A 57,671-nucleotide genomic window follows, 5' to 3' on the forward strand; every position below is an offset into this window, starting at 1 on the left:
TCCGCCTCGGCCCAGGCCCGGGCGCCGTCCGCGCCGGTCAGCTCCACCCCGGCGCTGCGGGCGGGCCCGAGCGCACCGGCCGCCGGATCCCCGGGGACGGCGTGCTGGAAGGCCGTGCACGCGGTGGCGAGGAGGTGGTCCAGCAGCCGGTCGCGGGCCTCGACGGCCGCGCCGGGGCCGTCGGGCCGTCGCCGGGCGAAGGCGCGCAGCAGGTCGTGGTAGCGGTAGCGGCCGGGGAAGGGCGACTCCATCATCGCCACGTCCACCAGGGCCTCCAGCAGGTCCTCGGCGTCGTACTCGTCCAGGTCCAGCAGGGCGGCCGCGGCGGCCAGGCCGATGTCCGGGCCGTCCACCGAGGCGGCCAGCCGGAAGGCCCGGGCCTGGGCGGGCGTCAGCTGGCGGTAGCTGAGTTCGAAGGCCGCCTCCACCGCCAGGTCGCCGATCCGCAGCTCGTCGATCCGCCGCCGTTCGACCGCGAGCCGGCGGCCCAGCGTCTGCACCGTCCAGCTGGGCCGGGCGGCCAGCCGGGCGGCCACGATCCGCACCGCGAGCGGCAGGTGGCCGCAGACCTGCAGCAGGTCCCGGGCGGCCTCGGCCTCGGCGGCCAGCCGTTCGGCGCCGATGGTGCGGCCGAGGAGTTCGAGCGCCTCCCCGGGTTCGAAGACGTCCAGGTCGGTGTGGACGGTCGCGGGCAGGCCGGACAGCCGGGTACGGCTGGTGGTGAGCACGGCGCAGCCGGTCGCGCCCGGCAGCAGGGGCCGGATCTGTGCGGTGTCGTGCACGTTGTCGAGGAGCAGCAGCAGCCGCCGGCCGTCCACCACCGAGCGGAACAGCGCCGAGCGGGCGTCCAGTCCGTCGGGCACAGCGTCGGCCGGCACCCCGAGCGCCAGCAGGAAGCCGCTGAGCACGGCCTCCGGGTCGGCCGGGGTGGGGTCGGCGCCCCGCAGGTCGACGTAGAGCTGCCCGTCGGGGTAGGTCTCGCGGACGCGGTGGGCGACGTGCAGGGCCAGCGCGGTCTTGCCGACCCCGCCCATCCCGACCACGGTGGCGATCACCAGCGCCTGCTGCCCCGAGCTGCCCAGGGCCTCGCCGAGCCGTTCGACCAGGACCGTACGGCCGGTGAAGTCGGCTGCGTCCGGCGGGAGTTGGGCCGGTCTCGGGGCCAGCGCGACCGCGGGCTCGACCGGCGGCTCCGGCAGCGCGGGCACGGCCGCGGCCGGCTCCGCCGGGCCGGCCGGGGCGGCGGCGGGCGCCGCGACCACCGCCGGGGCGGCGGGCACCGGGGCGGCCAGCGCCGGGTCGCCCTCCAGGATCCGCCGGTGCAGCTGGTCCAGCTCGGCGCCGGGCTCCACCCCCAGCTCGGCCAGGAACAGCTGACGCACGCTCCGGTAGACCGCCAGCGCGTCCGCCTGCCGGCCGGCCTGGTACAGCGCGCGCATCAGCAGCCCGTACGCCCGCTCGTGCAGCGGGTGCTCGGTGGTCAGCGAGGTCAGCTCCGGGATGCACCGGGAGAACCGGCCCAACGCCAGGTCCAGGGCGATCCGCTCCTCCAGCAGGGTCAGCCGCAGCTCCTCCAGCCGCTGCCGCTGACGCTGCGCGAACGGCCCCGGGATGCCGGCCAGCGGCTCGCCCTGCCACAGGTCCAGCGCCTGGTTCAGCAGGTCCCGCGCCTGCTGGGGCTGCCCGGCGGCCGCCGTGCGCTCGGCCTGGGCCGCCAGCTCCTCGGCCTGCGCCGCGTCCACGGCGTGCTTGGGCAGCACCAGCCGGTAGCCGTCCCCGACGGAGGTCAGCACGGTCGGCGCGTCCGGCTCCTCCCCGTGCAGGATCTTGCGCCACCGCCAGGCGTACGTCCGCACCGTCGTCATCGCGGTGCCCGGCGGCTCCTCGCCCCACAGGGCGTCGATCAGGTCCGTGGCACTCGCACCGTGCCCCGGACGTAGCAGCAGCACCGCCAGCATGGCCTGCTGCTGCGGACTTCCGACCTTCAGTACGGCGGTGCCGCGTTGTGCCCGCATCAGTCCCAGCACCGAGAACCGGAAATCACCCATTAGTACCGCACCTGCCCGCATTCGTGTGCTCGCCCCCGCCCGCGCACGTGCTTCCCCCCGATTGATGAGCCCCTATCAACCCACGCCACCCCTCCGGCTGTCGAGAGATCGTCGAGCCGGTGGTGATCGGGTGTTGATCGGCCGTCACCACAATCATGGGTGTGGCTCCCCTGCCGTCGGCCCGGCACCAACCGCCGGGCCCGCCACACCCTCGGTCGCCGGACCGCACCCCGGCGGCCACCACAGCTCTCGGAGGCGGACGCCCGTGAACACCGACCTGCTCCACCGGTTGCTCGACCTCGGCCCGGACGCCGGACCGGTCGAACTGCTCCAACGCGCCCGCGGCCTCCGCGACCTGCCCTACCTGGTGCTCGCCGCGCTCGCCCGGGAGGACGTCCGGATGGGCGAGCACGCCCGGGCCGAACTGCGGCGCGCCCGGGACCGCTCCGACTGCTACGCCCGCCTCGCCGGCGAGCTCGCCGACGCCACCGGCGTCCGCCCGATCCGCGACCTCCCGCTGGCCGGCTACTACCCGGCCGACCTGCCCCGGCCGCTGGGCGAACTCACCCTCGTCAGCCCCACCGAGGCCGCGCTCTGGCAGGCCGTCAACCGGCTGGTCACCGACCACCCGGTGGAGTCCGTCGAGGTCGCCCTGCTCGGCGACCGCCCCCGGCACACCACCGTCACCCTGCGCTGGCCGGCCGAGGACCCGCTGCTCGACCCCTGGTACCAGGTGCGGCTCGGCACCGCCGCGCTCACCGGCGATCCGGAGACCGTCCCGGTCCGCCCCTACCTGGCCGCCGACGACCACGTCGAGTGCCTGATCGCCCTCGCCGAGGAGGGCCTCGGCCGCCCCTTCCACCCCGGCGACGTGCTCGACGTGTCCCAACTGGCCGGGCAGCCCTTCGAACCCGTCGAGACCGCCGCCGTGGTCGCCGCCTACCGGCTCGCCCCGGAGACCGTCGCCCTGCTCGACCTCGCCGCCGCGCACGTGCCGCTCGGCCCGCTGGCGGGCGTGCGCACCGTACTGGAGGCCGAGGTCGGCCCCGAGCTGCGGCGCCGCACCACCACCCGCCCGCTCCGGCCGCGCCACGGCACCCTGCTGCGCCGCACCGTCACCCGGCACGAGTGGGACGAGGCCGTCCTGCTCCCGTCCGGCGCCGCCACCCTGCTGCTCACCCCGGTGGCCGACTACCTGCTCGGCCCGGCGGGCGCCCGGCCCACCGTCTCCGAGCGGGCCGCCGCCCACGCCGCCCTGCGGGCCTGGGACGCGCTGGCGCCCGGCGTCGCGGCCCCGGCCTCCTGCACCGGCCTGTCGGAGCCGCGCCACCGGTGACCGCCGCCGCCGGTGAACCGTCGGAACCCGGTGAGGGGGGCCGCGCTGAACGGATGCCGTGCGCCCCGGGGTTCAGTTCCGGACCGGGGCGGGTCGAACCCCGGTGGGCGCGCCGTCCGTGCTACCGACTGAGGCCGGCGGCAGCCGGCACGAGGACGGACGCGGGAGGACGACGATGGCCTGGTACCAGGGGCGGAGCCGGATCACGGTGACGGCGGTCGAGGGGCAGTGGCCGCAGCGGGCGGTGGTCACGGTCCGGGGCGGCGCGCGGATGGAGCTGCCGGGGGAGGTCGGCGCGGTGCGGGTCGTCGAGGGGGAGAGCTGGCAGCTCGACCTGGAGCACCGCCACCAGGGCGAGTGGTGCCCGAACATCCGTGCGGTGCAGGGGCGTTGGCAGGAGATCGGGGGCGTCTCCACCCAGGTCGTGCACAGCCGCAACCGCGACCAGGCCGGTGACCGGCAGGACCGCAACCTGGTGCTGCGGATCGAGCGGCTCGCGCCGGCCGGTACGGACGTCCCGGCGGTGACCGCCGCCGCCCGCCGGACCACCGTCGCGCGGCACTCGCCGGGGGCCCCGGCCGGGCAGGCCGCGCCGCGCACCTCGGCCGGACCGGCGAACGGCCCGGCGAACGGCCCGGCCGTCCCGGGCGTACGGACCTCCGGCTCGGGCGGTGCGGAGCAGTACGGGGCCCGGCCGACCACCTCGACCGGCAGCTCCTGGAACGGCTGACCGGGCCCGGGCCCGGTGCGGGATGGCACCGTTGGGAAACTTTCCTAACCAAAGTCATTGACCCCCGGGCCCCGGTGCCCCGATTCTGTGAGACACCTCCCTGACCTGCCGTCACCGCTCCACTGGATCGACGAAAGTGAGTTGGCATGCGCAAGACCATCGGAGTCCGTCTCACCGCCCCGCTGCTCGCCGCCGCCCTCGGGCCGGCCGCCCTCCTGCTGGCCCCCGTGACCTCCGCGGCCGCCACCCCCGCCGCCGTCGCGGCCGTGCCCGGCATGGCCGCCGCGCCGTACGAGTACCTCGGCTGGGGCAGCCCGCAGAAGCCGACCGATGTGATGAAGGCAACCGGGGTCAAGTGGTTCACCCTGGCCTTCGTGCTCTCCGACGGCGGGTGCACCCCGAAGTGGGACGGCACCCGGGCGCTCACCGGGGGCTCCGACCAGGCCGCCGTCGACTCGATCCGGGCGGCCGGCGGTGACGTGGTGATCTCGGTCGGCGGCTGGAGCGGCAACAAGCTCGGCGAGAAGTGCTCCAGTGCGAGCGCCCTGGCCGGCGCCTACCAGAAGGTGATCGACGCCTACCGGCTGAAGGCGCTCGACATCGACATCGAGGACACCGAGTTCGGCAACGCGACGGTCCGTCAGCGGGTGGTCGACGCGCTGAAGATCGTCAAGACCAAGAACCCCGGCATCGTCACCTACGTCACCCTGGGCACCACGCCCAGCGGCCCGGACGCCAACGGCAAGGACCTGATCAAGCGGGGCGCGGCCGCCGGCCTGGCCAACGACGGCTGGGTGATCATGCCCTTCGACTTCGGCGGCCACAGCGGCAGCATGGGCCAGGCGACGGTCAGCGCGCTGGAGGGGCTGAAGGCCGCGGTCAAGAGCGCGTACGGCTACGGCGACGACGCGGCGTACCGGCACATCGGCGTCTCCTCGATGAACGGGAAGACCGACGAGGCGGGGGAGACCGTCAGCACCGGCGACTTCCGCACCATCCTCGGGTACGCCCAGCAGCACCACCTCGCCCGCTTCGCCTTCTGGGCCGTCAACCGGGACCGCGCCTGCGGCTCCGGCACGGACGCCGACGCCTGCAGCGGCGTCGCGCAGTCCCCGTACGAGTTCACCAAGATCGTGGCCCAGTACCGGGGCTGAGCCCGCCGGGACGGGCTTCCCCGGCCCGAACGCCGAGGCCCCGCACAACGGGTGTGCGGGGCCTCGGCGTTCAGTCGACGGCGTCCGGACGACCGGCGGGGATCACCGCTCGTGGAGCGCCCGCGGGTCGCCGTCGACCGGGGTGGTCCCGGGCAGGGCGATGAGTTCGGGCTTGAACAGCGGCGGTGCGCTCATCGACGGCTCCCAGGTCGCCAGCCGCTCGTCCTGGGGTACCTCGATCCGGCGGTCCGCGGCGAGGTCGGTGACCACCTTCAGCAGCAGCCGCACGCCGAGCGGCGCCAGGTGGTCCCGCCACAGGCTCTGCGCGGTCGAGCCCGGGGGCACGATCAGGTGCTCCTGGGCGGCGAGCGGGCCGGCGTCGGTGCGCTCGGTGAGGTGGTAGACGCTTCCGCCGGTCACCTTGTCGCCGTCGCGGACGGTCCACCGGATCGCGTCCCGGCCGCGGTGCAGGGGCAGCAGGCTGGGGTGGTAGCCGATGGTGGCGACGGCGGCCCGGGCGCGGGTCTGGCGGCCCAGGAAGGCGTGGGAGTGCGCGGCGACGATGACGTCCACCCCGTCGGGGACGTGCCGCGCGCGCAGTTCGGCCGAGTCCGTCCACGGGATGTCCCGGGGGTACGCCCAGGCGCGCAGGCGGTCCCAGGACATCGCGTCGCCCTCGTCGGTGCGCCCCTTGCGCAGCCGGGGAGCGGCCGCGCCGACGATCTTGTGACCTTCGTCCAGCAGGGCTTCGGCGACCTGCACCGCGAACGCCCCCTGTCCCGACAGGTAGATGTTCATCCGCGATCGGCCTCCTTCGGACCGCAGGGGTCGGGTTCGAACCGCAGCGGCATGGTGGCGAACCCGGTCAGGAAGTTGGACCGGATCCGTCGTGCCGGGCCGGTCCGCTCGAAGCCGGTGGTGAAGTCCCGCAGGGCCTTGAGCAGTTCGGCGATCTCCACCTTGGCCAGGTACGAGCCGACGCAGAAGTGCGGGCCGTAGCCGAAGGCCAGGTGCTTGTTGGGGGTGCGGCCGAGGTCGAACTCCCCGGGCCGGGCGAAGACCCGCTCGTCCCGGTTGCCGGAGGCGTGCCACAGGGTGACGACCTCGCCCGGCCGCAGCCGTACGCCGTGCAGTTCGGTCTCCCGGACGACGCTGCGCCCGAAGTGCATCGTGGGCGAGGCCCAGCGCAGGACCTCGTCGACGGCGGTGTCGACCGCGACCTCGCCGTGCTTGAGCCGCCGCCACTGCTCGGGCCGGTCGGCGAGGGTGCGGACGCAGTCGATCATCGTCAGCCGGCTGGTCTCGTCGCCGCCGATGATCAGGCTGTAGCAGTTGAGCACGATGTCCTCGTCGGACAGCGGCACGCCGTCGACGGAACTGTCGATCAGCAGGCTGATCACATCCTCGCCGGGGGACTCGCGCCGCTCCTCGACGACGTCCATGAAGTACATCAGGATCTCGTTGCGGGCCATCTCGGAGTCGAGCTCGGAGTCGACGTCGGAGCCGGCCCCGTCGACCCCGTCGCCGTCCTCGTGGTCGGCCGACAGCGCCGCCTTGGTCAGCCCGAGCAGGAGGTCCCGGTCCCGCTCGGGCAGTCCGAGCAGCTTGGAGATGGTGGTCATCGGGATCCGGCCGGCGATCCGGTCCGCGAAGTCGCAGCCGCCGGACTCGACGGCCTCGCGGATCCACTGCCGGGTGTTGGCCCGCACCGCCCGCGCGGTCTCGTCGAGCACGCGCGGGGAGAGCACCCGCTGGAGGATCTTGCGCAGCTCGTGGTGGCGGGGCCCGTCGGTGACGGCCAGCATCCGGCCGGCCCCGGCGTCGCCACCGCCGAGCAGCGTGACGAGCACATTGCCGCGCTCGGAGGTGAAGTGGGTGTCGTCGCGGTAGGTGGTCATGATGTCCTCGTGGCGGGAGACCACCCAGAACCCCCGGCGGCCGCCCGCCGGAGGGTTCCAGTGCAGCGGGGCGGTGTCCCGCAGGGTGCGCCAGTAGCCGTCGAGGTCGAGGCCCTGGTCGGCGAAGGTGGCCTGGTCGCCCAGGTCCACGGCGCCCGGGTCCACGGTGTCCGCGTCCGCAGTACTTGCGGTCGGCCTGTGCACGGTCACCAGTCCGTGCGCCAGAACCGGCGCGGCCGGAACGGGTAGGTGGGCAGCGGCACGCGGTGGCTGGCCTCCCCCCGGTGCAGGGCGTCGAAGTCCACCTGCCCGCCGGTCACCCAGGCGGCGGCCAGGTCGGACAGCGCCCGGGCGTCCGTGCCGTCCGGCACGATCCCGCGCTCACCGCGCGAGAAGGCGCCGGGGTCCGTGTGCGGGGCGGCGGCGGTCGAGGTGGCGGCCGGCGCGCCCGGGCCGCCGGCGAGGTCCTCGGACAGCGCCGCGATCAGCTCGGCGCGGCTGCGGACCACGGCCGCCCACCGGCGCGGCAGCACCTTGCGGCCGAGGTTGAGGCTGTAGCAGACGTCGTCCAGCCGGAGCTCCGGGTCGGCCTCCAGCCGCTCCTTGAGCCGGGCGCGCTGACGGGCCAACGCCTCGTCGTCCAGGGCGGAGAGGGTGGCCAGGCGCGGCCTGCCCGTCTCCTCGGGGGCGCGCCGGGCGGGCGTCGGCGGCTCCTCCAGCACCAGGTGGGCGTTGTAGCCGCCGCCGCCGATCGAGGTGATGCCCGCGCGGCGGACGCCGGCCTCCGGCTCCCAGTCCGCCCCTTCGAGCTGCGGCACGAAGGGGGTGGCGGGGAAGTCGAGGTCCGGGTTGACCTCGGTCAGGTTGATCGTCGCCGGGAGCTTCCGGTGGTACAGGGCCAGCGCGGCCTTGATCGCGCCGAAGCCGCCGGACACCACCCCGCCGTGGCCCACGTTGCCCTTGACCCCGCCGATCGAGGTGGTCGCGGTCTGCTTGCCGAAGGCCATGCTGGCCGCGTGCACCTCCAGTTCGTCGGTCATCGGCAGGCCGAGGCCGTTGGCCTCGTACATGGACACGGTGTCGGGTGCGACGCCGCCCACCTCCATGGCGGCGGCGATGCACGCGCTCAGCCGCTCGGGCTGGGCCAGGCCGTACGCCACCGCGCTGACCCCGTTGTTGTTGACGGCCGAGCCCTTGACCACGGCGTAGACGTGGTCGCGGTCGGCGACGGCCCGGTCGAGCGGCTTCAGCAGCACGGTGACGACGCCGCTGGACAGCGCGGTGCCGGTGCCGTTGGCGTCGAACGGGCGGCAGTGGCCGTCCTTCGACAGGACGCGGTTCTCCTCCCACAGGTGGCCGCGGGGGTGCGGCAGGCGGACCATCGCGCCGCCGGCGACCGCCAGGTCGGTCTGGCCGAGCAGGAGCGACTGGCAGGCCAGGTGCACCGCGTAGTGGAAGCCCGCGCAGACGGCGGCGACGGTGACGGCCTCGCCGGTCAGCCCCAGGTAGTACAGGGCGTTGGAGGTCATGGTGTCCGGCGACCACGCCAGACTGGCCTCGATCGCCTCGGGGCCGACCGACACCCGGTCCGGCGGGGAGCTGTAGAGCGCGGCGGTCTGCGGGTTGTTGGCGCCGTACATCCCGACCTCGGCCTTCAGCCGGTCCGGGTCGTAGCCGCCGTCCTCCATGGCCTCCCAGGCGCTCTCCAGGAACAGCCGGTTCTCCGGGGTCATCGCGGCGGCCATCCGGTCGCTGATGCCGAACACCGCCGGGTCGAACCTGTCGTAGGTGTCGAGCAGGCCGCAGGCCCGGACGTAGAACGGGCTGTGGATCAGGGTCTCGTCGACGTGGATGTCGTCCTTGGCCAGGAACGACACGGACTCCCTGCCGTGGACGAGGTTGTCCCAGAACTCCTCCTTGGTACGGGCCCCGGGTGCCCGCAGGGACATGCCGATGACGGCCACGTCGCCCGGGTCGTAGTCCTGCGGGGCGTGGTCCTGTGCTGGTCGGTCGGTCATGGGGAGGCTCCTGTTCGGTGATCGGGTGGGGTGACGGGGACGAGTGCCGAGGGCTCAGCGGCCGGTGCCGGTACCGGTGGTGCCGCGGCCGCGCAGCGCGGCCCGACGGGCCCCGGCCCGCTCGCGGGCCGACCGGACCACCTCGGGGGCGGCGCCGCTCTCGTCGTCGAGCCAGCCGGCGAGGGAGGAGATGTCGCGGAAGCTGAACAGGTCGGGCACCCGGACGCGCCGGTCGAAGCGCCGGGTCATCAGCCGGGCCAGGCGGACGAGCAGCAGCGAGTCGCCGCCGAGGTCGTAGAAGGCGGACCGCACGTCGATGCCCGACGGTTCGAGGTCGAGCAGCTGGCCCCAGATCTCCGCCAGGGCCACCTCGGTCGGCGTGCCGGCGGCCGTCCGGGGCCCGCCGGCGTCGGCGGCCGGCGGCTCGGGCAGCGCGGCGCGGTCGAGCTTCCCGCCCGGCCCCAGCGGGAGGGCGGGCAGCAGGACGAGCGTCGCGGGCACCATGTACTCGGGCAGTTCGGCGGCGAGCCGGCCGGTGACGGCGCTGCGCAGCGCAGCCTCCGCCCGGGAGCCGTCCGGCGTCGTGCCGTCCGGTGCCGGGCCGTCCGGCGAGGCGGCGTCGGCCGTCGGCACCACGTACCCGACGAGCCGGTTGCCGCGCACGGCGGCGGCGGCCTCCCGGACCCCGGGGCAGCCGGTCAGCCGGGCCTCGACCTCCTCCAGCTCGATCCGGTAGCCGCGCAGCTTGACCTGGTGGTCGGTGCGGCCGAGGAACCGGAGTTCGCCGTCCTCGGTGAACCGGACGAGGTCCCCGGTGCGGTACATCCGCTCGCCGGCGCGGAACGGGTCAGGCACGAACCGTTCCGCCGTGGTGGCCGGCCGGTTGACGTAGCCGTGGGCGAGGCCGGCGCCGCCGAGGTAGAGCTCACCGGGCTCACCGGCCGGGAGCGGGCGCAGCTCCCCGTCCAGCACGTAGACCCGGTCTCCGGCCGTCGGCGGGCCGATCGTCGGCTCGTCCGTGCCGCCCTCGGGCACCAGCCCGAAGGAGCAGAACACCGTCCCCTCGGTGGGGCCGTAGGCGTTGAACACCCGTTCCGCGCCGGTTTCCCGGTAGACCCGGTCCGCCAGCTTGCGGTGCAGGGCCTCGCCGCCGAACACGACGCTGCGCACGTTCGGGGGCAGGGCCCCGGCGTCCAGCAGGCTGTTCATGACCGACGGGACGACGTTCAGGTGGGTGATCCGGTCGGCGTGGCGGCTCTCCGCCAGGTGCAGGGCGCTCTCGACGAGCACGACGGCGCCGCCGCGGCACAGCGCGTTGAAGAGCTCCATCACCGACATGTCGAAGCAGATCGAGCTGGCCGCCGAGACCCCGCTCAGGTCGCAGCCCGCGAGGGCCCGGTCCAGGTCGGCGAGCATCGCCACGCAGGCGCCGTGCCGGACGGCGACGCCCTTGGGACGCCCGGTGGAGCCCGAGGTGTAGATGACGTACGCGGTGTCCTCGGGCACGACCGCCACCGGCTTCGCGCCGGGCTCGGTGGTCACGGCCTCGCCGAGCACGACGACGGTCGGCCCGGGCGGGCAGGCGGCCCGGGACGCGGGCGTGGTGAGCAGCAGCCAGGTGCCGCTGTCCCGGACCATGAAGGCCAGCCGGTCGGCGGGGTAGTCCGGGTCCAGCGGCAGGTAGCAGGACCCGGCGCGCAGGGCCGCCAGGACGGCGACCAGCAGGTCGGGGGTGCGCTCGACGCAGATGCCGACCGGGACGCCCGGTCCCGCGCCGTCGGCGACCAGCCGCTCGGCCAGCACCCGGGACCGCTCGTCCAGTTCGCCGTAGGTCAGGACGCCGGCCTCGGAGTGCACGGCGGTCGCGTCGGGGTTCTTGGCCGCGTGCTCGACGAACGCGGAGTGCAGGGTTTCGGTCACGGTCACTGGTCCGTCTCCTGGGGGAGGCCGGACGGCGCGATGGCGCCGAGGGCCAGGTCGGGTCGGGCGATCGAGTCGAAGAGGACGGTGCGGAACAGCGCGAGCAGCGCCGTCACGGTCCGCCGCTCCAGGTAGCTCGGCTTGAACTGGACGTGGCCGGCCACCCGGCCGTCGATGTCGGCCATCGAGATCTCCAGGTCGAACTTGGCGAGGTGCCTGCGGACCTGGAGCGGTTCGAGCGGCAGCGCGCCGTCCGGCGCGATCGTGTCGCCGACGCCGTGGAAGAGCTTGACGGAGCGGGGGAAGGCGTCCGAGGACAGCCAGTTCACCACCACGTCGAACCACGGGGAGCGGCCCTCGGCCCTCGGCGGCTTCAGCTGCGAGGCCAGCAGGTCGAGCGGGTAGTTCATGTGCTCCAGGAGGCCGAGCGAGAAGGCGTGGACCTCGCGCAGCAGCTCGCGGAAGCCGCGGTCACCGGTGGGGTTCGCCCGCACCAGCACCGTGTTGAGGTAGTAGCCGACGGCGGACTCCCAACCGGGTTCGGCCCGTTGGGCGATGGCGGTGGCCAGGACCGAATCCTCGGTCCCGGCCGCGCGGTTGAGCGTGGCGAAGAACCCGGCCAGGACGACGGTGCTGGTCGACACGCCCTCGCGGACCGCGAACTCCCGCAGCAGGCGCGTCTCTTCGGCGCTCCAGCGGAACGCCAGGTCGCGGCCCTCGTAGGTGACGCCCGGCGGCCGCTCCTTGGCGGACAGGTCCAGGTGGGCGGGCGGGTCGGCCAGCTTCCGCGACCACCAGTCCAGCGCCGCCTCGGCCGCCGGCCCCGCGAGCCACTGCCGCTCCCAGGCGACGAACTCCGTGTACGGGGCGGCCGGCCCGCGGCCGGCGGGGACGGACCCCTCGTAGTGCTCCTGGAGTTCGCGGATCATGACGTCCGCCGAGGCGGCGTCCGAGGCGATGTGGTGGACCAGCACCAGCAGGTAGTGGTCGGCCGGACCGCGGGTCAGCAGGACGATCCGCACCAGCGGCCCGTCGTCCAGGTCGAGCGGACGGTGCCCGTGCCGGGCCAGTTCCTCGCGGGCCTGCTCCTCGTCCAGTCCGGCGCCGTCCACCACGAGGAACTCGTACACCGGCTCGTCCAGGACGACCTGGTACGGCCGCCCGCCCGCCTCCACGAAGAGGGTGCGCAGCGCGGGGTGCCGGGCCAGCACGGCCCGGACGGCGCGCTCCAGCGCCTGCTCGTCGACGGCCTTCCGGATCCGGGCGGCCACCATGAAGTTGTACGGGACGGCGTCCGGCGCGACCATCTGCATGAACCAGAGCGAGGCCTGGCCGTGCGAGGCCGGCGCGAGGGTGAGGCCGAGGTCGTCGGCGCGCAGCCGCTCCGGGGCCGGGGCGTCGGAGGGCTCCAGGAGTCCGCGGGCTTCCAGCTCCTCCACGAGCTCCTCGGCGTCGAGTTCGGAGAGTTCGGCGAGGCTGTCGAGGCCGTCGAGGAGGGGCCGGTCCGGCTCGGGCATCGGGGCGGGGGCCGGAGTCGGCGCCTGTGGGGCCGGTGCCGGTGCTTGAGCGGCCGGTGCCGGTCCGCCGGTGAGCCCGACGACGTGGCCGACGACCTCGGAGATGGACCGGCCGTCCAGGAACACCACCGGCGACACCCGGTGCCCGAACAGCGCCTGCAGGCGGTTGACGAGGCGGATCGCCAGCATCGAGTCCAGGCCGAAGTCGAGCAGGCTGGCGTTCGGGTCGAACCTGCTCACCGGTACGCCCAGCGCGTCGGCGAGTTCGGCGAGGACGACGTCCGCCACCGGCCGGTCCTCGACCGGCTGTGCCACGGTCTGTGCCACGGCCCGTGCCACGGGCGCGGCGTCGACCGTCGGAGCCGCGGTCGGCGCGGGTGCCCGGCCGGGTTCGGTGTCGATCCAGTAGCGGTCCTTCTGCCACTGGACGAGCGGTGTCTCCACGACCTCGGCGTCGTCGGTGAACAGCGGGTCGAAGGTCAGCGGGACGCCCCTGACGTACAGCGAGGCGGCGGCCCTCAGCAGGCAGCGGAGGTCGCTCTCCGAGCGCCGCAGGGAGTTGACCGCGTGCACCTCGGTGCCGCGGCTCAGGGCGATCTCCTCGACCGCGCCGCGCAGGGTCTCGTGCGGGCCGATCTCGATGAAGGTGTCGACGCCGCGGTCGACCAGCGCGCCGATCGTCTCCGCGAACCGGACCTGGTTGCGCAGGTTGTGCACCCAGTACTCGACGTCGGTGACCGGGTTCACCGTGTCGGCCAGGGCGGTGGAGTGGAAGTCGAGGCCGGGCGCCAGCGGGGTGATGCCGTCGACGCGCTCGCGCAGCGGCTGGAGCAGCGGGTCCATGCCGGGGCTGTGCACCGGCCGTTCGACCCGGATCCGCCGGGTCGGGACGCCGTCCCGCCGGAGGTCGGCCTCCAGGGCGTCGACGGCTTCGGGCGAGCCGGAGACCGCCGCGCTGGTGGGGCTGTTGACCACGGCGACGGCCGCGTGCGCGGCGTACGGGGCGAGCCGCGGCAGCAGCTCCGCCTCCGGCAGGTCCACCGAGATCATGGCGCCCGCGGCGGCCTCGCGTTCCAGCAGGTGCGAGCGGGCGACCACGACCCGGGCTGCGTCCTCCAGCGACAGCGTGCCGGCGACGCAGGCGGCGGCGACCTCGCCCAGGCTGTGCCCGACGACGGCGGCCGGCCGGATGCCGAGCTCCAGCCAGACCTTGGCCAGCGAGACCTGGAGGGCGAACAGCACCGGCTGCTGGACGTCCATCTCCTCGTACCGGGCCTCCTCGGTCGGCGCGGCGAGCTGGTCGAGCACCGAGCAGCCGCCGGCCGCGCGCACGGCCTCGTCGCAGGCGGTCATCCAGGTGCGGAAGCCGGCGTGCGAGCTCAGCAGTTCGCGGCCCATGCCGACCCACTGGGTGCCGCCGCCGGAGAACACCAGGGCCACCCGGCGGTCGGTGCTGCCGGAGAGCGTGCCGGTGACCACGTCGGGGTGCGGCTGCCCGGCGGCGACCCGGGCGAGTCCGTCCAGCACGTCCTGGCGGTTGCGGGCGAGCAGCGCGATCCGGTGGTGGTGGTGGGTGCGACGGGTGGCGAGGGTGTAGGCGAGGTCGGAGACCCGCAGGCCCGGGTCGCGTTCGAGGTGGTTGGAGAGTTCGCGGCAGGTGTCGGTGAGCGCGTCCGCGGTGCGGGCCGTGACGGGGACGAGCTGGACCGGCTCGTCGGCCGCCACCTCGCCGCGGCTCGGGGCGACGTGCCGGCCGCGGTCGCCGGCCAGGAACGGGTGGGCCGCGACGGGGTGCCCGGCGGCGTACAGGGCGCCGAGCGAGCCGAGCAGGGTCGCGGCCTCGTCGGCGCCGCGGCGCAGCGAGGGCAGGGTGGCGGCGGTGAGGATCTCGGACGCCGACTTGAGCAGCAGGGGGTGCGGGCTGAGCTCGATCACCGCGTCGACGTCGTGGTCGCGCAGGGTGGTGAGCGCGTCGACCACCCGGATCTCCCGGCGCAGGTTGTCCGCCCAGTAGTCCGGTCCGAGTTCGGCGCCGTCGACGAGCGCGCCGGTGACCGTCGAGATCATCGGGACGCGGGTGGTCCGGGGTGCGATGCCGTCGAGTTCGAGCTTCAGCGGGGCGAGGACGTGGTCGACCAGCGGGGAGTGCGGGGCGTGGCCCATCCGCACCCGGTGGCTGGTGACGCCCGCCTCGGTGAGCCGGTGGACGAGGTCGTCGATCTCCTGCGGAGTGCCGGTGACCAGGGTGGAGTTCAGGCCGTTGTGGCCGGAGACGGTGAGCCCGCCGGTCAGGTGCGGCTCGACCCCGGCCGCGGGGGTCATCACCACGATGCCCTCGCCGCGCCCCACGGCGAGTTGCTGGAGCAGCCTCCCGTGGTGGGCGGCCAGCCGGGAGGCGTCGGCGAAGTCGAGCGCGCCCGCGATGTGGGCGGCGGCGAACTCGCCCACGCTCTGCCCGACGACGACGTCCGGCTCCACCCCCAGTGAGCGCCAGGCGTCGGCCAGCGCGACCTGGAGGGAGAACAGCAGCGGCTGGAAGACGTCCATGTCGTCGAGGCGGCCGTCGGGGGAGAGCAGCTGGTCGACCGGGGAGAAGCCGAGCAGTTCGCGCATCCGCCGGTCGGAGCGCAGCAGGGACCGGCGGAACACCGGCAGGCCGGCGAGCAGCTGCCGCCCCATGCCCGCCCACTGCGAGCCGTTGCCCGAGAACAGGAACGCCACCCGCGGCCGGCGGCCGGTCTTCTCCCCGACGCTCAGCCCGGCGGCCGCCGTACCGCTGCCGAAGGCGTCGAGCTGGGCCCTGAGTTCGGCCATGTCGCGGGCGGTGGCCGCGAGGCGGAACGTTTCATCGCCGGGGCTACGGCCGCAGAGCGCGCGCAGGTCGGTCTCGTTCCGCAGCGCCAGCGCCCGCTCCGCCAGCTCCTCCCGGGAGTCCGCGGCCAGCAGCAGGAGCGAACTCTCCGGGCGCGGCAGTTCCTCGACCGCGACGTGGCAGATCGCGCCGCCGAACCCGAAGGAGCTCACCCCGCCCCGGCGGGCGTCCGAGTGCCGCGGCCACGGCGTCAGCCGGTCCTGGACGGTGAGGCCGTACTCGTCGAACAGGATCTGCGGGTTCGGCGCGCTGTAGTGCAGGCTCGGCGGCAGCACGCCGTTGCGCACCGACATCGCCAGCTTGACCAGGCCGACGATGCCGGCCGCCGCCTCCAGGTGCCCGACGTTGGACTTCACCGAGCCGAGCCGCAGCGGCTCCGCCCGGTCGCCGCCCAGCACCGCGCCGATCGCGTTGGCCTCGATCGGGTCGCCGAGCGGCGTCGCGGACCCGTGGCACTCGACGTAGTCCACCAGGTGCGGGGCGATGCCCGCCCGCCGGTACGCGGTGCGGAGCATCTTCTCCTGCGCCTGCGGGTTCGGCGCCGTCATCCCGTTGCTCAAACCGTCGTTGTTGGAGGAACTGCCCTTGATCAGGCAGTACACCGGCAGATCGCGCTCCAGCGCCACGCTCAGCGGCGCGAGCACCACCACGCCGGCGCCCTCGCCGCGGACGTAGCCGTTCGCCCGGGCGTCGAAGGACTTGCAGCGGCCGTCCGGGGCGAGCGCGCCCATCTGCTCCATGGCGGTGTAGTAGTCGGAGACGAAGCTCAGGTTCACGCCACCGGCCAGCACCAACTCGCTCTCGCCCAGCCAGATCGACTGGCACCCCACGTGCACCGAGACCAGCGAACCTGCACACGCCGCGTCGATGGCCATGCTCGGGCCCTGCAGACCCAGGACGTAGGAGACCCGGTTGGCGATGATGCCGTCGTGCATGCCGGTGGCGGTGTGCGGGGTGATCCCGCTGTCCGGCCCGCGGTAGTGCGCCAGCGCGGCGTAGTCACCCCAACAGGAGGCCATGAACACGCCGGTGTCGCTGCCGACCAGACTGTGCGGCGCGACCCCCGCGTCCTCCAGCGCCTCCCAGGCCAGCTCCAGGATCAGCCGCTGCTGCGGATCCATCTGGACGGCCTCCCGGGGCGAGATGCCGAAGAACAGCGGATCGAACCGGTCGATGCCGTCGATGAACCCGCCCCAGCGCACCCGGTCGTTCAGCAGCGCTCTTCGCCCGGCCGGCACCGGCCCGACGGCGTCGCCGCCCTCGACCAGCAGCCGCCAGAACGAGGACGGGTCCGGCCCGCCGGGGAAGCGGCAGCCGATGCCCACGATCGCGACGGGCTCGCGCGCGGACGCCCGGCGCTCCAGGCCCGGATCGGGCTCCTCGGCCCCCGGGCCGTCGACCAGCGCACGGGCCAGCCCGTCGACGGTCGGGTACTGCCACATCCAGGTGGCCGGGACCTGCCGCCCGAGTAACTCGGACAGCGAGGCCGCGAGGGCCACCGCCTTCGCCGAGTCCAGCCCGTACCGGTGCATCGGGGCCCAGCGGTCCAGGGTGTTCGCGGGAATGCCCAACAGTTCGGTGGCGCGCGAAAGCAGGAAATCCGTGACGGTGGGCAGGTCTCGCGCTGCGCGTTCTCGAGGCATGGCGACTCCCTCAGCGGGGCGGATGGAATGGAGGGTGAAAGGAATGGAGGGCGACGGGAACGACGGGGCGTTCGAGGGCCCGAGGCGGCAGCCGCACGGTTCAGCGCCGTTCCGCGGTGCCCGGGTGGCGTCCGGAGGGTGCCCGGCGTGAATCGGGCCTCCGGTGACGCGCACGGTCGTCGGGAATCGGACCGTCGTCGTGAATCGGACGGTCGGACTCGGGTCGGGGAATTCCGTCGGGGGGCGAGCCGCCGTCAAGTCGTCCTGACTCAGGGGAAAATCTCCCCGTGCGTGCGTCGATCACGGGATCACGCGTCGCGTGGAATCCTCACCTGCGCGGCCACTGCCGGCGAAAGCCGAGGTCCATGGGGTCAAGAGTGACGATGATGTGGATTGGTGGGGGACCGGATCGCGTACTGACCCGACCGGCGGGCATCAGCGTGCCACCGGGGGAATGGCGAAACAAGGGTAATTCGAGCAGTGGTCCGGGCAGTGGCGGAATCCGATCTCCCCGGTGTCCGATTCGATCTCCTCAGGAGCGGTAAACGCGCAGTAATTTGGATGTCCTGGCCGAAATCAGGCACCCGGCCCCACGGCCGTCCCCGCAATCCGTCCACGAGATGAACTCCGTTTCCACCGGCCCCCCCTTGTGCCGCTCACTGCGACGAGCCGGAGGAATCGACCGGAGCCGAACCACCCGGCGCCATATCCGGAACGGCGGGGTAGACAGCGGATGAGTGATCAATGCAAGCTGACCGCATGGCAGTTGAGACTCTTGACGCGTCGTCGGCAGGCACCGACGGCCCCTTAGCCGGATGTGACCTCGCCGTACGTGACCTCGCCGGCAGGCCCGCATGACCGACACCACGGGCACCACGGGCACCGCAGGTGGTGCCGACAGCAACGACACCGCGGACAGCAACGACAGGGCCGGTGGGCCGGTGCGCCGGCCGGGACTGGCCCTCGGCGTGCTCGCCGGGGCGCTCGCGCTGGACGTCAGCGGCCTCGGCGTGCTCAACGCCGCCCTGCCGTCGATCGGCACCCGCTTCGACCTCGGCGACACCACCCTCCAGTGGGTCATGACCGCCTACGCCGTCACCTTCGCCGGCTTCCTGCTGGTGGGCGGCCGGCTGGCCGACGTGCTCGGCCGGCGGCGGGTGTTCGAGGTCGGCGTCGCGCTGTTCACCGCCTCCGCGCTGGTCGGAGCGGCCGCCCCGGACACCGCGGTGCTGCTGGGCGCCCGCGCCGTCCAGGGCATCGGCGCCGCCCTGTCCGGCCCGGCCGCGCTGGCCCTGCTCACCGAGACCTTTCCGGCGGGCCCGGCGCGCAACCGGGCGTTCGGCGTGTACGCGGCCGTCGGCGCGGCGAGCTTCAGCGGCGGGGTGATGCTCGGCGGCGTCCTCACCCAGTTCCTCGGCTGGCGCTCGGTGCTCTGGTTCTCGGTGCTGCTCGGACTCGCCGTCCTGGCCGCGACCCGCGCCGGACTGCCCGGCGGCACCGGCCACAGCGGCCGGCTGGACCTGCCCGGCGCGATCACCGGCACCCTCGGCCTCACCCTGCTCGTCGTCGGCGTCAGCACCGACGGCGCCTCCGCCTGGGCCGTCCTCGCCGCCGCGGCCGTCCTGCTGGTGCTGTTCGTCGTACGGGAGCACCGCACCGCCGACCCGGTGCTCCCGCTCGGCCTGTTCCGGATCGCCTCGGTGCGGGCGGCGAGCCTGGCGGCCTTCCTCCAGTACACGGCGTCGGTCGGGATGCTGTTCTTCGCGCCGCTCTACCTGCAGGGGATGCTGGACTACTCGCCCTTCGCGTCCGGCCTCGCCCTGGTGCCGATGTCCCTGGCGGTGTTCCTCACCGCCAACTTCGCCACCGGTCGGCTCCTCGCCAAACACGCCCCGCGCACCCTGATGGCCGTCGGCCTCGTCCTGATCGGCGTCGGCACCGCCCTGTGGGTCGGCACCCCGAACGACGGCGGCTACGTGCAGCACGTCCTGCCCGGCCTGGTGCTCAGCGGCATCGGCCAGGGGCTCAACTTCCCCTCCATGACCTCGGCCGGCCTCACCGGCGTCCCGGAGCGACAGCACGCCGTGGCGGGCGCGGTCAACGTGGTCACCCAGCAGATCGGCGCCAGCGCGGGAGTGGCGGTGATGGTCCTCGTCGCCGAGACCGACGACGACCACCTCAGCGGCTACCACCTCGCCTACCTCACCGCCGCCGTCGCCTGCGTCCTCGGCGCCGCCCTCATCGCCCTGCGCCGCGAGCCCCGGCCGGTCCCCGCCGCGGACTGACCGGTCCAGCGGTCCAGCGGTCCAGCGGTCCACCGGTCCACCGGTCCACCGGCTCACCGTCGACGGCGACCCGGAACAGGACGGCGAAAGCGGACCGCCCGGTGGCCGGCTCGGCTGAGCGGGCGACCGGGCGGTCCGGGGTGGCGGGGGCGGTCAGACGGTGACCCGTTCGGCGCGCTCCGCCGGCTGCTCGGCGGTGGCGGAAGCGGCGGCGGGGGTGTTCTCCTGCGGCGCGGGGAGCACGGCCATGATCACGCCGGAGATCACGATGGTCGCCGCCCAGGCGAGCCCGTACCGGCCGACGGGGGTGTCGGAGAGCGGGCCGGCGAACCAGTCGCACGTGGTGAAGGCGAGCCCCATCACCAGGGCCAGCACCCAGGACACCATCGCCTGCCAGCAGAAGCCGCCCACGTACCAGTACCGGCTGTTCCTGGTGGTGTCCATCAGCGCGTCGGCGTCGTAGCGCACCGCACGCGACCGGCGGCGGAACATGTCGACCGCGTAGACGCCGATCCAGGCCGAGAAGGAGACCGCGAGCAGGATCAGGAAGGTGATGAAGGAGCCCAGGAAGCTCTTGGCGACCAGCATCAGCAGCAGGCCGCCGACCAGCGAGATCACGGCGTTGATGCTGACGGCCATGGCGCGCGGCAGCCGGACGCCCATGGTCTGCGCGGTGAAGCCGGCCGAGTACATCGAGAGGCTGTTGATCAGCAGCATGCCCACGATCGCGGTCAGCAGGTAGGGCACGGCCAGCCAGGTCGGCAGCAGGTCGCCGAGGAAGGAGACCGGGTCGGCGGCCTCCGCCAGCCCGGGCGAGGCCACCGCCATCACGGCGCCCATCAGCACCATCGGCACCATCACCAGGCCGGCCCCGGAGACCGTCACGCCGACGATCTTCCGGCCGGAGGCGGCGTGCGGCAGGTAGCGGGCGAAGTCCGGGCCGGTGGGGACCCAGCTGATGCCGCCGGCGGCGATGGTCCCGACCCCGGCGACCATCATCGCCGTGGTGCCCGCGGGCTTGGAGAAGACCTCGTTCCAGTGGATGGTCGCGATCAGGTAGCCCAGCACCAGGACGCTGAAGACGCCGAAGAGGTACGTCGACCAGGTGTTGCAGACGTTCAGCGCCTTCCGGCCCATCCCGGAGACCAGGAAGGTGCAGGCGACGAAGGCGAAGAGCGTGATCACGATCAGGACGGTGTTGCTCTTGACGCCGAACATCAGGTCGAGGACGGTCAGCACGGCGTAGGCGCCGGTGACGGCGTTGATCGTCTCCCAGCCGAACCGGGCGATCCAGAGGATCGCGCCGGGGAAGAGGTTCCCGCGCACCCCGAAGGTGGCCCGGGACAGGGTCGCGCCCGGCGCCCCGCCCCACTTCCCGGAGACCGACAGCACGCCGACCATGCCGAACGACACGAGCGCGGCGCAGGCGGCGACGACCAGGACCTGCCAGAAGTTCAGCCGGTTGAACACCACCAGGGCGGCACCCATGGTGAGCAGCAGCACGCTGATGTTCGCCGCGACCCAGGTCGGGAAGAGCTCGCGGACTCTGCCCCGGCGCTCGTGGTCGGGGACGGGTTCGATACCGCGGGTCTCTATCGCGCTGCCGGTGTCGACGGCGGACGGGTTGTCCATGAGGGTGGCTCCGGGCGTGTGAAGCGGGAGATAAATCGGGCAAATGGAACATCTATGGAACTCTTCGCGCGTAGCGCGGAAGTTGAGTCATCCTACTTGTTCCTGATGTGCCCGATTGATGCGCCCGCTCGCCCGCCCCGTGATCCGGCACCGCTCGCCCGTACCGCCGTCCGGCCCCGCCGTGCCGGGTCAGGCCGCCGCCCCTCCGGCGGTGTGCCACGGCACGAAGGCGTTCGTCAGGCCCGCGAGCGCCGTCCGCAGCTCCGGGTGGTGGCGCAGCAGCACCGTGACCATGGTGTTGTCGTCGATCCAGGCCAGACCGGCCTTCGAGTAGACCTCGGGGGTGTAGTACTCGGTGAAGAACCGGTCGCTGTTCAGCCGCCGTGAGGCCATCAGGACGAAGATCCGGAAGGCCGTGTCGCTGAAGGCGAATCCGGTGGGCAGCTTCTCCGCGTACATCCCGACCGTCACGTCGACCTTCTCGATGTCGCCCTCGTAGACCCGCTCGATCTCCTCGGCCCACTCCGCGTTGTCCGTCAGCTCCCGGAAGCTCCGCGCGGGCTCCAGCCGCAGCAGGCGGCGGAACTCGTTGTAGCGGGGGATCCCGAGTTCCCTGCTGCGCAGGATGTCGGTGGCGGCGAGGTCCTGCAGGTTCCCGTCCGGGCGCCGGTACTCCTGCAGGAACCTCGGGAAGTTGTGCAGGGTGACCAGGCCCGGCGGGAGCGTGCCGAAGCTGTACAGCAGGTCGGCGGTCCGCAGCGTCCCGAGGACCTTCAGCGCGTCGGGCCCCGAGATGTCACGGAAGGTGCACTGCCGCAGGCCGGCGTCGTCGTCGGCGGAGCGCAGGTCCCAGTCGTCGCGGACGAGGGGGTGCATCCGGTAGACGGCCACGAACTCCTCGGTGAGCGAGTACGGGACGCCGTAGTGGTCGGTGTCGCCGCCGGGGATGCCGCTGACGACCTCGCTGTCGCTGATCCGGCCGAACAGCCCGTGCACCCGTTCGCCCGCGACGCCCCACCAGTTGGCCCGGAGCGCGGCGACGGTGGTGGGGTGGCTGATCACGGCCGGCGTCCACTCCACGGTGTGGATCTTGGCGAGGAGCGCGGCGTTCACGAGCCTGGCCCGCTGGAACAGCTCCTCGTCGTCCCAGGACGGGTAGGCGCCGTGCAGGTGGTCGCAGATCGCGTTGTGCTCCCGGACGAACAGGGCGTGCATCATCGCCAGGCCCAGCCAGAAACCGGGAAGCCGGGCGGGGTCGCGGGAGGGGTCCGAGGCGAACGGGCTCTGCCCGTTGTCCCAGGTGTGGAGCCGGCCCAGCTCCCCGGTGCGCAGCAGGCGCTGCTCGGCCTCGTCGGTCCCGTAGATCTGGGAGGCGTCCCACCAGTGGGAGGAGACGTTGACGCGGGTGTCGGGGGTCCCGGCGGGCGCCTGTGGGTCCCGGGTCGGGTCGTCCGGGGTCCGCATGATCCGCATCGGCCGCTCGGGCCACGGGTCGTCGTCCAGGAGCTGCACCTCCCAGGGGCGGTCGGTGGGGCTCGTGCCGTGGCTGAACCAGTCGCGGATCATGAACTGGAGCCAGGCGGCGACCAGGGAGTTGACCGACCCGGCCGGGATCAGCTCGTGCCGGGTCAGCAGGACGCGGCTGACCTCGCGCGGGCTGGGCCCGGTCAGGACCGACTCGGCGGTGGCGGGGGCGATCCGGTCCAATGGGATGTTGCGGCCGAAGCGCATGCCCGCCATGCCCATGCGCGGCTCGCCGAGGTCGTTGTGGCTGCCGTCGGCGGTCCGGTTGACCTTGTGCTTCGCGGACGGGGGCGCGGGGTCGGGCAGGTCGACGGAGGGCAGCCCGCCGGTGTCGTACAGGTTCTGCTGCCGCAGCCGGACCCGCAGCCCGAGGAGGGTCAGCAGACCGGGGACGACCGGCAGCCGGTCCCAGCCGAGGTGCCGGTCGACGTACTCGGAGGCGCTGGTCACGATCCGCCAGGGGAGCGAGGTGCGGTATCCGCCGCCGGTCCGGCCCGGGGCGGGGTGGTGCGGGTCGCCGGGCGTCGTCATGATGACTCCCCGTGATTGCGGTGACGGGCCGTAAGTGCGGTGACGGGCTGTGATGCTGCGCACGGGGCACCGGGAATCAGCGCGGACCCCTCGGCAGGTGCGCTTCCTCTGTGGACGTCTGATTTCCACGATAGGAGCGTCTCCCCCCGCCCGCGCGCCGGGAACGAGGCCGTCGGCGGCCAACCGCGGCCCGGAGTGACGGCCCGCGCCGCGGTGCGGTGCGCGGCGAGCCGAGGACGGGTCCCCGATCGGGTCCCCGATCGGGCGGGGGATACGAGGTGATCCCCAGTCAACACCGTTCCACGGTCCTATAGTTCTCTCGTCGGACCGGCGCTCGCGCCGGGTTCCGGCCATGCACAGGACTGAGGGGAGTCGGCTCGTGGGGGACGTCATCACGGTGGATCTCGGCGAGGGCGCGTTCGTCCACGCCGAGGTGACGGTGCTGGACCGGGCGGAGACCGGGTTCACGCCGGCGGCCGGTGAGCCGGGCGGGGACGCCGGGGTCCGGGACACGGCCGCGCGGGCGTTCGCGGAGCTGCCGCAGCGGCTGGACGCGGTGCGCGAGGTGGTGCGCAACGTCGGGCGCTGGGCCGCCGACAGCGTCTCGGGCACCGGGCCCGCCGTGCCGGACACGCTGGAGATCGAGTTCGGGCTCAAGCTGGCCGTCAAGTCGGGTGCGCTGGTGGGCGTGCTGGCCGAGGCGGGCGGCGAGGCGTCGTTCACGGTGCGGATGAGCTGGGACACCGCCCGGGTGGCGGCGGCCAGGGCCGCGCGGGCCGCGACCCCCGACGGCGACCGTTGACCGGCCCGGCCGCCCGGGCCGCCGCGGTCGAGGTGCGGGACGGTCACTCCTTCCTGGGCAGCGGCTTCCTGGTGGCGCCCGGCACCGTGCTGACCGTCGCCCACGTGGCGCGCCGGGCCCTGAACGGCCCTTCGGTGTCCGGAAGCTGGGGGAGCGCGAAGACGGCGGGACCGGCCCGGCTGTTCCCGGCCGACCCGGGGACGGGCCGCTTCCACGCCTTCCCGGACCTCGCCGTGCTCACCCTCGAAGTCCCGGTCGCGCCACCGGAGCTCGTCCTGGACCCCGAGGTGCCGCCCGCCGGAACGCCGGTGCTGGTGGCCGGATTCTCGCCCCACACGCCGACGAACGGCGTCCACGACGACTCCCTGCTGCTCACCGTGGCGGGACCGGCCGCCGACTACGTCCGGGTGACCGGCGACGAGGTGCGGGACGGCTTCAGCGGCGGCATGGTGATCCGGCTGGACACCGGGGCCGTCTGCGGGGTGCTCAAGGGCAGCCGGGACTTCGAGGGCGTGCGCGGCGGCTGGTTCACGCCGCTGTCGGCGCTGGCCGCCGTGCTGCCCGCCGACGACCCGCTGCGCGCACGCCTCGCGGCACCGCCGGTCGCCCTGCCTGCCGCTCTGTCCACCGCCCCATCCACCGCCCCGCCCGTCGCTCCGCCGGTCGCCCCGCCCACCGCGCGTCGGCTGCTGCCCGTCCTGCTCCGGGTGCCCGGCATGGACGACCCGGACTTCCGCCGCGGGGTCGTCCGGACGGCGAACGAGACCCTGGCCGACCCGCTGAACGTCGCCTACCGGGCCCACGACACCGACCATCTGCTGGAGTTGGCGCAGGCCTGCCTCTCCCACCGGGACCCGTGGGCCGCCCTGGCCGCAGTGGTCGAGGCGCTGGACCTGCTGCGCCCCGGCACGGCCGCCGTCGACGACCTCCACGCGCTCACCGGCCTCCCGGAGGGCGGTTCGTGAAGGACGTCCGCATCCTGCTCGCCAAACTGAGACTCAAGGCCGACGCCGAACCGCCCCCCGGCGAGCCGGCCGGCCGGGAGCCGTGGTCGGCCGGCGCGGACGCGGTGCTGCACGACTTCCTCTGCCAGGTCCCCGACCTCCACCAGCCGGACTTCCGCCACCTCGTGCTGGCGGACCTGGGCCGCCGGCTCGGGCTCGCCACCCCGTTCGCCGTCGCGGACAGCGCCCAGGCGGTGGACCACCTCATGGACCTGGTCCACGCCTGCCGCCGCTGGCAGGACCCGCTCCGCGCGCTCGCCCGGCTCGCCGACAGCATCCGCACCCTGCGACCCGGCACCGCCGCCGTCGGCTGGCTGGACGCCGCCGTCGACGCCGTCACGGAGAAGGGCCTGCTCACCCCGGACGCGCAGCACGCCCTGCTCCGGACGCTGCGCTCGCTGAGCCCCCAGCCCCGGCCGGCCGAGGTGCTGCGCCTGGTGGAGGCCGCCTGCGCCGGACGGACCCACCCGGTCCGCGCGCGGGACGGTCTGGCCGAGGCGGCGAGCCGGCTCAACCAGGCCCGGCTGGACGACGCGCCCCCGCTGCTGCTGGGCTTCCTGGCCCGGCTCGCCGCGACGCGCCCCGGGCCCGAGGGCGCCCAGCTGAAGGAGCTGGTCAAGCGCCACGCCCATGAACTGGGGCTGACGGAGGGCGACCTGGCCGAGCCCGTGACGTCGTGCGGGGGCGCCTTCAGCGCCCGCACCGGCCCCGCGCAGCGCCACCCGCTGGTCCTGCAGATCGCCCTGGACGACGTCTCGCCGGTCGGCTCGGAGGCCGAACCCGTCTACGCCTTCGAGGCCGCCCTCTACGACACCACCGAACAGCCCTGGCGGCTGATCTCCAAGCGCGCGGGCGACGAACCCGTACCGCAGTCCGCCCTGCGCGCCCGCGGCAGCCGCCACCTGACCACGTGGGGCGAACTCGCCGCCGCCGCGGCCGACGCCGAGGGCCTGCGGGTGGAGTTCCTGCTGCCCTGGTCCCTGCTCGGCCACCCCGCCGAACTCTGGCCGATGGACGAGGACGACTACCCCGTCGGCATGCACTTCCCCGTGATCGTGCGCTCGCTGGACCGGATCAGGGCCGCGTTCTGGCACACCGCGTGGAAGAACAAGTGGCGGGCGCTGGAGGCCACCCTGGAGAACTGCGGCCAGGACACCGTCGCCGACCTGCCCGGCTGGTTCGTCCACACCGAGGGCGCGGCCCCGCTCGACGCCGAGGTGACCGGACGCACCCTGCACATCGGCGGCACCAAGGGCGACGTCCGGCGCTGGCTGGACAGCCGGCCGCTGACCGCCGTCCTGGCGCTGTCCTTCCCGTACGCCTACCACCCGAAGCGCCGGGCCGTCCCGTACCAGGCCGTCAAGGACGCCGTCCGCGAGGGCATCCCGGTGATGATCTGGCGGCGCGACACCGACGGAAGCCCCACAGAACTCCACGTACTGCTGGGAGAGTTGGCCGCCGGCCAGCTGGCCGGGCTGGCCGCCCACGTGCAGCGCCGGCGCCGGGCCGCCAGCGAGGACGACCGGACGGACCTCGGCCACCACATCACGCTGCTCTGGGACGAGCCCGGACACGCGGCCTGGCTCACCCCGGCCCCGTTCCGCGCCCCCGTCCCCGCCTCGGCCGCCCCCACCGCCGTCGCCGCGCCGCCCGGCGCCGGCGCACCGGCCCCGCCCGCCCCCGCCCCGCTCGTTCCCGCGACACCCGCCCCCGCCCCGCCCGTCTCCCCGACACCGGAAGGACCCCACGCATGACCACCGCCCAGGACGACGCGGCGATCCCGGACTGGTGGATCTACCGCTCCACCGGCGCCCCGCACGACGGCATCCGCGACCTGCCCGACGCCCCGCCCTGGCGCTCCTTCCGCCGCGAGGACGAGGAGCGCGCCGACCTGCCCGTGCCCCCGGAGATGGACACCACGACGGCCGCCCGCAAACTCGGCCGGGCCCACCAGGCCGCCGCCTACCAGGCCGACGAGAAGGAGATCCACCTCGTCAACATGGCCCTCCACCTGCGCCGCCCGCTGCTGGTCACCGGCCCGCCGGGGGTCGGCAAGTCCACGCTCGCCTACAGCGTCGCGCACGAGCTGAAGCTCGGCCCGGTGCTGCACTGGCCGATCACCAGCCGCTCCACCCTCCGCGAGGGCCAGTACCACTACGACGCGATCGGCCGCCTCCAGGACACCGGGCTGCGCCCCGCCGACGCCGACGGCCGGCCCGGGCCGGCCCCCGGCATCGGCCCCTACCTGCGGCTCGGCCCGCTCGGCACCGCGCTGGTGCCCTGGGACCGGCCCCGGGTGCTGCTCGTCGACGAGATCGACAAGGCCGACCTCGACCTGCCGAACGACCTGCTCACCGTCTTCGAGGAGGGCGAGTTCGTCATCCCCGAACTCAGCCGCCTGGACGAGGAGCACGCCCGGGTGACGACCGCCGACGACGAGGGCTGGGCCGCCCTGCACCGGGGCCGGGTCCGCTGCAGCGAGTTCCCGCTGGTCGTCCTGACCAGCAACGAGGAGCGCGAGTTCCCGCCCGCGTTCCTCCGCCGCTGCCTTCGCCTGGAGATCCCCCGCCCCGGCCCCGACAAGCTGGCCCGGATGGTCGCCGCCCATCTGAGCGGTCCGGCGGCCGTCCCCGCCGAGGTCCGCGAGCGGCTGATCGCCCGCTTCCTCGCCAAGCAGCACGAGGAGGGCGCCGACCTCGCCAACGACCAGCTGCTCAACGCCCTGCTGATGGCCACCCGCGGACTGTGGGACGACGACGCCGGACGGCGGCTGGTCGACCGTCACCTGCTGCGTTCCCTGGAAGAGCGCTGACCTCGATGCCCGCCGCCCGCCCCGTGCCCGCCGAGCTGCTGCGCCAGCTCGGCCGCCTGCTGACGGCCGACGGCGCCGAGCCGGGCGGCAGCACCGACCCGCGCGACCTGGCCGACGTGCTGTGGCTCGCGCGGGTCTGCGGGATGCGGCCGGACGAGTCGCCCGGCACGACGGGTGATCCGTCGGTGCCGCCCGCCGAGCTGCCGCCGCTGCCCGCGATCGACGCGGAGGCGGACGAGCGGGCGACGGCGGCCTGGAGCGCCGCGCTGCGGGCGGCGGTCGACCGGGTCGTGGAGGAGCAGGCGGGGGAGGGCGCTCCGGTGCCGGCCCGGACGCCGCGGCAGGGCCTGCCCGAGGGGGCGGCCGGGGCGGTGCCCGCCGCGGCGGGGGCGCCGGTGCCGGAGCCCGTCGTCCCGTTCTTCCTGCCGTCCGTCCCGGGCCCGTCGGAGCCGGCCGACGCACCCGCGGCCACCGTCCGCACCCCCGCCCGGCCCGCGCTGACCGGCACCCTCGCCCTCTCCCGCGCCCTGCGCCCGCTGCGCCGCACCGTCCGGTCGGCCCACGAGTTCGTGCTGGACGAGGAGGCCACCGTCTCCGTCTCCGGCCGGGCCGGACTGCTGCTCCCGGTCTGGCGGGGCGCCCCCGAACGCTGGCTCGACGTGGACGTGGTGGTCGACGGCGGACCGACCATGGCGGTCTGGTCCACCCTGGGCGACGAGCTGGTCGGGCTGCTCCGCCGCCATGGCGCGTTCCACCGGGTGCGCGTCTGGTCGGTGCACGACCGCGCCGGGGCACCCGTCCTGACCCCGCGCGGGGTGGGGGCGGCGCAGGGCGGCGGCATCGGGCCGGCCGCGGATCCGCGCGGCCGTCGGATCGTGCTGCTGCTCACGGACGGCGTCGGCCCGCTCTGGCACAGCGGCGCCCTCGCGGCGGCGATGCGCGAGTGGAGCCGGCAGGCGCCGGTCACCGTCCTCCAGGTGCTGCCGCGGCGGCACTGGCACCGTACGGCCCTGCGGCCGGTTCCGGCGCGGGCCCGGGTACGGCCGGGGGTTCGGCCGACGGTCCACTACGCCCCGGACGACGAGGGCTGGGCCGACCCCGGGACGGCCTGGGCCGGGGTCCTGGAGCTGCGGGCGGACTGGCTGGCGCCGTGGGCCCGGATGCTGTCGGGGCGGGCCTCGGACTGGACGCCGGTGCTGGCGGTGCCGTTGGACGGCCCGGCGCGTTCCGGCGAGCCGGTCCCGGCCGGAGCGCCGGCCCCGGTGGCCGAGGAGAAGCCCGCCGACCTGCTGGCCCGGTTCCGCCGGGAGGCCTCGCCGACCGCGTACGAGCTCGCCGGGTTCCTCGCCGCCGCGCCGCTGAGCCTGCCGGTGATGCGGCACGTCCAGGCGGCCATGCTCGGCGACTCGTCGGCGACGCACCTCGCCGAGATCTACCTGTCCGGGCTGCTGGAGCGCCGCTGCCCGGAACGGCCCGGGGAGGACCCGGAGGCGGTGCTGTACGACTTCCGCCCCGGTGTCCGGGACCGGCTGCTCGGCACGCTGACGAGGCGCGAGTCGGCGACGGTGCTGCGCGTGCTGGCGGGGGTGTCGCAGTCCGTGGCGGGCGCGTTCGGCGGGACGCTGGACTTCCGCGCGCTGGCGGCGCTCGCGGACGCGGGCACCGGCGGTGGGCCCGGACTGCCGTCGGAGAGCGTGCCGTTCGCCGAGGTGGCGGTCGAGGTCCTGCGGGGCCTCGGCGGCGCGGACCGCGCGCTGGCGGAGCGGCTGGCGGTCAGCCTGCCGGCGGGGTCGCGGGTGCGGGAGGCGGTCGCGGCGGCCCGGAAGGGGGAGCGGCGGCCACCGGAGGCGGCGCCGGGGGAGGGGAGGACGGAGCGGGCGGGAGCGCCCGTGCCGCCGCCCCCGGCCGGCACCGACCGAGCGGGGTGGCTGCCCCCGTCGGACGAGGCGGACGCCGCCCGCCCGGAGCGGCGCTGGTGGCAGCGGCGCAGGACCACGACCACCGGGGCGACCGCCGGACCGCCGCCGGCGTCCGCGCCCGAGCCCGCCCCTCCGACCTGGAACAACCTGCCGCCGGGCCTGCCCGACATGACGGGCTGGGAGAGCCGACTCGTCCAGGTCGAGCGCATCCTGCACCCCGGCCGCTCCGCCGCGGACGTCCGGCGGGCGGCCCACCCGTCCGACGGGCGTTCGCTCTGCCTCGTCCAGGGCCAGGAGAACACCGGCAAGACCACCGTCGCCCTCGCCTACGCGCACCTGCACCTGACCGACTACTCCCTGGTCTGGTGGGTGGACGGCCGCAGCCACGAGACCATCGCGCAGTCCCTCGACCACCTGGCCACCCTCCAGGGCCTGCCGCTCGACGGCGACGTCGCGGGCGCGCTGAACCAGTGGCTCGCCGAGCACCCCGGCTGGCTGATCGTCATCGACGACCTCGCCCGGGAACTCCCCGAGGACGAACGCTGGATGGCCGGCTACTCGCCGCGCGCACTGGTGGGCGACCGCTGGCCGCCCGACGGCTTCGGCAGCGTCCTGATCACCTCACGGGTGGCGACCAACACCGGTGCCGTCCTCCAGGACCACACCCTCCACCTCCTCGCCGACCAGTGGCGCGCCGAGCCGCTCGCCACCGCGGACACGCCGGACGACGACCTGGCGGCCCTGCCCGGCCTGCTCGCCCGGGCCACCGACACCGCCGCGCCGCCCAGCGCCGGGTCCCGTCCCGCGCCTCCGCCACCCGAGCCCGAAGAGCGGGTCGCCTACGGTCCGTTGCTCGTCCACCTGGCCGGAGAGGACGGGGAGGCCCTGGACGTCCTCAAGGCCTGCACCTTCCTCGCCGCCACCGGCCTGTCGATCGAGCTGATCAACCAGGGCCTGCTGGCCGCCGGCGGTGAGCCCGGCACCGGCGTCGAACGGGAGGTGCCCCGGCTCTCGGCCGCGGTGATCAGCAAGCTGTCCGCCCGGCGACTGCTCCGGGTCGCCCCGAACCACCGCGGTTCGGCCGCCCTCAGCGTGCCCGTCCCGCTGCAGCAGTCCGTCCGGGCCCGGCTGACGGCCGGTGAGCGGAAGGCCTGGGCGATGGCCGCCGTACGAGCCGTGGTGGCGAGCTTCCCGTCGGACCCGACACCCACGGAACGATGGCCCGCCTGCACGGCCCTCCTGCCGCACGCCCACACCGTGCTCCAGCAGCCCGGCCTCGACGACCGCTCGCTGCGCCTGCGCGCCGAACTCCTGCACCAGCTGGCCAGGTTCCGGGCCGCCCAGGGCGAGTTCGACTCGGCCGAGGCGTACCTGCGCCAGCGCCGCTTCCTGGTCCGTGAACTGCCGGCCGGGTCGGCGGACGTGGACGCCGCCCTGCTGATGGCCAGGGTCCTGCACGGAGCCGGTCGCTACGCACACGTCCTCGAGTACGTCGAGGAGGTCCTGGGCGGCGACGGCGAGCGCGACCTCAGGACCGTGCAGGCCCACCGGCTGGCCGCCGCGGTCCTCCGGGAGTCGTACCTGCTGGAGGAGTCCAGGACGCAACTGCGGGCCGCCCGGGCGACCCTGACCCCGACCTCACCCGCTGGCCTCCTCACCCGCCTGGAGATCCAGCGCGAAACGGCCCTGACCGAACTGGAGGCCGGCCGGCTGGCCGAGGCCGAGGAGCAGCTGGAACTGGCGTGGACCGGGCTGCTCCGCCTCGGATCGGACCGGCCGCGCAACGCGGACCTGCTGGAGGTGACGATCCGTCAGGACCGCGCACGGATCTCCCTCCTCCAGGGCCGCCCCAGCCTCTCGGTCTGCGAAGTCCTCGCGGCGAGCATCCGCAAGGCCGGGAAGCGGCACGACACCGAGGGCCTCGACGTGATCATGAGCGCCAGCGAGACCCTGGTCGACATCACCCGGGCGGCCCTCGACGAGCTGAAGCCCCGTGAGCAGGCCGGGATGGACACGTACCGGAGCCTCTGGCAGGGGCGGGTGACGGCGCTGACGGCCATCGCCGAGGCGGTCCTGGCGTACCGTCGGGAACACGCCGGGGAGCAGCCGCACCGACTGGCCACCGCCCTCGACATGTACGGCATGCTGCTGTCCGCGCTGGGCCGGTTCGGGCCGGCGGAGGAAGTCCTCGGCGAGGCCGCCGGTCTCCACCTCGCGGTGCACGGCGACCACCACCCGGCCTGGGCCGAGAACCGCTGGCGGCTGGCCCAGGTCCTGGCCGCCGCCGGCCGTCGGCAGGCCGCTCGGCAGCTCGCGCAGCACGCCCACGTCCTCCTCGGCTACCGCCTCGGCGACGACCACCCCCGGCTCACCCCCGTCGCCCGGATGCTGTGACGGGTTCTCGTCTCACCCTGCGGTGGCGGGCCGTGCCACCGGGCTGAAGCGCACCGGGGTGCCCGGGGCGGCCTGGGCGGCGGCGGGCAGGGCGGTGGCGGGGACGACGCCGACGACCGGGTAGCCGCCGGTGGTCGGGTGGTCGGCGAGGAAGATGACCGGGCGCCCGCTCGGCGGCACCTGCACGGCGCCCAGCACCATGCCCTCGCTGGGCAGTTCACCCTCCCGGGCGCGCTCCAGGCCCGGCCCGTCCAGGCGCAGCCCGATGCGGTTGCTGGTCGGCGAGACGCGGTAGTCGGCCCGGGCCAGGGAGGCCAGCGAGCGCGCGGTGAACCAGTCGTCGCGCGGGCCGAGGAGCAGCGGCAGCACCACCACCTCCGGCGCCCCCGAACACGGCACCACGTCCGCCCCGCCCGACGCGCCCGACGGCTCCCCGAGCGGCAGCGCGTCCCCGGCCGCCAGCGGCGGCGGCCCCAGCCCCGAGAGCAGGTCGGTCGACCGGCTGCCGAGCACGGGGACGACGGCGATCCCGCCCGCGAACGCCACGTAGCTGCGCACGCCCCGGGTCGCGGGCCCGACCTCCAGCAGCGCCCCGGCGGGCAGCCGCACCGGGGCGGCCCAGGCAGCGGGCCGCCCGTCCACCCGTACGGCGCACGGCGCCCCGGTCACGGCCGCCGTCACGGCACGCTCCACCCGCACCGCGCAGCCCAGCAGGGTGGTCTCCAGCGTGGCCGCCGTCTCCGGGTTGCCGACCAGCCGGTTGGCCAGCCGGTGGGCAGGCCGGTCCAGCGCGCCGGAGCGCGGCACCCCCAGGTGGGCGTGGCCGGGCCGGCCGAGGTCCTGAACGGTCGTCAGCAGGCCTGGGCGGGCGACGGTGACCGTCATCGACTCTCCTCGATCGCGAACCGGACTCCGGTGCCCGGCGCGAGCGGCGCGACGGGCTCCCGCGCAGGGTCCCACAGCTCCGCGCCGGTGCGGCGTCACCGATGAGTGCCCGTCATACGTCGGGCCTCGTCACCGCCGGACTCCGTCATGGCCGGGTCTCCGTCATCGCCCGGACGATCACCGCGCGCGCGTCGTCCAGGTACCGGGTCAACTCGACCTCGGCGTCGTCGATCTCACCGGACTCCAGCAGTCCGGCGAGCGTCTGGTTGCGCCGCAGGAACGGCTCGTGCAGGGCGTGCGCCGAGGGCACCGCCGCGAAGGCCAGGCGCAGCTCCGCCACCAGGTGCGCCATCGCCTCGTCGATCCGCGGGCTGCCCGCCAGCCCGGCGACGGCCTGGTGGTAGTGCAGGTCCGCGGTGCCGACGGCCACCCAGTCGCCCAGCGCCTCGGCGGCCTCCGCCCGGGCGAGCGCGGTGCGCACCGCGGCCAGCCGCTCCGTCGCGGCGCTGTGCAGCGCGCGGACGCCCGCGGTCTCCAGCGCGAGGCGCAGCGTGTAGATGTCGGCGACGTCCTGCGGGTTCAGGACCTTGACGAACACGCCGCGGTTGAGCTCGTGCACGACCAGGCGCTGGTCGGCGAGCAGTCGGAACGCTTCGCGCAGCGTGTTGCGGGAGACGGCGAGCGCCTCGCCGAGTGCCTCCTCCGACAGCCGGGTGCCCGGGGCGAGGCGGCCCTCGGTGATGTGCTCGCGCAGCACCTCGGCCACCCGCTGGGCAGCGCTGGCGCGTTCGATCCGGCTGCGATCGGCCGCGAGCGCGTCGAAAACCCCTGCCATGTGCTGTCTCCCGCCTTCCGCCGGACGGGGGCCGCCGGATTCCCCGGGGCCGCCCGGGAGTTGCCGCCCCATGGCCGTCCTGGAAGCCGTCCTGGGAGCCGCCCGAACCGAACACTGACCGAACTATTGCCGGATTGTTCCACAATCCCCTAGCCTCGCGGCAACCCCCCGCAAGGCCGCCGCCCCAGGGCCCCGGCCTCCTCCGCCGGTCGGCGTCCCGAACGGTCGCCCACCGGGCGGATCCCCCTTTCCGAAAGGCGGCCCGGAACATGATCGTCCTTGTCGGCATCCTCGTCGTGGTGGCCGGGTTCGCCACCCGGCGGAATCCGCTCCTCGTCGTCGGCGCCGCCGGCGTCGCCACCGGCCTGCTGGGCGGCCTGAGCCCGATGAAGGTACTGGACGCGTTCGGCACCGGCTTCGCCTCCAGTCGCTCGGTGACCCTCTTCGCCGTCACCCTGCCGGTGATCGGCCTCCTGGAGCGCCACGGCCTGCAGGAACAGGCCCGCACCCTGATGAACCGGCTCGCCAAGGTCAGCGCCGGCCGGGTGCTCGCGCTCTACCTGGTGATCCGTCAACTCGGCGCGGCCCTCGGGCTCACCGCACTCGGCGGACCGGCCCAGGCGGTGCGGCCGATGATCGCGCCGATGGCGGAAGCCGCGGCCGAGCGCCGCCACGGCCCCCTGACCGAGAAGGCCCGCGAGCGGCTGCGCTCCTTCGCCGCCAGCGCCGACACCGTCGGCCTGTTCTTCGGCGAGGACTGCTTCCTCGCCGTCGGCTCGATCCTCCTGATCACCGGCTTCGTCAACGCGACCTACCACACCGCCCTGGAGCCCGTGCAGCTCGCCCTGTGGGCCATCCCCACCGCGGTCTGCGCCACCCTCGTCCACGGCACCCGCCTGCTGCGACTGGACAGCTCCCTCGCCTCCCTCACCTCCCGCACCGGCGACCTGCCGGCCGCCGCCGAGGGCCGTACCGGCCGAGTCACGGAGGGCTCCAAGTGATCAAGGTCGAGTGGCTGTACTGGCTCGTCGGCGCCGTCTTCCTCGCGATGGCCGCCCAGATGGCCGCCGACCGCGGCAACCCCAGGCGCTACGGCAACGCCGCCTTCTGGGGCCTGCTCGGCGCGAGCTTCGGCTACGGCACCTGGGTCGCCGACAAGAGCGCGCCGGCCGCGCCGCTGGGCGCCGCCGTGCTGGCGATGATCTGTCTGGCCGGCTTCGGCCTCACCGGCCGCGGCACGCCCACGACCGCCGCGCCCGAGCGGCGGGCCGCCTCCGCCGCCCGCCTGCGCAGCAAGCTGTTCATCCCCGCCCTCACCCTCCCGCTGGTCGCGCTCGCCTGCGGCACCCTGCTCAAGGACGTCCACCTCGGCGGCGGCCCGCTGCTGCAGAGCGGCAGCGAGACGCTCCTCGGCCTCGGCATCGGCTCGATCGTCGCCCTCGTGGTCGCCCTCCTCCTCACCCGCGAGCGCAACCCCGCCGTCGCCCTGACGGCCGGCCGCGGGCTGCTGGAGGCGATGGGCTGGGCGCTGCTGCTGCCCCAACTCCTCGCCGTGCTCGGCTCGATCTTCCAGAGCGCGGGCGTCGGCACCCAGGTCGGCAAGATCGTCACCCACGTCCTGCCGGACGGCAGCAGGTACACCGCCGTGGCGGTCTACTGCCTCGGCATGGCCCTGTTCACGCTCATCATGGGCAACGCCTTCGCCGCCTTCCCCGTCATGACCGCCGCCATCGGCTGGCCCGTCCTGGTCGCCCAACTCCACGGCAGCGCACCGGTGGTCCTGGCCGTGGGCATGCTGTCCGGCTTCTGCGGCACCCTGGCCACCCCGATGGCCGCGAACTTCAACCTCGTCCCGGCCGCGCTGCTGGAACTCAAGGACCAGTACGGGCCGATCAAGGCGCAACTGCCCACCGCGGCGATCATGTTGGTCTGCAACGTCGCCATCATGTCGCTCTTCGCCTTCTGAGCCCTCTGAGCCACGCCGCCCCGACCCGCATCACGCCGTCCGACAGAAAGGGCCAGCCCGCCCATGCCCCGGGTCCTGCTCACCGGTTTCGAGCCGTTCGACGGCGCCGCCCTCAACCCGTCCTGGGAGGCAGCCCGCCTCGTCGCCGCCGACCCGCCGCGGGGGCTGGAGGTCACCTCCACCCGCCTGAGCTGCGTCTTCGGCCGGGCCGTCGACGAACTGCGGGCGGCCGTCCGGGAGACCGGCCCGGACGTGGTGGTCTGCCTCGGCCAGGCCACCGGACGCCCCGACATCAGCGTCGAGCGGATAGCCGTCAACATCGACGACGCGCGCATCCCCGACAACGCCGGCCGCCGGCCCGTCGACCGGCCGGTCGTCCGGGGCGGCCCCGCGGCCTACTTCGCCACCCTGCCTGTCAAGGCGTGCGTGGCCGCCGTCCGGGAGGCCGGCCTGCCCGCCTCGCTCTCCCACACCGCCGGGACCTTCGTGTGCAACCACGTCTTCTACGCCCTGATGCACCAGCTCGCCACCGAACGCCCCACCACCCGCGGCGGGTTCGTCCACGTCCCGGCCCTGCCCGAGCAGGTCCTCGACCGGGCCCAGCCCTCCCTGCCCGCCACCACCACCGCCCACGCCCTGCGCGCCCTGCTCACCGCCTCCCTGCGCCCCACCGACCTGCACACCCCGGAGGGCATCACCCACTGACACCGGACCGGACCGCACGCCCCGAGGACGGGGCGAAACGCCGGATGGCCCGTCGGATTCCTCCGACGGGCCATCCGTACCGGTCCTGGGGCTGGTTGTCAGCGCGCGGTCTGCTGCTCCAGCGTCTCCTTCATGACCTGGGCGCCCCGGACGACGCGCGGCCGGACCTGCTCGACCATCTCGTGCGGCAGCACATCGGTGGTCCAGACCAGTCGGCAGTGCTCGGGCCCCTCGGGAAGGACCTGGAACGAGGCGTGGTGGTGGGTGAGGGGGATCTTGAACCCCTCGACCGCCGAGTAGGCGAGCCGGCGGAGGTCGTCGTCGATGCTGACGATCAGCTCGCGGATCACCGCGCCGCCGGGCACGGTCAGGTACCGGGTGTCGCCCTCCACGCGGGCGTCGAGGACATAGCCGGGAACGAGGCGCTCGTGCACCGCCGCCACGTCCCGGACCGCGTCCCACACCTCGTCCGCCCCGGCTTCGATCACGATGTCCTGAACGATGGTGGCGATGGCCGTTCTCCCCTCGGATGTGGATCGTCGTCGGCACCCTGGTGCCGCTGTGGGCTCGGCGGTGTCAGTGCGACCAGTACGGCTCGTCGACCGTCGCGCAGTCGGCGGCGTAGTTCAGTGGTCCCCGGACGAACCCGCCGTTCCCGTTGCTGTCGGTGGTGTCGGTGACATCGGTCAGGGTGGCCCGGACCTCGGCACAACCGTTGACACCGACGGCGAACCAGAGGCCGAACCCCTGGGCCCTCACCTCCACCGAGCCCTTGTTGCGTTCGACCGCGTAGCCCTTGCCCCTCCAGAGCGCCTGGACGGTGTCGAGCGGCTCCTGATCGTGGGTGGGGGCGATTCGGACCCGGGCTGCCTGTCTGACGATCATCTCCGTCCGGCCCGTTTTCCTGCAGCCGGACGTACCGCAGAAACCGGTCAGGTCGGGGTCGCTCTCGTACTTCGGCTCGGCCCACTGGAGCCCCGGGTGGAAGACCCCAGCGACATCGGCGAGTTCGGCCTCGACCCGGTGCTGCGCCTGGTCGACCGGCACGGTGGGCTTCTCGGGCTCCGGCCAGGCGTACCAGCCGGCCAGGAGGGCCAGCAGCACCCCTGGCACGCCCACGCGCCATACCGTCGCCTTCACCTCGGGTCCTCCCTGGTGATCGTGTTCCCGTGGCCGCTCACGATCTTCCCGATGTTGGGGAGCGAGTCGCCGCCCTTGCCGTGCTTCCCGAAATAGTTGTCGTGGGAGTCGGTGACGGTCCCGTCCGCCACCGAGAAGCGCTGCCCGCCGAAGCTCTCGCTCGCCGGGTCAGTGCCGTGCCAGGAGCCGTCGGGATTCGTGATCGCCTCGACCGCGGCCCAGCCGGGGATGAGCATCCCGGGGGACGGCGCGTCCGCGACGGGGTCGTACTTGGCCGTGCCGACGTACACGTGGTCCGCACCGATCCCGAGCTGTGACGCCTTGTCCACCCCGACACCCGGGCTGCCGACCAGGACGATGTCGTCGACCGGCAGGCCGCCGGGCTGCTGGGTCGCCTTCCCGACCACCAGGGAGCCGTAGCTGTGCCCCTGCGCGGTCATGTGGGCCGGCTCGCCCTCGTGGGTGGCCCGGAGACCGGTGAGGAACTTGTTGTACGCGGCCCCGCCCTCCTCCGCCCGGTCCTGCATGAGCACCGAGGGGCCGTCCAGTTGCGGCGCGTCGTACCCCAGCCAGAACACGGACGCGACGCTCGGCGTCTCCTTGTTGTCCGTCGCGCTCGTCACCGCGGCATCGTAGACGCGCTTCGCCGTCATGGCGTCGCCCCCTCCGACGCCGGACACTGTGCTGTTCAGCCCGGGCACCAGGGAGGAGACGTTGCGGGCCTTGTCCGGGTCGCCCCAGGACACGATCGCGCGGCCCTGCCCCTGATCGCCGATCCCCAGCAGCAGCAGCGGCGGGTCGGAGTTCGGCCCGCCCACACCGTTGTCCAGTTTGCCGTCGAGCCGGTTCTGGATGGACTGGAAGCCGTCGAGCTTCTCCTGCAGGGCGTCGCGCTTGGCCTTCCACTCCGTGTAGGCGGGGTTCGGGCGGATGAACCTGCCGGTACCGATGGTGGCGGCCGGCGCGGGGCCGAGGTTGGCGAGCTGGATCTGGCGGTCCTGGATCAGGTTCTTCAGGTTGGTGCGGTTGGCCTGGTCGCGGGCGGCGGCGGGGATGCCGTCGAGGTTGCCGATCAGGTCCGGGTGGTTGAGGATCATCCGCTGCTGCTGAGCGTCGGTCAGGCCGTTCCACCAGGTCTTGACGCTGTTCGGGTCGGTGCCGGCGGCGGGGATCTGGTGGAGCGCGTTCGCGGCGTCCGTGTCGGCCTTCGCGGTGGCGGCGTCGAGGCCGGTTCCGTTGCTCGCGTTGGTGGCGAGGTGGTTGAGCCGGGCGCTGATGGTCTGGTCGGTGTGGTCGGCCTCGGTGAGCGCGGCGGTGATCCGCTTGCTGATCGCCTGGGCGGTGGCCTCGGCCTTGTCACCGGCGTAGTTGGCGGAGTTGGGGTCGTTGTCCCAGGTGATGCGGCCGTCGGGGGCCACGGTCATCTTGTTGTTCTTCGCGTCGTCCAGCGCGCTGATCAGGTGGGCCTGGGCCGCCGCGATGCCCTCGGCGGCGTCGGCGAGCGCCTTGCTGACGAGGTCCAGTTCCTGCTTCGCGGACTGGAGTTCGGTGCCCAGGAACTGGATCCGGGTGTTGGCGTGGCCGGCGGCGGTGCCGGTCCACCCGGAGTGGTTGAGGCGGTCGACGACCTCGTGCTGCCAGGACTCGATGTGCTGACCGAAGGCCGAGTAGAGCGCGTCGAAGGCGTTCTTCGCGGTGGTGATGTTGTTGATGTTGGCGTCGTAGAGCGTCTTGATGTCCATCGGGCTACTCGGCCGCCTTCGCGCTCGAAGGCTTGACGGGGCCCGGGACGACGACCGTGCCGAAGGGGTCCGGCTCGGCCGGGGCCGGGGCGGCCGGGTTCCGCATGCTCGTGTGGACGTCCTTCTCGACCTGCCGGTAGTAGGTGGCCGTCGTGCCGAGCTTGGTGCCGACGTCCCCCATGTCACCGGCGAGCTTGTCCAGCAGCGTCTTCCAGTTCGTCCCGCAGTTCTGGACGGCGGTTGCCGTGAGCCAGCCCTGCAGGGTGCCGGCCGCCTGGTTGCACGGCTCCGCGAGTTTCGACGTCTCGCCCGGTATCAGACCGCCGATGTGCTGCGCGCTCTGCCCGCAGCCGTCGAGTTCGGCCGGCTTGACCTTGAACTGCAAGCCCGCGTCAGGATCTGCCATGCATGCCCCCCATGCGTTCGGGCCGGTGACCGGCCCGCCCGTGCGTTCGAAAACCGACCACGCATGCTAACGGATTCGATCCGGAGGAAGATCGCCTAGGGGCGGAAGGTGCGCCGGTAGGTGTCCGGTGGGACGCCGACGCTGCGGTGGAAGTGGCGGCGCAGGGTGGTGGCGGTGCCCATGCCGGTGGCCGTGGCGATGGTGTCGACGGTGGCGTCGGTGGTTTCCAGCAGTTCCTGGGCGTGGCGGATGCGTTGGGTGTGGAGCCACTGCAGTGGTGTGGTGCCGGTGAGGTGCTTGAAGTGGCGGCCGAGGTGGCGTGAGCTCATGCGGGCCTGGCGGGCCAGGTCTTCGACGGTGAGCGGCTGGTCGAGTCGCTTGAGTGCCCAGGGGAAGAGTTCGCCGAGGGGGTGGTTGCCCGGGGCGGGGAGGGGGGTGGCGATGAACTGGGCCTGGCCGCCGTCCCGGTGCGGTGGGACGACCAGGCGGCGGGCGATCCTGTTGGCGTTGGCGGAGCCGTGGTCGAGGCGGACCAGGTGGAGGCAGAGGTCCATGGCGGCGGCCTTGCCGGCGGAGGTGAGGACGTCGCCGTTGTCGACGTAGAGGACGTCCGGGTCGACGGTGGCGGCGGGGTGGCGCCGGGCCAGTTCCCGGGTGTGGGCCCAGTGGGTGGTGGCGCGTCTGCCGTCGAGCAGTCCGGCCGCTCCCAGGACGAAGGCGCCGGTGCACAGTGAGACGACGCGGGCGCCGGCCTGGTGGGCGGCGCGGACCGCGTCGACCAGCTCGGCGGGCGGTTCGCGGTCGGTGTCGGCCCAGCCGGGGACTATCACGGTGTCGGCGTGGGGGAGGTGGTCGAGTCCGTGGTCGGGGTCCAGCCGGAAGCGGTCGAGGCGTACCGGGCCGGGTCCGCAGAGGGAGAAGTCGTACCAGGGGTCGACGAGGTGGGTCAGGTCGGATCCGAAGACCTCGACGGCGACGGACAGTTCGTAGTGGAGCATGCCGTCGGTGACGGCCAGTGCGACCCTGTGCATGTCCGAAAGTGTACGCGTCATGTCGTTTCCGACACTCACATGGGGTGCCGCCGGACGGACAGGATTGGGGGTGTCGGGCCGCGGCGGATCAAGACCGCGGCGGACGTTCGAGTACAGGGGAGCGGTTCCATGGGGGCAGGCCAGTCGGTGGCGGTGTTCGGCGCGTACGGTCACACCGGGCGGTTCGTGGTCGCGGAGCTGGCCGCGCGCGGATTCGTCCCGGTGCCCTCCGGGCGCAACGCGCAGGCGCTGGAGGAACTGGCGGGTGAGTACGGGCTGGAGGCCCGGGTGGCGTCGGTGGACGACCCGGCCTCGCTGGACCGCGCCCTGGCGGGCACGGTGGCGGTCATCAACTGCGCGGGCCCCTTCGCCTCGACCACCGGCCCCGTGATCGAGGCCGCGCTCCGCGCGAGGATCCCGTACCTGGACGTGGCGGCCGAGATCGAGGCCAACCTCGACACCTTCGCGCAGTACCGCGAGCCGGCCCGGGAGGCGGGAGCGGTGGTCGTCCCGGCGATGGCCTTCTTCGGCGGCCTCGGCGACCTGCTGGCCACCGCGGCGATGGGCGACTGGGCCACGGCCGACGAGGCGCACATCGCCTACGCGCTCAGCAGCTGGCACCCCACCGCCGGTACCCGGCTGTCGGGCGCGGTCTCCCGCGAGCGGCGCGGCGACCACCGGCTGCGCTACCGCGGCGGGCAGTGGGAGCGGCGCACCGATGCCGCGCCCACCCTGGAGTGGACCTTTCCGGACCCGGTGGGACGCCGCCCGGTGATCGGGGAGTTCACGATGGCGGACGTCGTGACCGTCCCCCAGCACCTGTCCGTCTCCGACGTGACCACCTACATGACCACCGAGGCGGCCCGCGACGTCGTCGCCCCCCACACCCCGGCCCCGACCGCCACCGACGCGGCCGGGCGCTCGGACCAGACCTTCCTCGTCGACGTCCTCGTCCGCTCGGGCGGGGCCGAGCGCCGCGCCACGGCCGGCGGCCAGGACATCTACGCCGTCACCGCGCCCCTGGTCGTCGAAGCCCTCGACCGCGTGCTGACCGGCCGCACCAAGGCCGTCGGCGTGGCCTCCGCCGGCGAGATCTTCGACGCCCCCGACTTCCTGCGCGCGCTCGCCCCCCACATCACCCTCGACCTGCACCCGCGGAAGGAGACCGCCTGACCGAAGCTCCTCTCAGGGCGCCGGCAAGGACGGGCTCAGCTGGCGTCCTCCCGAGACGCGGGTGAGCGTCTCCAGCGGCCGGGTGAGCACCTCGGAGAACGCCAGTTCGGCGGCGCCGATCAGGACGGTGTCACCGCCGAGTTCGCTGACCCGCAGTCGCAGGTTCTCCCGCACCGCGGCGAGGGCATTGGTGTTGATCCGGCTGCGCACCTGTGCGGCGGATCCGAGGAAGACGTCCCGGAGGGTGCCGCCGAGGATGACCAGCTCCGGATCGAAGAGGTTGGCGAGGTTCGCGATGCCGATGCCGAGCCAGTCCCCGACGCGGTGCAGAGCCGCACGCGCGGTGACGTCCCCGTGGTCGGCGGCGACGACCACCGACCGTACGGCGTCGACCCCGGTGACGCTGCCGTCCCGGCCGGCGGCTTCCAGGAGGGCGCGCTCACCCGCCTCGGCTTCCAGGCAGCCGTGGGCGCCGCAGCCGCACGGCCGTCCCTGGTACGGGTTGACGTTCATGTGGCCGATCTCGCCGGCGTATCCGCGCTCGCCGCGCAGGAGTTCACCGTCGGTGATCACGCCGGCGCCGATCCCGACCTCGCCGTGGAGGTAGACGAGGTTCTGGCTGCCGCGGCCGACGCCGCGCCGATGCTCGGCGAGCGCGCCGAGATTGGCCTCGTTCGCGACGAGGACCGGGACGTCCAGGCGGAGTCGGTCGGCGAACGCGCCGCCGAAGTCGATGCCCTTCCAGCCCATGTTGGGAGTGAGGCTGATCAGCCCGTCGGGGTGGCGGACGATGCCGCGTACCGCCACGGCGACGCCGACGCACGAACTGCCGGTCGGTGCGCGAGCCAGCATCTCGTGGGCGAATCCCGCGAGGATGTCGGCCACGTGCGCGGGGTCCTGCGGGTGCCCACCGGGCCATGGGCACTCGCGCCGGTCCAGGAACACGCCGCCGAGTCCGATGAGGGCCGCCGCCAGGCGTTCCACGCCCACGTCCGCCGCGAGGACGTGCACGCGGGTGGACTCGGGCTTCACGACCAGCGAGGGCCGCCCGGCCCGGCCGGTCTCCTGCGGCAACTCCTCACGGACCAGGCCCGCGGCCGTCAGATCGCCGACCAGGCCCAGAATGGTGCTGCGGTTGAGGCCGAGCCGGGTCGCCAGGACGGCTCGCGAGGTGGGCCCGCCGAAGTGGACCTGGCGCAGCAGGGCACTCAGGTTGTGCTGGCGGACCTCTTCCTGGGAAGGACCGGCTTTCATGGCTGGCGACCCTCATCGTCGGGGCTGGCGCCCCTCATCGTTGGGCTGAGCGGCGGCGGGACATCGCGTCCACACCGGCGGCCACCAGCAGAACCGATCCCGTGACAGCGTACTTGACGCCCGAGGAGTAGCCCATCAGGCCCATGCCGTTCTGGATCACCGCGACGACCAGGCCGCCCAGCACGGCGTCGACGACGCGGCCGCGGCCGCCGAACAGGCTCGTGCCGCCGATGACGGCGCTGCCGACGGCGAGCAGCAGGACGTTGCTCCCGCCGGTGTTGGGGTCCACGGAGTTGCCCCGGGAGGCGGCGATGATGCCGCCGACGGCCGCCAGGCAGGAGCAGATGACGAAGGCGGAGGTCCGGATGAAGGCGACGCTGATCCCGGCCCGGCGGGCGGCTTCGGCGCTGCCGCCCACGGCGTAGATGTGCAGGCCGAAGCCGGTCCGCTGCAGGGTGAACGTCCCGAGCAGCAGAAGGGCTCCGATCACGGGCACGACGATGGGCACGCCCTTGAGGGAGCTGACGATGACGTTGCGGCTGCGCTCCTGGTTGAGCAGGTAGACGGCCGCGCCCCCGAGGACGACGACGGCGCCGGTGCGGACGGCGAGGAGCGCCACCGGGGTTCCGGCGAGGCCCCGGCCGAGCCGGTCGCGGCTGCGGCGCAGTTGCAGGACGGCGTAGCCGACGGCGCAGCCGGCCAGCAGGACCCAGCCGAGGACGGGGCTGAGGTTGTCGTTCGCGATGGCCAGGATGGTCGGGTCCTTGACCGAGACGTTCGTGCCTTCCTTCAGCAGGATCAGGACGACGCCCTGGAAGCCGAGGAACGCGGCCAGCGTCACCACGAACGAGGGGATGCCGACCTTGGCGACGAGCGTGCCGATGAGCAGGCCGATGACCGCGCCGGTCAGCATGGCGGCGGCCACGGCGCCGTACCAGGGCCAGCCGTGGTTGGTCAGCAGGATGGCCAGGACCGCGGCGCACACACCGCTGGCGTATCCGGCGGACAGGTCGATCTCGCCGAGGAGCAGGACGAAGACCAGCCCCATGGCGATGGCTATGCTGCCCGCGCTCTGGGTGAGCAGGTTGGCGAAGTTCAGGTTGGACAGGAAGACCGGGCGCAGCAGGGAGAAGAACACGCACAGGACGACCAGGCCGGCGACGGCGGGAAGGGCGCCGAGTTCGCCCGCGCGCACCTGGTCGAGGTAGCGGCGGCCGATGTCCCCGAGGCCGGCGGTCGGTGGGCGGTCTTCCTCGGAGTCGGTGGGCCGGTTCGGCCGCTCGGGCTTCTGGGGGGCGAGGGCGGAGGTCATACGGCGGCTCCGTTGGGGGTGGTCCGAGGGCCCAGGTCGCCGCTGCGGCCCGAGGTGATCAGTTCGACGACCTGTGCGTGTGTCACCTCGGAGGCCTTGACCTGAGCGGCCATCCGCCCGAGGTGCAGCGCGGCTATCCGGTCGGAGACCGCGAAGACGTCGTTCATGTTGTGCGAGATGAGCACGACGGCCAGGCCGTTGTCGGCCAGCCGGCGCACGAGTTCCAGGACCTGCGCGGTCTGGGCGACGCCCAGGGCCGCGGTGGGCTCGTCGAGGACCACGAGCTTGCTGTTCCACAGCACCGCCTTGGCGATGGCGACGGTCTGGCGCTGGCCGCCGGAGAGGCTGGAGACCTTCTGGCGAAGGGACTTGACCGTGCGTACAGACAGTCCCCGGAGCGTCGCGGCGGCCATCTCCTCCATGGTCGAGTCGTCGAGCACCAGGCCGCGGCGCTTCTCCCGCCCCAGGAACATGTTCTGCACGATGTCGAGGTTGTCGCACAGCGCGAGGTCCTGGTAGACGATCTCCACTCCGAGCGCGGCGGCGTCGCGCGGGCTGTGCACGTGGACCGGCCGGCCGTCGAAGAGGTAGTCCCCCGCGTCGATGGGGTGGATGCCGCCGATGCACTTGACGAGCGTCGACTTGCCCGCGCCGTTGTCGCCGACGAGTGCGGTGACCTCCCCCGCGTGGGCGCTGAGCGCGATGTCGTGCAGGACCTGGACGGGGCCGAAGCTCTTGTCGATCCCGCGCAACTCGAGAGTCGGTGTCTCTGTCATGGGTGAGGCTCCTGGGGATTGGCGGGGTGGGCCCCGCGCCGCGGGCGGCCGGGGCCCACTGGTGAGGCCGGTATGCGCGCTACTTGATGCCGGCCTTCGTGCACAGCGCGTCGTAGTCGCCGGTGCACAGCTGCGCCTTGGTGACGTAGCCGTCGTTGATGACGTCCTGGATGTTGTTCTTGACGACGGCTTCGGGCGTCAGCAGCACCGACGGGACGTCGCGGTTGCCCGTCGGGTCGTGGACGGTGGCGCTGGTCTGGCCCTTCTTGCCGCCGGCCAGCTCGACCGCGAGGGCCGACACGGCGTCGGCCTCCTTCTTCACGGCCTTGTAGACGGTCATGCACTGATCGCCCGCCAGGATGTTCTGCAGGCCCTGCACCGAGGCGTCCTGACCGGTGATCGGCACCTGTCCGTTGCGGTGGTTCTTGCGCAGCACGGCGATGGCCGCGTTGGCGAGGGTGTCGTTGGCCGCGAGCACCCCGCCGATGTTGGGCTGGCTGGTGTTCATCTGCTCGAAGATCGTCTGGGCCTGGGCGCTGTCCCAGTCGGGCACCGCCTGGTCGGGGCCCTTGGTGTACTCCCCGGAGGCGAACAGCGGGTCCAGCACGCTGTTGTAGCCCTTGGCGAACAGGGTGGCGTTGTTGTCCGTCGGCGAGCCGTTGAGTTCGGCGACGACGGGGTTCTTGGCGCCCATGTCGGTCAGGCACTTCGTCAGGCCCTGGCCCTGGAGCTTGCCGACCTGGTCGTTGTCGAAGCTGACGTAGTACTGGGCGGAGCCGCCGAGGGTGAGCCGGTCGTAGTCGATGGTGGCCACGCCCTGGGTCTTGGCCTTGTCCAGGACGGCCTTGCCGGTTCCGCTGTCGAGGTTGACGATGACCAGAACGTTCACGCCACTGGTGATCATCTGGTCGGCGATCGTCTGGAACGCCTGCTTGTCGCCCTCGGCGTTCTGGATGTCGTAGTCCACACCGGCGGCCTTGAAGGCCGCGGCGAGGTACGTCCGGTCCGCGGTCTCCCAGCGGACGGACGACTTGCTGTCCGGCAGGATCACGCCGATCTTCGGCTTCTTGGCGCCTGACGAGCCGGAACCGGAGCCGGAGCCCGAGGAACTGCAGGCGGTGACCGTGGAGAGCAGGGCTGCTGACAGGGCAGCAGTGGCGAACAGGAGCCCCTTGCGCATGGGCAGGGTCCTTTCGGAGGCGTGTCCGACCTGTGCCGGACGTGCGTTGGCCGATGAAGGGTGGGGATGGGCACGAGCACGAAGCGGGGGCGGGGGAAGCATCCGGCCGCTGTTTGTTGCCCGCGACAACATACGGCTTGTGATGAGGTCCGCCAAGCCCTTGCGCCGACCCGCGTGCGTAACGATCGAGTCACCGGAGCCTGGCCGCGGCGCCGAGCGGGCGCGCGTTTGCCGGTCTCCAAGTCGATCTGTCCATCGGCCAGTTGCTCGTGCGGCAAGGCGCCGGGGCGACGGCGAGGCCGGGTCCACCTGCGGGGTTGCCGCGGGCCGGCGGCTCCGCGGGACCTCCGGCGGCTCCTCGGACCGGACCGCGGCACGGTGATCAACTCGGCCGCCGGGGCGGGCCCGCTCCCGGGCCGGCTCGACCGACGCGTCGGGCCCGCTCCCGGGCCGGCTCGACCGACGCGTCGCCCCTGCGGCCGGCCGCTTCCGCAGACTCAGGAAGAAGGCAGCTCTCCGGACGCGAACATCGGTCCGCCCCGACGGCAGGAGTCCCGCTCCTGCCGTCGGGGCATCACTCTCCGGGTGGAAGTCAGCCGAGCTTCCACTGCTGGTTGCTCTGCCCGTTGCAGGCCCACAGCTGGACCAGAGAGCCGTTCGCCGTCGACGCTCCACTGACGTCCAGGCAGAGTCCGGACTGGGCGCCGGTGACGGTGCCGTCGGCGTTCCGGGTCCACTGCTGGTTGGGCTGTCCGTTGCAGGGCCAGATGATCGCCTTCGTGCCGTTCGAGGTGCCCTTGTTGTCGGCGTCCAGGCACATCTGGCCGCTGCCGGAGTACACCGTCAGCCGGCCCGAGGAGGTGGCGGTCCACGTCTGGTTCGCGGCTCCGGAGCAGGAGTGGATCTGGGCCTGGGTGCCGCTGGTGGTGCTGGAGCCAGGGACGTCCAGGCACTTGGCGGCGCCGACGGCGTGCAGCGGGCCGGTGCTGGAGCCGCCGCCGGAGCCGGGGCTGTAGCCGGCTGCCGCGATGTTGGCCTGGACGGCGTCGTCGGTGGCGTCGGACGGGTAGCCGCTGACGACGGCGCCTTCGTAGAACGTGCCGAGGCTCTGGTTGGTGTTGCCGGCGCAGCAGTCGCCGCCGCTGCCCAGGATGACGGCGCCCTGCTGCTTCATCGGGCTGTAGCCGGGCGGGAGCGCGCCGTTCCAGAGCGTCGTGAGCCCGCCGGACTGGGCGTCACCGCCCTTGAGCGCGAACCGGGAGGTGCCGTTGTTCTTCAGCATCGCGGTGACGTAGCGGCTGGAGAAGGCCCGCTGGTTCTGGTTCCAGGACGAACTGCCGCCGGAGTACAGGCCGTACTCGAGGTCGGCCTGAACCCACGGACCGGTCCCCGAGCAGCCGCCGAACCAGCAACTGGTTCCGAAGTAGATGGCGTTCATGGCGCCCGCACCGTCCGCCTTGCGGTCCGTCTCGCTGTTCCCGTAGTCGAAGCAGCAGCCGCCGTTGACGTGGGTTCCGCTGGTCACCATGTACGCGCCCTGGGGGGCACTGCCGCGCGGCATCCCGGAGGAGGACCCGTCGTGCCAGTAGCTGTTCCCGGGGTTGATGTAGAGCGAGTACGCCTTGGCGCCGCCGACCGTGAGGGCCTCGCTGGTCGCGGTGGCCGGGGTGTCACTGCCTCCGGCGCCCCCGGGGCCCTGGTAGGCGAGGTCGTTGCCGTGCCCGGACTGGTCGAAGACCACTGTGACCACGCACGAGGTGCCCGCGCAGAAGGCGTCCTGGGCGGACGCGTCGGCGACGCCCCCGGCGCTGACGACGCCGATGTTCCGCGTCCTGCCGTCCGAGCTCCGCACTTGGTAGAGCGCTCCGCTGTACGTCGAGTAGAGCGCGCGGGTCGTGGAGTGCGCGGCCACGCAGGGGGTTCCGCCCGCCGCGTAGATGTCACACGGGCCGGCGGTGGCGGCCCTCGCGCTGGTAGTGAGGGGGCCCGCACCGGTGAGACCGGCGACGACCAGGAGGATCGTGGCGGCCACGCGGATCAGCGTGCCGAGCCGGTGGTGAGGCGAGGGCGTGGTCCTCGGTCGTCGTTGCGGGCCTTGACTGTCGCGCATCTGAGCTCCCTGCGGCTCGTCGGGGGATACGGGGCGTGCTGGACGGGCGGTGCGACCGCCGTGCTGCCTCAGGAGGTGGGGAACCCGGAGGCAGCACGGCGGTCGCGCCTGGCGGTGACCGCTCAGACGGCCCACTGCTGGTTGGTCTGGCCGTTGCAGGTCCACAGGTCGATCAGGGCGCCGTTGGCGGTGGACTTGGCGGTGACGTCGAGGCAGAGTCCGGACTGGGCGCTGGTGACGGTGCCGTCCGCGTTCACCTTCCACTGCTGGTTCGCCTGGTCGTTGCAGGTCCAGATCTCGACCTTGGTGCCGGGCGCGGTCTGGCCGTCGTACGCGTCCAGGCACATCCGGGTGCCGCCCGAGGTGACGGTCAGCTGGCCGGAGGCGGTGCGGGTCCAGGTCTGGTTCGGCTGGCCGTTGCAGTCCCAGATCTGCAGCTGGGTGCCCGGGGTGGTGGTCGAGTTCGGCACGTCCAGGCACTTGCCCGCCCCGACCGCGCGCACCGGGCCGGTCCGGTCCGTTCCGCCGCTGGTGCCGCCCGCGACGCGGAACATGGTGGTGCCGTGCGCCGGAACCGAGGCGCTGATGGTGCCGGTGGTGGTCGACGTCGCGCCGGACCACAGGTCGGTGAGGCTGTAGCCGGCGGCGCCGGTCTTCCCGATCGCGGCGGCGGAGGTGCTGATGGTCGCGGTCGATCCGGTCTCGTTGAACAGGGCCACCGAGACGTCACCGTTCGCCAGCGGCTTGGCCAGTACGTCGAGGCCGCCGGCGGAGGACACCAGGGTGCCCTGCTTGCCGAGCGGGTCCTGGTCCACCGCGATCACCCGGGCATTGGTGAGCGTGGCCAGGGTGGCCGGGCTGGCAGAGACGATGTTGGTACCCGCGATCAGCGGGGCCGCCATCTCCGCCCACAGGCTGAACTCCGAGCGGGCCTCGGTGTCGGTGAGCGGGCCGTTGCCGACCTCCAGCATGTCCGGGTCGTTCCAGTGACCGGGCCCGGCGTAGGCGGCCAGGTTCACGTTGCTGTGGAAGATCGACAGCATGCTGGAATAGCTGGCGTTGATGTCGCCGGTGGTGCGCCAGCTGTTGCCGACGCCCGCGCCCCAGGTCCACACACTGTCCTCGCCCCAGATGGACATGTTGAACAGGATGGGCCGGCCGGTCGCGGCCAGCGCGTCGCGCATCGTGGTGTACCGGGCCTGCGTGGGCGCCTTGTTGCCGTTGGGACAGGTGTTCAGCCAACAGCCGGGCCCCGCATAGCAGTTGTCGTACTTGAGATAGTCCACGCCCCAGGCGGCGAAGCTCTGCGCGTCCGTGGTCTCGTGGCCCAGGCTGCCCGGGAAGCCGGCGCAGGTCTGCAGTCCGGCGTCCTCGTAGATGCCCAGCTTCAACCCCAGCGAGTGGACGTAGTCGGCGGTGCCCTTGATCCCGTCCGGGAACTTGGTCGGATCGGGCACCAGGCGCCCGTCGGAACCCCGGGAGTGGGTCATCCAGCAGTCGTCGATGTTGACGTACTCGTACCCGGCGCTCTGCATGCCGTTGTTGTGCATGGCCGACGCCGTGCTCTTGATCAGTGACTCGGAGACGTTGCAGCCGTAGGCGTTCCAGTCGTTGAAGCCCATCGGCGGCGTGGCCGCCAGACCGTTGCCCACGGCTGCGGGCACCGGGGTCGCGCCCACGGCCGCGGCCGGCGGGGCCGCGCCCAGGGAGAGCAGCGGAATCGCCAAGGACAGGAGTAACGCCGAGAGGACGCAGGCGAGCGTCCTCCGCAGCCGTGGGCGCGCCGGTGGTCGGGTGGCGCGCGGGTCCGCGTGGAGCATGTGGTCGCCTCCTGATGGAGTGGTGGGGGAGGTGTCTGTTTCTCGCGGTTCGGCATTCACCCAGGATCTACGTGAGCATGACAAACGCGTTTTCGGTGAATGGCCGCACGGTTGCGGAGCGGGGACTCCGAGAAGACTCGATCGGGCGACGAGGTCGCCGCGTGAAGAAATGGAGGAATGCGCGCCGGTGTTTCCGGTGTGACTTCCCTGGCATATCGGGGCGGCGAATCCGGACCGGATCTCCGGTTGTTAGCGCTAACAATCACTCGTAAAAAAGATCACCGAGGTGAATGTCCCCGGCGTCGGCCAATGGGAGCTTCCAATACCCCGCCCGCAGTGTCAACCCTTCTTGCAACAATGCGGCGCCGCTCGGTGGGCCTGAATCGCCCCGGGCTCGGTGGAGATTTCACCGGCGTACTCGCACCGGTGCGAGTACGCCGGTGGGGCAACGCGGGAAGCCCGCCAGGCTGATCCCGCATCGGTGCCACACGGCCCTACCGGCTCACGCACGTGCCGATCCCACGGCCAGGCACTGGTAGTGGCTCTCGAAGTGCACCAGGGGGTCGGCGGCGCCGTTCCGGTCGCACCACACGGGCTGCCCCAGCACGAGCAGGTGGTCGGCGGCGGCGACGGTGCGCTCGACCCGGCACACCAGGGCCGCCATCGCCTCGTCGATCACCGGGACGTCCCGGACCAGCCGGTGGCCGATCCCGGTGAACCGCTGCTCGGCCGGTGCGGTGGCGAACCGGTCGGCCAGGTCCTGGTGACGGCGGCCGAGGAGGTTGATGCCGAAGGCACCCTGGCCGGTGATCGCGGCCAGGGTGCTGCTGCTCCGGTACAGCGACACCAGCACGAGCGGCGGGCTGAGCGAGACCGAGGTGAAGGAGCTGGCCGTGCAACCGGTCGGCCGGCCCTGGGCCGTGGCGGTGACCAGGGCGACCCCCGTGGCCCAGCGGCGCATGACGCTCCGCAGGGCCGGTCCGGTGACGGCCGGGGTCTCCGGCCGGGGCGTCGCCGGACCGGTCACGGTGCCGGGATCCGGCCCGGCCGTCACGGCACCCTCACCGGATCCGCGACCTCGTTCGGCGGGCTCGCGGCCGACTCGGCTGCCGCCAGGTCCGCCTGATGGGCCGTCGGATCACCCAGCGCGAGGTGGCATTCGGCGCGCTGTCGCAGCAGGTCGGCCCGGTCGGCGCCGGGCAGCAGCAGTGCGGCGGTGTAGTCGCGGCGGGCCGACTCCCAGTCACCGGCGCTCTGGTGGACGTAGCCACGGTTGTAGAGCAGGTCCGGATTGTCGGCCTCGATCGTCAGCGCCCGGGTGAGGTCCGCGACCGCGGTGCGGTGGTCGCCCGTTTCCAGGACCAGGGCCGCGCGGTTGGCCAGCGCGCTCACCAGGTCCGGCTCGGCGGTGAGCGCCAGGTCGAAGTCGCGCAGCGCCTCCTGGTCGGCGCCCGCGTCCAGCGCCAGCAGCCCCCGGGCGCACAACAGGCGGGCGTCGCCCGGATGGTGGCGCAGCCCCTCCTCGACCTGGGTCAGCGAGCCCGCCGCGTCGCCCTGCTCCCGCAGCAGGCTGGCGAGGTTGATCCGGGCGTCCAGCTCGTCGGGTTCCAGGTCGAGCACGTACGACAGGTCCGCGATCGCGCCCGCCAGGTCGCCCAGTTCCAGGCGCAGGTCGGCCCGGTTGTAGTGCATCTCCCAGAACGGCGCGGCGAAGGTGATCGACTCGCTGTAGTCGGCCAGCGCGCCGGGCAGGTCGCCCATCCGGCGCCGCAGGTCGGCCCGGTCGAAGTAGTAGTCCGGGTAGTTGGGATCCAGCTCGATGACGGTGTCGATGTCGGCCAGCGCCTCCTCCAGCCGGCCGAGCACCGTGTACACCCGGCCCCGGTTGTGCACCAGCACGGAGCGGTGCAAGCGGTGCTTCTCGGCGGGGAGTTCGCGGTCGATGTCGGCCAGACCGGTGCTGACCAGGCGCAGCGCCTCGGCCGGGTTGCCCAGCTGGAGCTCCACCAGGGCCAGGCCGTTGCGGTTGAAGACCGACTGGAAGACGCGCTGGTCGTGGTCCGGCAGCAGGGAGGCCATCGCGAGCACGTTGTTCAGGTGGGCCTTGGCCAGCTGGTGGTCCTTGTGCTCGGCCGGGTAGTAGCGGGTGTAGAGCATGGCGAGGGCGTAGCCGGAGAAGATGTGCAGCATCGGCTGGTCGAACATGGCGCGCAGCTCGATGTAGCGCCGTTCGGCCTCCTCCGGCCGGCCGAGGATCGACAGCGCGGTGGTGACCTTGGTGCCTAGCATCCAGTACTTCCGGGGGTCCTCGGCCGGGTCCATCAGGGCCGTGCCACGTCCGGCCACGTCGAGCAGCGCGTGGTAGAAGCCCATCGAGACCAGGTACTCGGCGGCTTCGAGGAACGCGTCGGCGGCGGCTTCCCGGTCGCTGCCGTGCTCCAGGTGATAGAGGATCGCCCCGAGGCACAGGCTCCAGTCTCCGCCGCGGCGCAGCTCGGCCGCCCGCCGGTCGTGCAGTCGGGCCCGCTCGGCGGCGTCGAGGCGGCGGTAGGCGGCTTGTTCGGCGGGGTCGTGGGAGGTGCCGTCGGACTCGACGTAGGCCAGGGCCGACTTGTGACGGTCCGTCAGGTCTTCGTGCTCGCCGGGTTGTCGGGCGAGGGTGTGGGCGAGGGTGTGGGTGGCGTGGGCGGCGAGAGCCGTGGTGAGTTCGGGGATCAGGTCGGCGCCGCCGGTGTGCACGGTGACCGTCACCAGGTCCGGCAGGGCCCGGCGCAGCAGGATGGAGAGGAACTCCTGGTCGGTGTGATCGGCCTCGTCGACCCGGTCGAAGCGCAGGGCCAGCGCGTGGCCGCGCCCGCGGGCGTGGCCGTGCAGGAACTCGATGATGCCGTGGGCGAGACGGCGGGTGCGCTTCGCCGGGTAGAGGCGGGTGCGCTCGTTGGGCACGGCCAGTGAGGTGAGGGTCTGCGGTCCGGCGCCGATCAGGTCCTTGAGTTCCGGAGCGGCGGACAGGATTTCGACGGCGTGGTGCGCCACGAGCTCCGGGCGGGCCCGGTGCGCGTCCGGCACCAGTGCGCGCAGCAGGGTGCCCAGACCGGTGTACGGTCCGCGCAGCCGCCGGTGGCAGTCGGCTCGGGCGTCGTACCGGTCGTCGTACCGGTCGTCGTGCGCGGTGCCTTCGGGCTGGACGCGCCAGGTGTGGGAGGTCACGGGTTTTCCTTTCGTGAGTGCGCGGGCGGGTCACGCGGCGGCGCGGCGTTGCCTGCGGCCGACCAGCAGGGGCAGCACGACGACCTGGACGACGATGACGAGCAGGGCGACGGCGGCGTCCCAGAGCCGGCCGTCGCCCAGCGAGCGGTGCGCGATGCCGTCGGCGAGTCGTCGGGCGAACGTCACGGCCGGCAGGACGACGGTGATCACGGCGGTGACCAGCAGGACGGCGGTGCCGATCGCGGTCAGCAGGGCGTACCAGGGGGCCAGTGCCCGCTCCCGCGCCGTCCAGCGGTCCTCCGCCCAGTCGCCCCGGCCCAGGCGGTGGCGCAGATAGGCCGAACCCACCTCGTGCAGGTCGGCGCAGCCCAGGGCCGTGGCGAGGACGTAGTAGAGGTCGGTGCGCAGGAAGATCAGGAACTGCCAGGCCAGCCGGGGCAGGATCACGTACGCCACGGCGAGGGCGAGCCGCCCGGCCCAGGACGGTCCGGTCGCGAGGTCGGCCGCCGCCGCGAGGGTGAGCGCGCCGAAGAGCACGACCTCGCCGAGCATCCCGGCCAGGAAGGGCAGGTAGCGCTGCGCGGGCCGCACACCGAACAGCGCGTTGAGCCGGGTCTCGAAGACCACGAAGTAGAGCCGCCGCCCGACGCCCAGGCCGGTGGGCAGGCCGAGCCTGCGGCCGGCCAGGACGTGCCAGCCCTCGTGCCAGAGCATGAGTGGCATCTGCAGCGCGGCGAGGGTCACCTCCACCGCGACCAGGGACGGGACGAAGAACAGGTTCCGGGTGTGCGGCTGCAGTCGGGGCTCGTGGATCATCGCCGCGATCGCCAGTGCGGTGATCAGCGCGTAGCAGCCCCAGGCGAGCGGCGAGAACATGGCACGTCCCCAGGCCTGGAGGCGTACGGGCACGGGCTCGGCGGCGGCGCCGGGCTCGTGGACGAAGCCGAGATCGCGCATGGTCTCGATGAAGTCGGCCAGGTCGACCGGCTCTCCGTAGGCCGCTTCGTACCAGGCGGCGGCCTCGGCGGGCGGCATGCCGTCGGCCAGGCGTCGCAGCAGCGCCGCGCCGTCCTCCGGGAGCAGCGCGAAGGACCCGGTGTCGGGCCGGCCCACCAGCGTGCCGTCGCGTTCGGTGACGAAGGTGAGCGGATGGAACGCGAGGTCGGCGGTCGCCATGGTCTCTCCCTCGGAGGGGTGCGGGCCGCTCGGACGGGTGCGGCCCGCTCGGGCGGGTGCGGCGGTACGAGCCCGGGCCCGCGTGCTGTGCCGCACGCGGGCCCGGGGGTGTCACCGGGTCAGCAGACCGTGAGGATGTAGGACGCCGGCGAGGTGAGCTTGATGGAACCGGTCTTGCGCACAGTGATCTTCTTCATGGTTCGACTCCCTTGATGAAGAGGCGGGTTGGCGCCGCCCGCCCTGGAGGCGGATCGGCGAGTCCGACGATGGCACGGCGCCCGGTGGGCGGACATGGGTAGTCGGTCCCCGTCTTCCTGCCGGGAGCCGGGACGGAAAACGGGGGCCCGATCCCCATACCGGGGCGGCCGGGCTCGGACACCATCCATGACATGCGAAACGACGCCCTCTCCGTGATCGCCTGCGGCTCGATCGCGGCCAAGGACCTGCCGAGCTACCTCGTCTTCCTCCGCCAGGAGATCGACCTGCCGTTACGGGTCCTGCTGACCGCGAGCGCCGCGCGCTTCGTCCAGCCCCAGGTACTGGCCTGGCACGCGGACGAGGTGTACGTCGCCGACGACCCGGCCCTCAACCCCACCGAGTTCGCGCACCGCTCGCTCGGCCTGGTGGTGCTGCCCGCCACCGCCAACACCCTGGCCGCGGCGGCACTCGGGCTGGCCGCCACGCCGGCCCAGACGGTCCTGCTGGCCCACGAGCGGCCCGCACTGTTCTTCCCGAACATGAACGGCTCGATGTGGCGCAAGCCCGCGACCCGGCGTCATGTCAGCACGCTGCGCGCCGACGGCCACACCGTGGTCGAGCCGACCGAGCGCGAGATGTTCCTGCTCTGGCAGAAGGAGAACGGCGTCGGGCCCGCCATGCCGGGGCCGGACGAGGCCGCCGAGACGGTCGTGACGTGGCTGGAGGAAGCCCTCAACGGCGACGACGAGTCGGCCTAGGGTCCCCCTTGATCGGATCGGCCTTGATCGGATCGGCAGACCGGAGGGGAGCACGATGACGGAACCGCGTGTGGACCGATCCAGTGGACTCGTCGGACGCGAGGACGAACTCGCCCTGCTGGACCGCGCCCTGCGGGACGCGCGGACGTCGCGGGGCGGCACGGTGTGCGTGATCGGAGAGCCGGGTATCGGGAAGACCAGGCTGGCCGGCGAGGCGATCACGCTGGCCCGGGAGGCCGGGATGACCGTGCTCAAGGGCCGCTGCGTCGCCACCGGCCCGGCCGTGCCGTACCGGTCGCTCACCGAGGCACTGCTGTCACTCGCCCGTGCCGGCGGCGCGCCGCCCACCGACGCGCTCGGACCGTACCTGCCCGTGCTCGGCCGCCTGGTGCCCGAGTGGGCGATCGGGGACGCCTGCGACCGGTCGCCGATCGTGCTGGCCGAGGCCGTGCTCCGGCTGGCCGCCGCCTGCGGACGGGAGCGCGGCTGCCTGCTCGTCATCGACGACCTGCACGACGCGGACCTCGAGACGCTCGCGGTCCTGGAGTACCTGGCGGCCAACCTGGCCCTGCTGCCGGTCGCTGTCGTCGCCACCCTGCGGGACACGCCGGGCACCGCCCACGCGCTCGCGGACACGCTGGCCCAGCGCGGGGAAGCCGGCCTGCTGAGACTCGGCCGGCTCGGCGCCGCGCAGGTGCACGCGCTGACCGCGAGCTGTCTCGGCTGCCCGCCGGACGAACTGCCGGTGGCGGTGTCCGACCGGGTGCTCGCCGACAGCAGCGGAATCCCGTTCACCGCCGTCGAGTTGATCCGTGGCATGCGCGTCGAGGGCCGACTCGTCCGCACCGAGGACCGCTGGCGGCTGGTCGGCACCAGCCGCGCGGCCATCCCGTTCACCCTGGTCCGGGCGGTCGAGCAGCGGGCGGAGCGGCTCGGAGCGCAGACGCTCCGGCTGCTGTCGGCCGCCGCGGTGCTGGGCCGCAGCTTTCCGCTGTCGGTGGCGGGGCGCTGTGCCGCGCCGGACGGCCACGAGGCCGCCGGCTCGCTGCGCTCCGCCGTCGTCGACGGCCTGCTGGTGCCGGACGACGAGCGTGGGCCCGACTGGTACGCCTTCGAGCATCCGCTGACCCAGGAGGCGTTGCTCGACCGGCTCACGCCGGCCGACCGGGCCGAGCTCGCCGCCCGGGCCGTGGCGGCCATGAACGAGCTCGAGCCGAGCCTGCCCGGCACGTGGTGCCTGCTGGCCGCGCGGCTGCACGCGCAGGCGGGGGACCGCCGGACCGCCGCCGTCCGCTACCTGGAGGTGGCCCGCCGTGCCCTGGCCGGCCACGGGCCCGGAACGGCGATCGCGGTGCTGCACGAAGCCCGGTCGGCCCTGGGGCCCGTCGACGGATCGGACCTCCACCTGCCGGACGACGCCGTGCCGGCCGGCGTGCGACGGGAGTTGCTGGAGACCCTGCTGCTCGCCCTCGCGGACGACGGCCGGTTCGAGCGGGCCACCGAGGTGGCGCGGCAACTGCGCCGGGCCGATGTCGAGGCCGATCCGGGACGCCGGGTCGAGCTGCACGTGCGGCTGGCCTGGGCGGCGCAGGTGGCCGGGCAGTGGGACGCGGGACTGGAACAGGTCCGCGCGGCCCGGGAACTGCTGCCCGAGGGGGCGGGGGCGCGGGACACCGCGGGCATCGACGTGGTCGAGGCCTACCTGATGGTGTCGACGGCGGAGCAGGGGCGGATCGGCCGCAGCGAGCAACTGGCCCGCCGGGCGATCGAGGGCGCGGAACAGCGCGGTGACCACGCACTGGCCTGCCAGGCGTGGTACGCGATGGGTTTCGCGACCCGTGGGCGCTCCCTGGCCGAATCCGACCGGTGCTTCCGCCGCACGCTGCGGATGGCCGCCGAGAGCCGCCAGGTGAGCTGGCACAACCACGGGCTGATCGGCCTGGGCAGCAACGCCT

Annotated in this window: 39 protein-coding genes (2 of these 39 cut by a window edge); 15 read left to right on the plus strand and 24 right to left on the minus strand. The window is 73.5% G+C overall.

Translation table 11 applies throughout. The features are described from left to right. Positions 1-2,048, minus strand: partial view of an AfsR/SARP family transcriptional regulator gene (locus IE332_RS29120; protein ID WP_229929006.1) — the 5' portion only. The gene continues 1,090 nt to the left of window position 1, outside the view; the window shows 2,048 of its 3,138 coding nt (coding positions 1-2,048); the start codon lies at positions 2,046-2,048; the stop codon falls past the left edge of the window. A gap of 265 nt (positions 2,049-2,313) precedes the next feature. On the opposite strand from IE332_RS29120, the gene IE332_RS29125 reads away from it, so the two are divergent. From IE332_RS29125 to IE332_RS29135, 3 genes are all read left to right on the plus strand, one after another. After that, positions 2,314-3,384, plus strand: coding sequence for a hypothetical protein (locus tag IE332_RS29125; RefSeq protein WP_189922100.1), 1,071 nt, complete (start codon positions 2,314-2,316; stop codon positions 3,382-3,384). A gap of 175 nt (positions 3,385-3,559) precedes the next feature. After that, on the plus strand, positions 3,560-4,114 hold the full coding sequence (locus IE332_RS29130) for a hypothetical protein (RefSeq protein ID WP_189922102.1): 555 nt from the start codon (positions 3,560-3,562) through the stop codon (positions 4,112-4,114). Between the two features lie 146 nt (positions 4,115-4,260). After that, a complete protein-coding gene (locus IE332_RS29135; RefSeq protein ID WP_189922104.1) occupies positions 4,261-5,268 on the plus strand; it encodes a chitinase in 1,008 nt (335 codons plus the stop codon). A 102-nt stretch (positions 5,269-5,370) separates the two neighbouring features. Here IE332_RS29135 and IE332_RS29140 read toward each other — a convergent pair whose 3' ends face one another. Genes IE332_RS29140 through IE332_RS29160 form a run of 5 tightly spaced genes read right to left on the minus strand, consistent with a single transcriptional unit; the run spans position 5,371 to position 17,136 of the window. Then, complete coding sequence (locus IE332_RS29140; RefSeq protein ID WP_189922106.1) at positions 5,371-6,066, minus strand: formyltransferase family protein; 696 nt, start codon at positions 6,064-6,066, stop codon at positions 5,371-5,373. Then, positions 6,063-7,331: a cytochrome P450 gene (locus IE332_RS29145; protein ID WP_189922109.1), complete on the minus strand. Its 1,269-nt coding sequence runs from the start codon at positions 7,329-7,331 to the stop codon at positions 6,063-6,065. Before IE332_RS29145 ends, IE332_RS29140 begins: the two co-directional genes overlap by 4 nt. A 41-nt stretch (positions 7,332-7,372) precedes the next feature. Further along, positions 7,373-9,184, minus strand: a complete 1,812-nt coding sequence (locus IE332_RS29150; protein ID WP_189922111.1) for a beta-ketoacyl synthase N-terminal-like domain-containing protein — start codon at positions 9,182-9,184, stop codon at positions 7,373-7,375. A 54-nt stretch (positions 9,185-9,238) separates the two neighbouring features. Beyond that, on the minus strand, positions 9,239-11,110 hold the full coding sequence (locus tag IE332_RS29155) for a non-ribosomal peptide synthetase (RefSeq protein WP_189922113.1): 1,872 nt from the start codon (positions 11,108-11,110) through the stop codon (positions 9,239-9,241). Further along, positions 11,107-17,136: a type I polyketide synthase gene (locus IE332_RS29160; RefSeq protein ID WP_189922115.1), complete on the minus strand. Its 6,030-nt coding sequence runs from the start codon at positions 17,134-17,136 to the stop codon at positions 11,107-11,109. Before IE332_RS29160 ends, IE332_RS29155 begins: the two co-directional genes overlap by 4 nt. 854 nt (positions 17,137-17,990) lie before the next feature. On the opposite strand from IE332_RS29160, the gene IE332_RS29165 reads away from it, so the two are divergent. Continuing rightward, positions 17,991-19,421: an MFS transporter gene (locus IE332_RS29165; RefSeq protein WP_189922117.1), complete on the plus strand. Its 1,431-nt coding sequence runs from the start codon at positions 17,991-17,993 to the stop codon at positions 19,419-19,421. 153 nt (positions 19,422-19,574) lie between these two features. Here IE332_RS29165 and IE332_RS29170 read toward each other — a convergent pair whose 3' ends face one another. Then, positions 19,575-21,053 carry a purine-cytosine permease family protein gene (locus IE332_RS29170; protein WP_189922119.1) on the minus strand — a complete coding sequence of 493 codons (1,479 nt, stop codon included), beginning with the start codon at positions 21,051-21,053 and terminating at the stop codon, positions 19,575-19,577. A gap of 189 nt (positions 21,054-21,242) precedes the next feature. Continuing rightward, complete coding sequence (locus IE332_RS29175) at positions 21,243-23,108, minus strand: peroxidase family protein (protein WP_189922121.1); 1,866 nt, start codon at positions 23,106-23,108, stop codon at positions 21,243-21,245. A gap of 379 nt (positions 23,109-23,487) precedes the next feature. On the opposite strand from IE332_RS29175, the gene IE332_RS29180 reads away from it, so the two are divergent. The 5 genes from IE332_RS29180 to IE332_RS29200 are packed head-to-tail and all read left to right on the plus strand — an operon-like array spanning position 23,488 to position 32,039. Beyond that, the gene (locus tag IE332_RS29180; protein WP_189922123.1) at positions 23,488-23,910 is read left to right on the plus strand and encodes a CU044_2847 family protein; all 423 of its coding nucleotides are present in this window, start codon (positions 23,488-23,490) and stop codon (positions 23,908-23,910) included. Continuing rightward, positions 23,907-24,875, plus strand: coding sequence for an effector-associated domain 2-containing protein (locus IE332_RS29185; RefSeq protein WP_189922125.1), 969 nt, complete (start codon positions 23,907-23,909; stop codon positions 24,873-24,875). The genes IE332_RS29180 and IE332_RS29185 overlap by 4 nt, the downstream gene beginning before the upstream one ends. Continuing rightward, complete coding sequence (locus IE332_RS29190) at positions 24,872-26,668, plus strand: VMAP-C domain-containing protein (protein WP_189922127.1); 1,797 nt, start codon at positions 24,872-24,874, stop codon at positions 26,666-26,668. Before IE332_RS29185 ends, IE332_RS29190 begins: the two co-directional genes overlap by 4 nt. Then, positions 26,665-27,726, plus strand: a complete 1,062-nt coding sequence (locus IE332_RS29195) for an AAA family ATPase (protein ID WP_189922130.1) — start codon at positions 26,665-26,667, stop codon at positions 27,724-27,726. Before IE332_RS29190 ends, IE332_RS29195 begins: the two co-directional genes overlap by 4 nt. A 5-nt stretch (positions 27,727-27,731) precedes the next feature. Continuing rightward, entirely contained in the window at positions 27,732-32,039 is a 4,308-nt protein-coding gene (locus IE332_RS29200; RefSeq protein WP_189922132.1) for an SAV_2336 N-terminal domain-related protein, read from the plus strand. Positions 32,040-32,051: 12 nt separating this feature from the next. On the opposite strand, the gene IE332_RS29205 is transcribed toward IE332_RS29200, so the two are convergent. Next, complete coding sequence (locus IE332_RS29205) at positions 32,052-32,924, minus strand: 5-oxoprolinase subunit C family protein (protein WP_189922134.1); 873 nt, start codon at positions 32,922-32,924, stop codon at positions 32,052-32,054. Positions 32,925-33,069: 145 nt separating this feature from the next. After that, positions 33,070-33,759, minus strand: a complete 690-nt coding sequence (locus IE332_RS29210) for a GntR family transcriptional regulator (protein WP_189922136.1) — start codon at positions 33,757-33,759, stop codon at positions 33,070-33,072. 269 nt (positions 33,760-34,028) lie between these two features. On the opposite strand from IE332_RS29210, the gene IE332_RS29215 reads away from it, so the two are divergent. The 3 genes from IE332_RS29215 (at position 34,029) to pcp (ending at position 36,430) form a co-directional block, all read left to right on the plus strand. Then, positions 34,029-34,760 carry a DUF969 domain-containing protein gene (locus IE332_RS29215; RefSeq protein WP_189922139.1) on the plus strand — a complete coding sequence of 244 codons (732 nt, stop codon included), beginning with the start codon at positions 34,029-34,031 and terminating at the stop codon, positions 34,758-34,760. Then, complete coding sequence (locus IE332_RS29220) at positions 34,757-35,725, plus strand: DUF979 domain-containing protein (RefSeq protein ID WP_189922141.1); 969 nt, start codon at positions 34,757-34,759, stop codon at positions 35,723-35,725. The genes IE332_RS29215 and IE332_RS29220 overlap by 4 nt, the downstream gene beginning before the upstream one ends. Positions 35,726-35,788: 63 nt before the next feature. Then, positions 35,789-36,430 (plus strand): pyroglutamyl-peptidase I, encoded by a 642-nt coding sequence (gene pcp, locus IE332_RS29225; RefSeq protein WP_189922143.1) that lies wholly within the window; start codon positions 35,789-35,791, stop codon positions 36,428-36,430. Between the two features lie 98 nt (positions 36,431-36,528). Here pcp and IE332_RS29230 read toward each other — a convergent pair whose 3' ends face one another. The 5 genes from IE332_RS29230 to IE332_RS29250 form a co-directional block, all read right to left on the minus strand. Next, positions 36,529-36,942, minus strand: coding sequence for an SRPBCC family protein (locus tag IE332_RS29230; protein WP_189922245.1), 414 nt, complete (start codon positions 36,940-36,942; stop codon positions 36,529-36,531). Positions 36,943-37,006: 64 nt separating this feature from the next. Further along, the gene (locus tag IE332_RS29235) at positions 37,007-37,549 is read right to left on the minus strand and encodes a hypothetical protein (protein WP_189922145.1); all 543 of its coding nucleotides are present in this window, start codon (positions 37,547-37,549) and stop codon (positions 37,007-37,009) included. A 17-nt stretch (positions 37,550-37,566) separates the two neighbouring features. Then, positions 37,567-39,312: an alpha/beta hydrolase gene (locus IE332_RS29240; protein WP_189922147.1), complete on the minus strand. Its 1,746-nt coding sequence runs from the start codon at positions 39,310-39,312 to the stop codon at positions 37,567-37,569. Positions 39,313-39,316: 4 nt separating this feature from the next. Continuing rightward, positions 39,317-39,718 carry a WXG100 family type VII secretion target gene (locus IE332_RS29245; protein WP_189922149.1) on the minus strand — a complete coding sequence of 134 codons (402 nt, stop codon included), beginning with the start codon at positions 39,716-39,718 and terminating at the stop codon, positions 39,317-39,319. A 95-nt stretch (positions 39,719-39,813) separates the two neighbouring features. Further along, positions 39,814-40,749 (minus strand): helix-turn-helix domain-containing protein, encoded by a 936-nt coding sequence (locus IE332_RS29250; RefSeq protein ID WP_189922151.1) that lies wholly within the window; start codon positions 40,747-40,749, stop codon positions 39,814-39,816. A 129-nt stretch (positions 40,750-40,878) separates the two neighbouring features. On the opposite strand from IE332_RS29250, the gene IE332_RS29255 reads away from it, so the two are divergent. After that, a complete protein-coding gene (locus IE332_RS29255) occupies positions 40,879-41,922 on the plus strand; it encodes a saccharopine dehydrogenase family protein (RefSeq protein WP_189922153.1) in 1,044 nt (347 codons plus the stop codon). 12 nt (positions 41,923-41,934) lie between these two features. On the opposite strand, the gene IE332_RS29260 is transcribed toward IE332_RS29255, so the two are convergent. The 9 genes from IE332_RS29260 to IE332_RS29300 all read right to left on the minus strand — a co-directional run bounded on the left by IE332_RS29260 (position 41,935) and on the right by IE332_RS29300 (position 54,760). Further along, complete coding sequence (locus IE332_RS29260; RefSeq protein WP_189922155.1) at positions 41,935-43,176, minus strand: ROK family transcriptional regulator; 1,242 nt, start codon at positions 43,174-43,176, stop codon at positions 41,935-41,937. 34 nt (positions 43,177-43,210) lie between these two features. Further along, positions 43,211-44,488 (minus strand): sugar ABC transporter permease, encoded by a 1,278-nt coding sequence (locus tag IE332_RS29265; RefSeq protein ID WP_189922157.1) that lies wholly within the window; start codon positions 44,486-44,488, stop codon positions 43,211-43,213. Beyond that, positions 44,485-45,264 carry an ATP-binding cassette domain-containing protein gene (locus IE332_RS29270; protein ID WP_189922160.1) on the minus strand — a complete coding sequence of 260 codons (780 nt, stop codon included), beginning with the start codon at positions 45,262-45,264 and terminating at the stop codon, positions 44,485-44,487. The genes IE332_RS29265 and IE332_RS29270 overlap by 4 nt, the downstream gene beginning before the upstream one ends. Positions 45,265-45,343: 79 nt before the next feature. Further along, positions 45,344-46,444 carry a sugar ABC transporter substrate-binding protein gene (locus IE332_RS29275; RefSeq protein ID WP_189922163.1) on the minus strand — a complete coding sequence of 367 codons (1,101 nt, stop codon included), beginning with the start codon at positions 46,442-46,444 and terminating at the stop codon, positions 45,344-45,346. A gap of 592 nt (positions 46,445-47,036) precedes the next feature. Beyond that, positions 47,037-48,476, minus strand: a complete 1,440-nt coding sequence (locus tag IE332_RS42020; protein ID WP_268256638.1) for an arabinofuranosidase catalytic domain-containing protein — start codon at positions 48,474-48,476, stop codon at positions 47,037-47,039. Between the two features lie 200 nt (positions 48,477-48,676). After that, positions 48,677-50,374, minus strand: a complete 1,698-nt coding sequence (locus tag IE332_RS29285) for a glycoside hydrolase family 27 protein (protein ID WP_189922166.1) — start codon at positions 50,372-50,374, stop codon at positions 48,677-48,679. 502 nt (positions 50,375-50,876) lie between these two features. Continuing rightward, positions 50,877-51,428, minus strand: a complete 552-nt coding sequence (locus IE332_RS29290; protein WP_189922168.1) for a flavin reductase family protein — start codon at positions 51,426-51,428, stop codon at positions 50,877-50,879. Next, the gene (locus tag IE332_RS29295; RefSeq protein WP_189922170.1) at positions 51,425-53,584 is read right to left on the minus strand and encodes a tetratricopeptide repeat protein; all 2,160 of its coding nucleotides are present in this window, start codon (positions 53,582-53,584) and stop codon (positions 51,425-51,427) included. Before IE332_RS29295 ends, IE332_RS29290 begins: the two co-directional genes overlap by 4 nt. A gap of 30 nt (positions 53,585-53,614) precedes the next feature. Then, complete coding sequence (locus IE332_RS29300) at positions 53,615-54,760, minus strand: hypothetical protein (RefSeq protein WP_189922172.1); 1,146 nt, start codon at positions 54,758-54,760, stop codon at positions 53,615-53,617. 389 nt (positions 54,761-55,149) lie between these two features. Here IE332_RS29300 and IE332_RS29305 point away from each other — a divergent pair, with 389 nt between their 5' ends. Continuing rightward, complete coding sequence (locus IE332_RS29305; RefSeq protein ID WP_229929009.1) at positions 55,150-55,716, plus strand: flavoprotein; 567 nt, start codon at positions 55,150-55,152, stop codon at positions 55,714-55,716. Positions 55,717-55,786: 70 nt separating this feature from the next. Then, positions 55,787-57,671, plus strand: partial view of an ATP-binding protein gene (locus IE332_RS29310; RefSeq protein WP_229929010.1) — the 5' portion only. The gene runs 1,064 nt beyond the window's last position; 1,885 of the gene's 2,949 nt are visible here — the first part of the coding sequence; it begins with the start codon at positions 55,787-55,789; the stop codon falls past the right edge of the window.

The sequence above is a fragment of the Kitasatospora xanthocidica genome, assembly GCF_014656195.1.
GTDB classification, from domain to species: Bacteria; Actinomycetota; Actinomycetes; order Streptomycetales; family Streptomycetaceae; genus Kitasatospora; species Kitasatospora xanthocidica.

Excerpts from the sequence above, each read along its gene's own strand:
- IE332_RS29250 (WP_189922151.1), bottom strand. The coding sequence starts at position 40,749 with ATGCACAGGGTCGCACTGGCCGTCACCGACGGCATGCTCCACTACGAA.
- IE332_RS29270 (WP_189922160.1), bottom strand. The coding sequence starts at position 45,264 with ATGACAGAGACACCGACTCTCGAGTTGCGCGGGATCGACAAGAGCTTC.
- IE332_RS29275 (WP_189922163.1), bottom strand. The coding sequence starts at position 46,444 with ATGCGCAAGGGGCTCCTGTTCGCCACTGCTGCCCTGTCAGCAGCCCTG.
- IE332_RS29175 (WP_189922121.1), bottom strand. The coding sequence starts at position 23,108 with ATGACGACGCCCGGCGACCCGCACCACCCCGCCCCGGGCCGGACCGGC.
- IE332_RS29135 (WP_189922104.1), top strand. The coding sequence starts at position 4,261 with ATGCGCAAGACCATCGGAGTCCGTCTCACCGCCCCGCTGCTCGCCGCC.
- IE332_RS29210 (WP_189922136.1), bottom strand. The coding sequence starts at position 33,759 with ATGGCAGGGGTTTTCGACGCGCTCGCGGCCGATCGCAGCCGGATCGAA.
- IE332_RS29285 (WP_189922166.1), bottom strand. The coding sequence starts at position 50,374 with ATGCTCCACGCGGACCCGCGCGCCACCCGACCACCGGCGCGCCCACGG.
- IE332_RS29240 (WP_189922147.1), bottom strand. The coding sequence starts at position 39,312 with ATGGACATCAAGACGCTCTACGACGCCAACATCAACAACATCACCACC.
- IE332_RS29200 (WP_189922132.1), top strand. The coding sequence starts at position 27,732 with ATGCCCGCCGCCCGCCCCGTGCCCGCCGAGCTGCTGCGCCAGCTCGGC.
- IE332_RS29215 (WP_189922139.1), top strand. The coding sequence starts at position 34,029 with ATGATCGTCCTTGTCGGCATCCTCGTCGTGGTGGCCGGGTTCGCCACC.
- IE332_RS29265 (WP_189922157.1), bottom strand. The coding sequence starts at position 44,488 with ATGACCTCCGCCCTCGCCCCCCAGAAGCCCGAGCGGCCGAACCGGCCC.
- IE332_RS29255 (WP_189922153.1), top strand. The coding sequence starts at position 40,879 with ATGGGGGCAGGCCAGTCGGTGGCGGTGTTCGGCGCGTACGGTCACACC.
- IE332_RS29195 (WP_189922130.1), top strand. The coding sequence starts at position 26,665 with ATGACCACCGCCCAGGACGACGCGGCGATCCCGGACTGGTGGATCTAC.
- IE332_RS29205 (WP_189922134.1), bottom strand. The coding sequence starts at position 32,924 with ATGACGGTCACCGTCGCCCGCCCAGGCCTGCTGACGACCGTTCAGGAC.
- IE332_RS29130 (WP_189922102.1), top strand. The coding sequence starts at position 3,560 with ATGGCCTGGTACCAGGGGCGGAGCCGGATCACGGTGACGGCGGTCGAG.
- IE332_RS29300 (WP_189922172.1), bottom strand. The coding sequence starts at position 54,760 with ATGGCGACCGCCGACCTCGCGTTCCATCCGCTCACCTTCGTCACCGAA.
- IE332_RS29140 (WP_189922106.1), bottom strand. The coding sequence starts at position 6,066 with ATGAACATCTACCTGTCGGGACAGGGGGCGTTCGCGGTGCAGGTCGCC.
- IE332_RS29305 (WP_229929009.1), top strand. The coding sequence starts at position 55,150 with ATGCGAAACGACGCCCTCTCCGTGATCGCCTGCGGCTCGATCGCGGCC.
- IE332_RS29165 (WP_189922117.1), top strand. The coding sequence starts at position 17,991 with ATGACCGACACCACGGGCACCACGGGCACCGCAGGTGGTGCCGACAGC.
- IE332_RS29150 (WP_189922111.1), bottom strand. The coding sequence starts at position 9,184 with ATGACCGACCGACCAGCACAGGACCACGCCCCGCAGGACTACGACCCG.
- IE332_RS29245 (WP_189922149.1), bottom strand. The coding sequence starts at position 39,718 with ATGGCAGATCCTGACGCGGGCTTGCAGTTCAAGGTCAAGCCGGCCGAA.
- pcp (WP_189922143.1), top strand. The coding sequence starts at position 35,789 with ATGCCCCGGGTCCTGCTCACCGGTTTCGAGCCGTTCGACGGCGCCGCC.
- IE332_RS29260 (WP_189922155.1), bottom strand. The coding sequence starts at position 43,176 with ATGAAAGCCGGTCCTTCCCAGGAAGAGGTCCGCCAGCACAACCTGAGT.
- IE332_RS29170 (WP_189922119.1), bottom strand. The coding sequence starts at position 21,053 with ATGGACAACCCGTCCGCCGTCGACACCGGCAGCGCGATAGAGACCCGC.
- IE332_RS29160 (WP_189922115.1), bottom strand. The coding sequence starts at position 17,136 with ATGCCTCGAGAACGCGCAGCGCGAGACCTGCCCACCGTCACGGATTTC.